Annotated in this window: 48 protein-coding genes and 8 pseudogenes (1 of these 56 running past the window's edge); 34 read left to right on the top strand and 22 right to left on the bottom strand. The window is 56.4% G+C overall.

The window, feature by feature from the left end; genetic code table 11:
* Positions 1-239, bottom strand: the 5' end (the start) of a protein-coding gene (locus JCM25354_RS17600) for a cell division ATP-binding protein FtsE (RefSeq protein ID WP_369345750.1). Its footprint begins 280 nt before the window's first position; only the first 239 of its 519 coding nucleotides appear in the window; its start codon is at positions 237-239; its stop codon lies beyond the left edge, outside the window.
* A gap of 19 nt (positions 240-258) precedes the next feature.
* Entirely contained in the window at positions 259-672 is a 414-nt protein-coding gene (locus JCM25354_RS08095) for a hypothetical protein (RefSeq protein ID WP_025885640.1), read from the bottom strand.
* Positions 673-876: 204 nt separating this feature from the next.
* On the opposite strand from JCM25354_RS08095, the gene JCM25354_RS08090 reads away from it, so the two are divergent.
* The 5 genes from JCM25354_RS08090 (at position 877) to JCM25354_RS08070 (ending at position 7116) form a co-directional block, all read left to right on the top strand.
* Complete coding sequence (locus JCM25354_RS08090) at positions 877-2748, top strand: response regulator (RefSeq protein WP_025885639.1); 1872 nt, start codon at positions 877-879, stop codon at positions 2746-2748.
* A complete protein-coding gene (locus JCM25354_RS08085) occupies positions 2745-4670 on the top strand; it encodes a response regulator (protein WP_025885638.1) in 1926 nt (641 codons plus the stop codon). Before JCM25354_RS08090 ends, JCM25354_RS08085 begins: the two co-directional genes overlap by 4 nt.
* A 105-nt stretch (positions 4671-4775) precedes the next feature.
* Positions 4776-5357, top strand: coding sequence for an ATP-dependent protease subunit HslV (hslV, locus tag JCM25354_RS08080; protein ID WP_025885637.1), 582 nt, complete (start codon positions 4776-4778; stop codon positions 5355-5357).
* On the top strand, positions 5357-6673 hold the full coding sequence (gene hslU / locus JCM25354_RS08075) for an ATP-dependent protease ATPase subunit HslU (protein WP_025885636.1): 1317 nt from the start codon (positions 5357-5359) through the stop codon (positions 6671-6673). The genes hslV and hslU overlap by 1 nt, the downstream gene beginning before the upstream one ends.
* An 8-nt stretch (positions 6674-6681) precedes the next feature.
* On the top strand, positions 6682-7116 hold the full coding sequence (locus JCM25354_RS08070) for a SufE family protein (protein ID WP_025885635.1): 435 nt from the start codon (positions 6682-6684) through the stop codon (positions 7114-7116).
* Between the two features lie 67 nt (positions 7117-7183).
* Here the strand turns inward: JCM25354_RS08070 and JCM25354_RS08065 are convergent, their stop codons facing one another.
* Entirely contained in the window at positions 7184-7426 is a 243-nt protein-coding gene (locus JCM25354_RS08065; protein WP_025885634.1) for a hypothetical protein, read from the bottom strand.
* A 155-nt stretch (positions 7427-7581) separates the two neighbouring features.
* Positions 7582-9518 (bottom strand): annotated as a pseudogene (locus JCM25354_RS17595) (membrane-bound PQQ-dependent dehydrogenase, glucose/quinate/shikimate family).
* 770 nt (positions 9519-10288) lie between these two features.
* On the opposite strand from JCM25354_RS17595, the gene rpmI reads away from it, so the two are divergent.
* The 5 genes and pseudogenes from rpmI to lpxB all read left to right on the top strand — a co-directional run bounded on the left by rpmI (position 10289) and on the right by lpxB (position 15765).
* On the top strand, positions 10289-10492 hold the full coding sequence (rpmI, locus tag JCM25354_RS08055) for a 50S ribosomal protein L35 (protein ID WP_023978115.1): 204 nt from the start codon (positions 10289-10291) through the stop codon (positions 10490-10492).
* A 12-nt stretch (positions 10493-10504) separates the two neighbouring features.
* Positions 10505-10891, top strand: a complete 387-nt coding sequence (gene rplT / locus JCM25354_RS08050) for a 50S ribosomal protein L20 (RefSeq protein ID WP_025885633.1) — start codon at positions 10505-10507, stop codon at positions 10889-10891.
* A gap of 110 nt (positions 10892-11001) precedes the next feature.
* Positions 11002-12072, top strand: coding sequence for a phenylalanine--tRNA ligase subunit alpha (gene pheS, locus JCM25354_RS08045; RefSeq protein WP_025885632.1), 1071 nt, complete (start codon positions 11002-11004; stop codon positions 12070-12072).
* 4 nt (positions 12073-12076) lie between these two features.
* Positions 12077-14538, top strand: a pseudogene (gene pheT / locus JCM25354_RS17590) (phenylalanine--tRNA ligase subunit beta).
* A gap of 6 nt (positions 14539-14544) precedes the next feature.
* A complete protein-coding gene (gene lpxB, locus JCM25354_RS08035) occupies positions 14545-15765 on the top strand; it encodes a lipid-A-disaccharide synthase (protein ID WP_025885631.1) in 1221 nt (406 codons plus the stop codon).
* 7 nt (positions 15766-15772) lie between these two features.
* Here the strand turns inward: lpxB and hisI are convergent, their stop codons facing one another.
* Both hisI and ygfZ read right to left on the bottom strand, forming a co-directional pair.
* Positions 15773-16195, bottom strand: coding sequence for a phosphoribosyl-AMP cyclohydrolase (gene hisI / locus JCM25354_RS08030; protein WP_025885630.1), 423 nt, complete (start codon positions 16193-16195; stop codon positions 15773-15775).
* The gene (gene ygfZ / locus JCM25354_RS08025; protein WP_025885629.1) at positions 16192-16989 is read right to left on the bottom strand and encodes a CAF17-like 4Fe-4S cluster assembly/insertion protein YgfZ; all 798 of its coding nucleotides are present in this window, start codon (positions 16987-16989) and stop codon (positions 16192-16194) included. The genes hisI and ygfZ overlap by 4 nt, the downstream gene beginning before the upstream one ends.
* A 157-nt stretch (positions 16990-17146) precedes the next feature.
* Between ygfZ and JCM25354_RS20120 the strand changes: the two genes are divergently transcribed.
* The 6 genes and pseudogenes from JCM25354_RS20120 to JCM25354_RS08000 all read left to right on the top strand — a co-directional run bounded on the left by JCM25354_RS20120 (position 17147) and on the right by JCM25354_RS08000 (position 22701).
* Positions 17147-18532, top strand: coding sequence for a cache domain-containing protein (locus JCM25354_RS20120; protein WP_051537298.1), 1386 nt, complete (start codon positions 17147-17149; stop codon positions 18530-18532).
* 157 nt (positions 18533-18689) lie between these two features.
* Positions 18690-19343 (top strand): annotated as a pseudogene (locus tag JCM25354_RS22435) (adenylate/guanylate cyclase domain-containing protein); the annotation flags it as partial.
* Positions 19264-20253 (top strand): MlaE family ABC transporter permease, encoded by a 990-nt coding sequence (locus JCM25354_RS08015; protein ID WP_408734982.1) that lies wholly within the window; start codon positions 19264-19266, stop codon positions 20251-20253. The pseudogene JCM25354_RS22435 and the gene JCM25354_RS08015, both read left to right, overlap by 80 nt.
* Positions 20250-20951 carry a P-loop NTPase family protein gene (locus JCM25354_RS08010; protein ID WP_025885627.1) on the top strand — a complete coding sequence of 234 codons (702 nt, stop codon included), beginning with the start codon at positions 20250-20252 and terminating at the stop codon, positions 20949-20951. Before JCM25354_RS08015 ends, JCM25354_RS08010 begins: the two co-directional genes overlap by 4 nt.
* A complete protein-coding gene (locus JCM25354_RS08005) occupies positions 20951-21916 on the top strand; it encodes an MlaD family protein (RefSeq protein WP_025885626.1) in 966 nt (321 codons plus the stop codon). The genes JCM25354_RS08010 and JCM25354_RS08005 overlap by 1 nt, the downstream gene beginning before the upstream one ends.
* Complete coding sequence (locus tag JCM25354_RS08000) at positions 21913-22701, top strand: hypothetical protein (protein WP_025885625.1); 789 nt, start codon at positions 21913-21915, stop codon at positions 22699-22701. The genes JCM25354_RS08005 and JCM25354_RS08000 overlap by 4 nt, the downstream gene beginning before the upstream one ends.
* 70 nt (positions 22702-22771) lie before the next feature.
* Here the strand turns inward: JCM25354_RS08000 and JCM25354_RS07995 are convergent, their stop codons facing one another.
* Together JCM25354_RS07995 and JCM25354_RS07990 are read right to left on the bottom strand one after the other, a co-directional pair.
* Positions 22772-23080 (bottom strand): hypothetical protein, encoded by a 309-nt coding sequence (locus JCM25354_RS07995; RefSeq protein ID WP_025885624.1) that lies wholly within the window; start codon positions 23078-23080, stop codon positions 22772-22774.
* Positions 23077-24564, bottom strand: coding sequence for a PepSY-associated TM helix domain-containing protein (locus JCM25354_RS07990; RefSeq protein ID WP_025885623.1), 1488 nt, complete (start codon positions 24562-24564; stop codon positions 23077-23079). Before JCM25354_RS07990 ends, JCM25354_RS07995 begins: the two co-directional genes overlap by 4 nt.
* 41 nt (positions 24565-24605) lie before the next feature.
* On the opposite strand from JCM25354_RS07990, the gene JCM25354_RS21810 reads away from it, so the two are divergent.
* Both JCM25354_RS21810 and JCM25354_RS07980 read left to right on the top strand, forming a co-directional pair.
* On the top strand, positions 24606-24899 hold the full coding sequence (locus tag JCM25354_RS21810) for a hypothetical protein (RefSeq protein ID WP_148301440.1): 294 nt from the start codon (positions 24606-24608) through the stop codon (positions 24897-24899).
* Positions 24900-25048: 149 nt separating this feature from the next.
* A complete protein-coding gene (locus JCM25354_RS07980; RefSeq protein ID WP_084294691.1) occupies positions 25049-27232 on the top strand; it encodes a TonB-dependent receptor in 2184 nt (727 codons plus the stop codon).
* Positions 27233-27362: 130 nt separating this feature from the next.
* Here JCM25354_RS07980 and bioB read toward each other — a convergent pair whose 3' ends face one another.
* Positions 27363-28385, bottom strand: coding sequence for a biotin synthase BioB (bioB, locus tag JCM25354_RS07975; protein WP_408734981.1), 1023 nt, complete (start codon positions 28383-28385; stop codon positions 27363-27365).
* A 127-nt stretch (positions 28386-28512) separates the two neighbouring features.
* Here bioB and JCM25354_RS07970 point away from each other — a divergent pair, with 127 nt between their 5' ends.
* The 13 genes and pseudogenes from JCM25354_RS07970 (at position 28513) to mltG (ending at position 41807) form a co-directional block, all read left to right on the top strand.
* Entirely contained in the window at positions 28513-29337 is an 825-nt protein-coding gene (locus JCM25354_RS07970) for an acyl-ACP desaturase (protein WP_025885619.1), read from the top strand.
* A gap of 60 nt (positions 29338-29397) precedes the next feature.
* Entirely contained in the window at positions 29398-30075 is a 678-nt protein-coding gene (locus JCM25354_RS07965; RefSeq protein WP_025885618.1) for a Dabb family protein, read from the top strand.
* Positions 30076-30127: 52 nt separating this feature from the next.
* Positions 30128-32253: pseudogene (locus tag JCM25354_RS23725) on the top strand (M13 family metallopeptidase).
* Between the two features lie 178 nt (positions 32254-32431).
* Complete coding sequence (locus JCM25354_RS07950; RefSeq protein WP_025885617.1) at positions 32432-33211, top strand: hypothetical protein; 780 nt, start codon at positions 32432-32434, stop codon at positions 33209-33211.
* Positions 33208-34332, top strand: a complete 1125-nt coding sequence (locus JCM25354_RS17575; RefSeq protein WP_159103467.1) for a sensor histidine kinase — start codon at positions 33208-33210, stop codon at positions 34330-34332. Before JCM25354_RS07950 ends, JCM25354_RS17575 begins: the two co-directional genes overlap by 4 nt.
* A gap of 201 nt (positions 34333-34533) precedes the next feature.
* Positions 34534-35193: a glycine betaine ABC transporter substrate-binding protein gene (locus JCM25354_RS17570; protein ID WP_051537296.1), complete on the top strand. Its 660-nt coding sequence runs from the start codon at positions 34534-34536 to the stop codon at positions 35191-35193.
* A gap of 327 nt (positions 35194-35520) precedes the next feature.
* Positions 35521-36282: a class I SAM-dependent methyltransferase gene (locus JCM25354_RS07935; protein WP_243443970.1), complete on the top strand. Its 762-nt coding sequence runs from the start codon at positions 35521-35523 to the stop codon at positions 36280-36282.
* Positions 36282-37043 carry a hypothetical protein gene (locus tag JCM25354_RS07930; RefSeq protein WP_025885614.1) on the top strand — a complete coding sequence of 254 codons (762 nt, stop codon included), beginning with the start codon at positions 36282-36284 and terminating at the stop codon, positions 37041-37043. Before JCM25354_RS07935 ends, JCM25354_RS07930 begins: the two co-directional genes overlap by 1 nt.
* A 75-nt stretch (positions 37044-37118) precedes the next feature.
* Positions 37119-38090, top strand: coding sequence for an ACP S-malonyltransferase (gene fabD / locus JCM25354_RS07925; RefSeq protein WP_025885613.1), 972 nt, complete (start codon positions 37119-37121; stop codon positions 38088-38090).
* Positions 38091-38109: 19 nt separating this feature from the next.
* A complete protein-coding gene (gene fabG / locus JCM25354_RS07920) occupies positions 38110-38850 on the top strand; it encodes a 3-oxoacyl-[acyl-carrier-protein] reductase (protein WP_025885612.1) in 741 nt (246 codons plus the stop codon).
* 239 nt (positions 38851-39089) lie between these two features.
* On the top strand, positions 39090-39329 hold the full coding sequence (locus JCM25354_RS07915; RefSeq protein WP_012227163.1) for an acyl carrier protein: 240 nt from the start codon (positions 39090-39092) through the stop codon (positions 39327-39329).
* A gap of 199 nt (positions 39330-39528) precedes the next feature.
* Positions 39529-40760, top strand: a pseudogene (gene fabF, locus JCM25354_RS17565) (beta-ketoacyl-ACP synthase II).
* A gap of 30 nt (positions 40761-40790) precedes the next feature.
* Entirely contained in the window at positions 40791-41807 is a 1017-nt protein-coding gene (gene mltG, locus JCM25354_RS07905) for an endolytic transglycosylase MltG (RefSeq protein ID WP_025885611.1), read from the top strand.
* Positions 41808-41847: 40 nt separating this feature from the next.
* On the opposite strand, the gene JCM25354_RS07900 is transcribed toward mltG, so the two are convergent.
* The 3 genes and pseudogenes from JCM25354_RS07900 to JCM25354_RS07890 form a co-directional block, all read right to left on the bottom strand.
* Positions 41848-42702: a lipid-binding SYLF domain-containing protein gene (locus JCM25354_RS07900; protein ID WP_025885610.1), complete on the bottom strand. Its 855-nt coding sequence runs from the start codon at positions 42700-42702 to the stop codon at positions 41848-41850.
* A 104-nt stretch (positions 42703-42806) separates the two neighbouring features.
* Positions 42807-43600: pseudogene (locus JCM25354_RS17560) on the bottom strand (inositol monophosphatase family protein).
* Between the two features lie 11 nt (positions 43601-43611).
* Positions 43612-44163, bottom strand: coding sequence for an MmcB family DNA repair protein (locus JCM25354_RS07890; RefSeq protein ID WP_243443969.1), 552 nt, complete (start codon positions 44161-44163; stop codon positions 43612-43614).
* 50 nt (positions 44164-44213) lie between these two features.
* Between JCM25354_RS07890 and JCM25354_RS07885 the strand changes: the two genes are divergently transcribed.
* Complete coding sequence (locus tag JCM25354_RS07885) at positions 44214-44540, top strand: hypothetical protein (protein ID WP_148301439.1); 327 nt, start codon at positions 44214-44216, stop codon at positions 44538-44540.
* Here JCM25354_RS07885 and JCM25354_RS07880 read toward each other — a convergent pair.
* The 6 genes and pseudogenes from JCM25354_RS07880 to JCM25354_RS07860 all read right to left on the bottom strand — a co-directional run bounded on the left by JCM25354_RS07880 (position 44514) and on the right by JCM25354_RS07860 (position 50347).
* Entirely contained in the window at positions 44514-45587 is a 1074-nt protein-coding gene (locus JCM25354_RS07880; protein WP_025885607.1) for a glycosyltransferase family 4 protein, read from the bottom strand. The genes JCM25354_RS07885 and JCM25354_RS07880 overlap by 27 nt on opposite strands.
* Complete coding sequence (locus JCM25354_RS07875; protein ID WP_025885606.1) at positions 45584-46342, bottom strand: nucleotidyltransferase family protein; 759 nt, start codon at positions 46340-46342, stop codon at positions 45584-45586. Before JCM25354_RS07875 ends, JCM25354_RS07880 begins: the two co-directional genes overlap by 4 nt.
* Entirely contained in the window at positions 46339-47061 is a 723-nt protein-coding gene (locus JCM25354_RS22420) for a sterol desaturase family protein (RefSeq protein ID WP_243443980.1), read from the bottom strand. Before JCM25354_RS22420 ends, JCM25354_RS07875 begins: the two co-directional genes overlap by 4 nt.
* A gap of 249 nt (positions 47062-47310) precedes the next feature.
* Positions 47311-48162: pseudogene (locus JCM25354_RS22415) on the bottom strand (LptF/LptG family permease); the annotation flags it as partial.
* Between the two features lie 92 nt (positions 48163-48254).
* Entirely contained in the window at positions 48255-49445 is a 1191-nt protein-coding gene (locus JCM25354_RS07865; protein WP_035447060.1) for an LptF/LptG family permease, read from the bottom strand.
* Positions 49445-50347 (bottom strand): metallophosphoesterase family protein, encoded by a 903-nt coding sequence (locus tag JCM25354_RS07860; protein ID WP_025885603.1) that lies wholly within the window; start codon positions 50345-50347, stop codon positions 49445-49447. Before JCM25354_RS07860 ends, JCM25354_RS07865 begins: the two co-directional genes overlap by 1 nt.
* Before the next feature lie 167 nt (positions 50348-50514).
* On the opposite strand from JCM25354_RS07860, the gene JCM25354_RS07855 reads away from it, so the two are divergent.
* Positions 50515-51474 (top strand): diacylglycerol/lipid kinase family protein, encoded by a 960-nt coding sequence (locus tag JCM25354_RS07855; protein WP_025885602.1) that lies wholly within the window; start codon positions 50515-50517, stop codon positions 51472-51474.
* Entirely contained in the window at positions 51467-52291 is an 825-nt protein-coding gene (locus JCM25354_RS17550; RefSeq protein WP_369345748.1) for a hypothetical protein, read from the top strand. Before JCM25354_RS07855 ends, JCM25354_RS17550 begins: the two co-directional genes overlap by 8 nt.
* A gap of 182 nt (positions 52292-52473) precedes the next feature.
* On the opposite strand, the pseudogene spt reads toward JCM25354_RS17550, so the two are convergent.
* The 4 genes and pseudogenes from spt to JCM25354_RS07830 all read right to left on the bottom strand — a co-directional run bounded on the left by spt (position 52474) and on the right by JCM25354_RS07830 (position 57032).
* Positions 52474-53666 (bottom strand): annotated as a pseudogene (gene spt, locus JCM25354_RS17545) (serine palmitoyltransferase).
* Positions 53663-53920: an acyl carrier protein gene (locus tag JCM25354_RS07840; RefSeq protein ID WP_025885601.1), complete on the bottom strand. Its 258-nt coding sequence runs from the start codon at positions 53918-53920 to the stop codon at positions 53663-53665. Before JCM25354_RS07840 ends, spt begins: the two are co-directional and overlap by 4 nt.
* A gap of 166 nt (positions 53921-54086) precedes the next feature.
* Complete coding sequence (locus JCM25354_RS07835; RefSeq protein ID WP_025885600.1) at positions 54087-55820, bottom strand: fatty acyl-AMP ligase; 1734 nt, start codon at positions 55818-55820, stop codon at positions 54087-54089.
* Between the two features lie 81 nt (positions 55821-55901).
* Positions 55902-57032, bottom strand: a complete 1131-nt coding sequence (locus JCM25354_RS07830; RefSeq protein WP_025885599.1) for a CDP-glycerol glycerophosphotransferase family protein — start codon at positions 57030-57032, stop codon at positions 55902-55904.
* Between the last annotated feature and the right edge of the window lie 381 nt (positions 57033-57413).

Here is a 57413-nt window from a genome sequence, read left to right as displayed (position 1 = left end):
GCGCGTTGTCGGCGCTTTGCCGTCGCGATATTGATGCCGAGAATATCGATCTGCCCTGTATCGGGTAGGGATTCCATATGCATCAGGCGCAGAAGACTCGATTTCCCTGCGCCGGAAGGGCCTGTCAGCCAGTAGAATCCGCCACGGGGTATATCGAGAGAGATCCCCTGCAGGACGAGGTGTCCTTCAGCCCTGCGGCCCCTGCCATGTCGATAGCTGACATTTCGAAACCGGATCATGGATGTCCTGGCCGAGGAGTTACATATTGCGGGCAGCAACGGCGGAAATTGTCGCGCCGAATGCTGCGATTGCCATGAGCAGGAAGCCGTCGAAAATCAATCCGCCAGCCGTCATGACGTGGCTGCCAATCGCAAGATGGGACGGAATACTACCCACAACATGATTCATCACGTCCTGCGCTTGGGGATCACTGGCCACACCGCCAGTGGTGATGGCTGAAAGTGCATGAGGCAGGGCCATCCAGCCAATGCCGATCACCAGACAAAGGGGAGCCAGGACTTCGGCGACTTGCTGCGCAAAATAGAAGGCGAAATAGCAAATGGCCCAGAACGTCGTCCGGATGACACCGAAGCCGGAACTGTGCTGCCGGGTTTCGCGGTCTTCGCTTGCCTGAGCCAGACGTGACAGGGAAGGGCGAGGCGGAACTTCCATGGGGCGCTTTCAGCTGGGCGTGATCATCAGTATCGAAAGAGCGTCCAGTCGAGGCTGGCCACAATGTCTGTCGTTGAGGTAGCTGCGGGCGCGACGAAATGCAATGATCGACAAGATCCGACCTCGATGATCACATATTCTCTTCCCTGAATTGATCCGGATTGTTTCCTGAGGCGCACACGATATGATGGACCATAATACCGTATGACCACCTCTGACACGCAGCTTCCCCTCATTCTGATCGTAGAGGAATCGGACAGCCAGGCTCAGGCTCTGATCTCTCTGCTTGATAATGCCGGTTTCGCGGTACGTCGTGTTGCCAGTGGTGAAGAGGCGCTTTCCTGCCTGGATGAGTGTCTGCCTGATCTGGTCGTATCTGATTATCATCTGCCGGGCATGAATGGCGGCCAGATGGCACGTCAGTTCCGCATGAATGCACAGACACGCTCCATCCCGATCCTGATGCTGACCGAAGATGTGGCTCCAGATCTGGAGCGTGAAGGACTGGAGAGCGGTGCAGATGCCTACATCTCCAAATCAGCTCACCCCGATCTGCTTGTGCTGCGTATCAGGGCCCTGCTTCGGGAAGGGTCGGATTTTCTGCAGGCTGAGGAAGCCGGAAGATTCAGACGCGCGCGTATCGTCATTGTTACAAGTCCGCGCGATGAGGATGGCGAGGATGAGACAGCCGATATTGCCAACTGGGCGCGTGATGCTGCCGGAGCTTCGCTTGGTGAACTGCTCTGGCGTGATGGGCATACGGTAACTACCGTCACGGCCTCCAGCGAGCTGATCAATGGTGCTTGGCTGGGAGGAGAGGAGGGGCCTGACTGTCTTGTGCTCGATCTCACCTCACGTCTGCTGGATGGAGTCAATTTCTGTCGTCGTCTCGATGCGAGAAGGCAGGATGTGCTTGAAGCAGGAGGGACGTCTTTCCGCATTCTGGGTATCGTCGATGCGGACCGGTTCAGGCGTCATTCGGCTGCCGATCTGTTCGATGCGGGGCTGGATGATCTTGTGCCGAGTGACATCGCGCCCGATGTGCTGGCTCTGCGTATCAGGGTGCTGGTGCGTCGCAAGCTGGCACAGGATGAAATCAGGCAGCAGGAAATCAAGCGTCAGGTGCGTGAGGTCGCGTTACAGACGGCCCAGAGTGAGGCACGCGCCATTGCGGCAAAAGCTGCCATGGCCGAGGCACTCGCTCACGCCAACGCCGAGCTTGCCGATGCGAATGCCCGCCTGATCGAAACACAGGCCAAGCTTGTTCAGACGGCCAAAATGGCATCGCTTGGCGAGCTGGTGGCGGGTATTGCTCATGAAATCAACAACCCTCTGGCTTTCACCCTGGCGCATGAAGAAACGATCGCCCGTGCCCTGCGTAAACTGATCGAGACACAGGGACCTCTTCAACCTGAACAACTTGGTTTGCTCGAGAAATGCTCAAGTCGCATAAGCGCGATGCGTCTGGGGTTACAGCGTATCCAGAATCTCGTTCTAAGTTTGCGCCGTTTCTCTCGTCTTGATGAAAGTGCGTTCCAGGACACCGATGTTGTCGAAGCGATCGATACGGCACTCGCGCTTCTCACTCATAAATTCGGTCGCGAAATCACAGTGGAACGGCATCTGGGTGCACCACGCATGCTGGTCTGCCAGCCAGCTCTTCTTCACCAGGTGGTCATGAACATTGTCAGTAATGCCGCTGATGCCATCCGGCTGCGCGCCGGAACAGAAGGGACAGGATCTGAAGCGCCAAGTGGGAAAATCGTGATCGAGACGTTTCTTCAGCAGAATGAGCATGCTGCAAATTACGTGATCCGCGTGGCAGATGATGGTCCTGGCGTGCCGCCTGATCTGCGTGCCAGGGTCTTTGAGCCTTTTTTCACCACTAAACCTGTAGGTATGGGAACAGGCCTCGGACTTGCAATTGCCTATGGCGTCATCGAGGCTCATGGAGGCTCGATTGATATCGAGGATGCAAATCTCAGCGGTGGCAAGGGAGTAGGCGCGTGTTTTACCCTGACCGTTCCGGTCCGACTGACCCCGACAGGCCCGGTTACAATAGGACGCAGCGCATGAAACGAACCGAGATGTCTGTTCCCCACGGGCGGAGCCGTATTCTGATTGTGGACGACGAGGCTGAAATCCTTGTGGCGCTGACCGATCTTCTTGAGGATGAATTCGATATCCTCTCGAGCACCGATCCTCTGGAAGCCTTAGGGTTCCTGAAGAAATCTTCCGATATTGCAGTGATCGTCTCGGATCAGCGTATGCCAAACATGACGGGAGATGTACTGCTCAGCAAGGCCCGCGAGTTTTCCGATGCGCGTGGCATCCTCCTGACCGGTTATGCAGATCTGGCAGCAGTGGTCGCTGCCCTCAATCAGGGACGCATCCAGTTCTACGCTCACAAGCCCTGGGAGTCGGACTCTCTGCGCGCCATGGTGCGTGAGGTGGCTGCCCATCACCGGCTTGAACGTGCGCTGATGACTGAGCGTGTACTCCTTCATGGCGCCCTTGAATCCGTGCCGATGAATGTCGTCTTTTCGGAGTCGGATGGCACAGTACTGCGTCATAATGTAGCGGTCGATGCCCCTATCAATTCCAGGGGAAATATTGCTGAAGACATGCTTTTCAGCGAAGCGCTCCGTCCTGAAATAGAGGCAATGCGTGTCGAGGCAAGGGAACGTGGCGAAGCCACGCGCCTCGTCGCGGAAATGACCCAGGGGGAAGTGCGCTGGCATGAAATCACCCGTCAGACCCTGCCATGGCCACGTAATGCGTCAGGTGTGCCTTTTCCCGTTGAACAGAGATGGCAGCTCAGTCTTGGTCGTGATGTGACAGAGCGTCTCGCAATGGAGGAACGCCTGCGTCAGGATGACAAGATGCATGCGCTCGGCACATTGGCGGGTGGTATTGCTCATGATTTCAATAATCTGCTGACAGCCATGCTCGGGTCGCTCGAATTGCTGCAGGACATGACGCCTGCCAGTGATCCCATGGTGACAAAGCTTTTTGACAATGCGCTCGACTCAGCGCGTCGTGGAACCGTACTGACGCGACGTCTGCTTGAATTCGGACGACCAAAGCCGATTGCGTTGCGGCCCGTCAATCTGGTCGAACTGATCTGGAACATGCACGATCTCATCGTGCAAAGTCTGAGTCGCGCGAGTGATCTTCGTGGTGAGACCGGTCGGTGCGCTCTCAATCTGGAGCACGTGCCACGTGATCTCAGGGTTGCTTCGGTATTGAGTGATCCGGGGCAGCTCGAAATGGCACTTCTCAACCTGTGTATCAATGCGCGTGATGCCATGCCCCAGGGGGGGATCATCACGATCTATCTTGCAGATGATACGAGCGGGGCTGGAGAACCCTGTGTGATATTGAAGGTCGAGGATCAGGGATGCGGGATGTCCCCTGATGTTGTACGCCGTATATTTGAGCCTTTCTTTACGACCAAGGGGCTTGGAAGTGGTACAGGTCTGGGTCTGTCGACCATCTATGGTTTTCTGCAGCGTAGCGGTGGCGATATCCGGGTTGAAAGCGTTCCCGATGAAGGCACCAGCATGATTGTGACGTTACCCGTCTGTACCCCCGCACCGGAAAACCAGTCCATAGAGGCAGGCGCATCGGACGTACCTCTGAACAAGCAGCGTATTCTGCTGGCTGATGATGAAGCCGGTGTGAGACTCGTTACCGAACAGTTTCTGGCCCAGGATGGGCACAAGGTCGTGAGTGTGCCAGATGGCGCGGATGTGATCGCTGTTCTGGACAAGGGGGAATGCTTCGATCTGGTCGTGCTTGATCTGCTTATGCCCGGGATGGGAGGGCGTGAATGTGGACAGATTCTGGAGCAGCGTTATCCCGGGCTGCCTGTACTCTATGTCAGTGGTTATGCCGATCCGCAAAATCTGCCCGCCCAGGCTTTCGTTCTGGGCAAGCCCTTTACACCCCAGGAACTGCGCGACGCGATCAGTGCCACGATGCGAAAGAGCTCCTGAAACGCTGCGGTTCGACATCTTTTTCGCAGGAGAGGCTGCATCATAAGGCTGCACGGAGATGGTTTCAGGCTTGTCTGATGACGCATACGGCCTATGTCTTGAGGCATGCAGAACTCTCCTTCTTCCCCCCATGATCCCGTGGGCTGGCATGGTACCACTATTCTCTGTGTTCGCCGAAATGGCCAGGTGGCCATGGCAGGCGACGGTCAGGTGACGCTGGGCCAGACGGTAATCAAGGGTAACGCGCGCAAGGTGCGGCGTATCGGACCCAAAGGTGCCATTCTGGCCGGATTTGCCGGAGCAACGGCTGACGCTTTCACCCTGCTGGAGCGGCTGGAAGCGAAGCTTGAACGTTATCCGGATCAGCTGGAGCGGGCCTGTGTCGATCTGGCAAAAGACTGGCGTACTGACCGCTATCTGCGCCGCCTTGAGGCCATGATGGCTGTGGCAGACGTCCATCGCTCATTCACACTCACGGGCAATGGCGATGTACTCGAACCTGAAGACGGCATCATAGCGATTGGTTCGGGCGGCAATTATGCGTTGTCGGCGGCGCGCGCGCTGATCGATGTGGACGGGCTGAGTGCTGAGGATGTGGCGCGCAAGGCCATGAAGATTGCTGGCGATATCTGCGTCTATACAAACCACTCCGTCAGGGTGGAACTTCTTGGCGGGGAGGCGCTGTGATGGATATTCCGAATTATTCACCTCGCGAGATCGTTTCCGAACTTGATCGCTTCATCATAGGTCAGAACGAGGCCAAGCGTGCCGTAGCCATCGCCATGCGCAATCGCTGGCGCCGGGCTCAGCTGCCTGAAGGATTGCGTGAAGAAGTCGTTCCCAAAAACATCCTGATGATCGGGCCGACCGGCTGCGGCAAGACCGAGATAGCCCGCCGTCTGGCGCGTCTGGCCCAGTCACCCTTTCTCAAGGTCGAAGCCACGAAATTCACCGAAGTCGGTTATGTCGGGCGCGATGTGGAATCAATCGTGCGAGATCTGGTCGAGGTTTCATTGACCATGCTGCGCGAGGCGCGTCGCAAGGACGTGAACGCAAAGGCTGAGCTTGCAGCTGAGGCACGTCTTGTCGATGCTCTGGTCGGCGAAACAGCGTCTGCCGACACGAAAACCAAGTTCCGTCAGATGCTGCGTAATGGCGAACTTGAAGAAAAGGAAATCGACATTCAGGTTGGCTGCGAAGGCGGTCCCGGAGAGATGCCGGAGATAGCTGGCGGTACGGTCATGAATGCCGCCGCCTTTGGCGATCTGATGAAGAACCTGATGAACCGTTCACCGCAGAAGCGCCGCATGACGATCGCTGCAGCCCGTCAGGTGCTGATTCGTGAGGAAGCGGATCGACTGGTCGATAATGACGCCCTGACCCAGAATGCCGTGCACCATGCGCAGGATCACGGCATTGTATTCCTCGACGAAATCGACAAGGTCTGTGCCCGGTCAGGTGAGGGAGGGGGACGTAGTAGTGATATCTCGCGTGAGGGTGTGCAGCGCGACCTGTTGCCCTTGATCGAAGGCACGACCGTCTCGACAAAATACGGTCCCGTGAAAACGGATCATATCCTGTTCATCGCCTCCGGGGCTTTCCATCTTGCGAAGCCCTCTGATCTGCTGCCTGAACTGCAGGGGCGCCTGCCGATCCGTGTTGAGTTGGCCGGTCTGACACGTGACGACCTCAAGCGTATCCTGCTTGAGCCGGAACATTCCTTGCTCAAGCAGTATGTTTCCCTGTTGGGTACAGAGAATCTGACGCTTGTTTTCGAGGATGGTGCCGTGGACGCACTGGCGGAGCTTGCGGCTGACATCAACGAGCGCGTCGAGAATATCGGTGCCCGACGTCTGGCGACCGTTATGGAGCGATTGCTGGAGGACATATCGTTCCGTGCATCCGATCGTGGCGGTGAAACCGTGACTGTCACGGCGAAGGATGTTCAGGAGCGTGTTGCACCTCTTGCCAGCAAGGGTGATCTCAGCAGGTTCATTCTGTGAGTGATGCGGTGTTGGCACCATGGGTGCAACCAGTCGATACCTCGGCAGAGGAAGCGATTGGTGCAATCAGCGATGAGCTGGCCATGTTTGATGACTGGATGGACCGTTACGAATATATCATCGAAATGGGGCGAGGTTTGCCGGCTTTTCCCCTGGAGTGGCAGAATGACGGGCATCGTGTGCCTGGCTGTCAGAGTCAGGTCTGGCTTGAGGCTCATGAGACTGAAGCCGGGCTTTTCTTTGCCGGGGCATCTGACGCCGCCATAGTAAGCGGACTGGTGGCTCTTCTGCTGCGCGTCTATTCCGGCCGTAGCAAAGAGGAAATCGAGGCGACAGATCCGAAATTCCTGCACGAACTCGGTCTGGTCCAGGCGCTCTCGACCAACCGGGGCAACGGGGTCGAGGCGATGGCGCAGGCCATACGTACCCGTGCCCGTGCCTGAACGAAAAAGACCTGGCTTTGCCGGGTCTTTGCGTTTCTGATTCGTCGATCAGATGTGGCGAGTTGTCTCAGTTCTTGCCGGGCGCGCCGTCGGCGGGCGTTGCCGCCGGAGCCGTCTTTGCGTCGTCTTTCGGTGCAGCATCGGCCTTGCACTTCATGAACTTGCCCTTTGCATCGCGACATTTCTCGGCTTTGGGTTTTTCGCATTTGGTGAATTTCCCGGTCGTGGCGTCACGGCAGGGCTTGGCATAGGCGGCTGGCGCAGCTGTTGCGCCGAGCAGGAGTGTCAGGGCAAGAAAACCACGGAGCATGGCTCATTTCCTTTGTTTGAGAGTATTGAAACACTCTGACATTATGTGGATCAGCGCAAGGGTCTTTGCCCTTTTGCCCCAAGTGTTAACCTCTCTTCCTGGGCCACAAAAAAACCCGCCGTGAGGCGGGTTTTTCTTTTGTCTGAGGATCAGGATCAATCCGGCAGAGCATAGGCGATGACGTAGTCACCCATCTTCGTGCCAAACGAGCCATGGCCGCCAGCATAGGTCACGATGTACTGCTTGCCGTTGGCAGAGTAGCTCATCGGGGTGGACTGGCCACCTGCAGGCAGACGGTCCTGCCAGAGCGTTTTGCCTGTCGTGACATCATAGGCGCGGATGTAGAAATCCATTGTGGATGTCAGGAAAGCGACGTTACCAGCGGTGGTAAGCGGACCACCAAGGCTCGGTACCCCGATCTTAAGAGGGGGCAGCTGAATGGGCACGGAACTGTTGTAAAGCGTGTCGCGCAGTGTTCCGTTACGATGCTGCCATACAACCTTGTTGGTGCGCAGATCGATGCCGGCCATATAACCCCACGGCGGACGTTTGCATGGAATGGGCAGGCCGATCTTGGTGGTGATCGGGTTCAGGAATGGGCTGAGCATGACGGCGTAAGGTGCGCCATAATTATGCTGCAGACCGGTTTCTCCGCCCGAGCCCTTCTTCTTGCCTTCTTCAGGCCAGAGCGGGTTACCCGGACCGCGTGGCACGAGCCTCGAGACGAAAGGCAGGCCGATCGGGTTGGAAATGGCGATCTGGCGCTGCGGATCGACGGCAAGGCCGCCCCATTCGAACACACCGAGATTACCAGGGAAAACCAGCGTTCCGCGTTCTGACGGCGCTGTAAACGTGCCCTTGTAGTCAAGCTGATGGAAGGCAACGCGGCAGATAAGCTGATCGAATACGGTGCCACCCCACATATCCTTGCCGGTGAGCAGGGCCTTCGGACGCAGTGTCAGATCAGAGAAAGGCTGCGTCGGGGCAACATGATCACCCTTGACCACTTCCTGCGGTACCGGAAGTTCCGGGGCGGGGACGATCAGCTTGCCGTCACGACGATCAAGAACGAACACGTTGCCCGTCTTGGCCGGCGCATAGATGGCCGGAACAACAGTGCCGTCCTTCTGCTTGATGTCCACAAGACTCATCTGGGCAGGAAGATCCATGTCCCACAGATCATGGTGAACCGTCTGATAGCTCCAGGCCAGTTTGCCGGTATCAGCATGCAGGGCAAGAACGGCCGAAGCGTAGCGCTCGGAATCTGCGTTACGATCACCGCCCCACTGGTCGGGGGTCTGCACGCCTGTCGGGATGTAGATCAGGCCGAGATTGGCGTCATAGGACGCGGTAATCCAGGAGTTGGGAGAGTTGGCGACATATTTGTGGTCGTCGCTCGGCATCTGGTTCGGATCAGCGTTGCCCGTGTCGAATACCCAGACAAGCTTGCCCGTGAACAAATCGAAAGCACGTGTGACACCTGACGGCTCCTTTGTGGAGTCGTTATCGGTAACGGCACCCGAGATGATGACGAGCTTGTCAGTCACCACCGGCGGCGATGTCGGTTCATATCCGCCCACATGATCATAGGGCATGAACGGCGTACGCAGGTCGATTTCGCCATCCTTGCCGAAGCTCGGGCAGGCCTTGCCGGTCTTGGCATCGACAGCGAAGAGACGACCGTCATTAACCGGCAGGAACAGGCGCTCATGGCACTCGTCGGGTGCCGGCGTGCCATCCGAGGTCACAGCACTGGCATCAGACTTGTGATAGGTCACGCCGCGGCAGGTCAGATGCTGGAAGCCGGGATTGACGTAGAGATGGGGGTCGAACACCCACTTTGTCTTGCCCGTTGCGCCGTCGACAGCCCAGAGTTTCTGATGAAGTGAACAGAAGTACAGCGTACCATCAATAGCGAGCGGCGTTGCTTCATTGGTGCTTCGCCGGGATCGTTTGGCCCCTTGAAATCACCGGTACGCATTGTCCAGGCGACCTTGAGCTTGCTGACATTGTCAGAAGTGATCTGGGTCAGTGGTGAGAACCGGTCGCCATACTGGGTGCGGCCATAAGCCTGCCAGTCGCCGTCAGGCATTTGCGGAGCGTCGCTACCAGCAGCGGCAATCTTGTCAGTAGGCAGATTGCCAGCCTTATCACCCGGATCCTGCACGAAGGCCGCAACCACCACGACAAGCGCGAGAAGTACACTGGCGCCAAGAGGAAAGGTGGCCAGACGGCTGGTCGTGATCTGGCGGCTCACGAAAGGAAGCAGCAGCCAGATGCCCAGAATGACGATGACGTCACCACGCGGCACGAGAGACCAGAAATCTAGTCCGATTTCGCCAATCGCCCAGACAAGCGAGCCGAGAATGATGAGGGTGTAGAGCCAGAAAGCCGCCGGGCGGCCGGTCCAGACAAGATAGGCGGTGGCCAGAAGGGCGATACCGCAGACTGCATAATAAGGGGTGTCGCCATAGCTCAGGAGCCAGACACCGCCAAGTGTCAGATATATGCCACAAAGGGCGAATATCACGGCGGTGAGGGCTGCCCAGAACCGCGGCCGGGAAACCGTGTTCATGCGTCGTCCTATAAGAGGTTTCGTGGTCGGAAACGTTGTGAAAAGAGACCGCGTGGAAAAAGGCGCAAATGTTGATCTACGTCAAGAACGTCCCACATTATGGTTAAGGTCCCGTCTAACCCAAAGTAAATGTTTATGCGCGTTAAAACGGGTTGTGTAGGGCAGAGATGTCCTATAAGTGCCCCCTTTCGAACGCGCGTCCAGGCGATGGTAGGGCATGCCTGGCCGCTTGGTGGTGGTTGCGAGTGATTGCGACAAGCCGCCTGATATGTCGAGAGGAGAACGAAATGCCCAAGATGAAGACCAAGTCGTCGGTCAAGAAGCGGTTCAAGATCACCGCGACCGGCAAGGTGATGTGCGGTCCAGGCAACAAGCGCCATGGCCTCATCAACCGTCCGCAGAAAATGAAGCGCACCAATCGCGGCCCGCAGACCATGACGGACATGGATGCGAAGACCGTGAAGCAGTGGGCCCCCTACGGACTGGCTTGAGGAGCAATATAAATGGCACGTGTTAAGCGCGGCGTAACGACGCACGCCCGTCACAAGAAGGTTCTGGATCTCGCCAAGGGTTACCGCGGCCGGTCTTCCACCAACTATCGTATCGCTCTTGAGCGCGTCGAGAAGGCTCTTCGTTATGCCTATCGCGACCGTCGCAACAAGAAGCGCGATTTCCGCGCTCTGTGGATCCAGCGTATCAACGCTGCCGTTCGCGAGCAGGGCCTGACCTACAGCAAGTTCATCAATGGTCTTGCAAAGGCTGGTATCGAAATCGACCGTAAGGTTCTGGCCGCCATCGCATTCGATGACGCAGCAACCTTTGCAGAGATCGTGAAGCTGGCCCGGATGGCCCTTGAGCAGCCTGCCCAGGAGCAGACGGCCCAGGCTTGATCTGCCGCTTTTCGGATTTGCCGATTTGATAGAAAACGGGTCGTCCTGTATCAGGACGGCCCGTTTTCTTTTTTGATGATACCACCAGACGCATGATGGGACAGGTAGTGATGAGCGATGATCTGGAAGCTCTGAGAAGCGAAACTCTCGAAGCGTTGGCGCAGGCCCAGGATCACGCTGCCTGGGATGCCATCCGTGTCGGGGTATTGGGTAAATCGGGACGGTTGACCCGTCTGCTCAAGGAACTGGGCAAGATGAGCCCCGAGGAGCGCAAGGAGCGTGGACAGGCGCTCAACCGTCTGCGTGACGCCCTGAATACTGCGGTCGAACAGCGTGGGCAGGAAATCGCCGAGGCTGCCCTCGAATCGCGTCTCAAGTCAGAGCAGGTCGATGTGACTCTGCCTGCCCCCGCGACTCCGACAGGTCTCATTCATCCGATCAGCCGCACTATCGAGGAGATGACGGCCATTTTCGGTGCGATGGGCTTCAATGTTGCCGAGGGGCCGGATATCGAGTCCCAGTGGCACAATTTCTCGGCCCTCAATACGCCGGACCATCATCCGGCGCGTACCGAGCATGATACATTCTATTTGCCCGCAGTGAATGAGGACGCGCCAGCGCGTGTGCTGCGTACCCAGACTTCGGGCGTACAGATCCGTACCATGCTGACTGAAGAGCCGCCGATCCGTATTATTGCGCCGGGTCGCACCTATCGTGCCGATCATGATGCCACACACTCACCAATGTTTCATCAATGTGAAGGACTTGTCATCGACAAGGGCATCACCCTTGGTCATCTCAAGGGGTGTCTGATCGAATTCCTGCGCGTGTTTTTTGACAAGCCCAATCTGCCGGTACGGTTCCGTGCCTCCTACTTCCCGTTTACCGAACCCTCGATGGAAGTTGATATCGGCTGGTCGCGCCAGACGGGCGAAATCGGTGGCGGTACTGACTGGCTGGAAGTGCTCGGCTCAGGAATGGTGCATCCGCGCGTTCTGGCCAATTGCGGGCTCGATCCATCTGTCTGGCAAGGCTTCGCCTTCGGCATGGGAATAGAACGTCTGACCATGCTCAAGAACGGTATCCCCGATCTGCGCTCCTTCTATGAGAGCGATCTGAGATGGTTGCGCCATTATGGCTTCTCTGCCCTGTCATCCGCCAGCCTCGCCGAAGGAGTCTGAAACAATGAAATTCACCCTCTCCTGGCTGCGTGAGCATCTCGATTTCACGGCATCGCTCGATGAGATTCTTGCGACACTCAATACCATCGGTCTTGAAGTCGAAAGCGTCGAGAACCCGGCAGACTCCCTGCGCGGTTTTCGCGTCGCAAAGATTCTGGAGGCACATCGTCATCCCGATGCTGACCGTCTCCAGGTTTGTGTCGTGGCTGCGGGCGGTGGTTACGAAAAGGTACAGGTCGTTTGCGGGGCGCCCAATGCGCGCGCCGGGTTGCATGTCATTTTCGCTCCGCCGGGCACCTACGTGCCGGGCAGCGATATTACCATCAAGGCAGGCAAAATCCGCGGACAGGAAAGCGGTGGCATGCTCTGCTCCCTGCGTGAGCTGGGTCTTGGTGCCGAATCAGACGGCATTGCCGAACTTCCCGAAACAGTCGTGCTCGGTCAGGCCTATGCGGACTACGCCAGGCTCGACGATCCGGTTATCGATATTTCCATTACGCCCAATCGTGGCGATGCCCTGAGTGTGCGCGGCATAGCGCGCGATCTTGCCGCTGCCGGCCTCGGTCATCTCAAACCCTGGCTGGTCGATACGGTCGAGGGACATTTTGATTCCCCGATTTCATGGGATATCCAGTATGAAACTGCTTGCCCGTTCGTAGTCGGGCGTCTGGTGCGCGGTGTCAAAAATGGCCCGAGCCCCGACTGGCTGCGCCAGAGGCTGGAATCGATCGGGTTGAAGTCGATCAGCACGCTGGTTGATATCACCAACTACCTGACATTCGATCTTGGTCGCCCGCTCCATGTGTTCGACGCGGCGAAGATCAGTGGCACAACTCTGTCTCTGACGCGCGCTGCACGCGAAACCTTCCGTGCGCTAGATGGGCGTGATCTGGTTCTGGGAACGGATGATCTGGTTATTGTCGACCAGTCGGGCGTGCAGTCTCTTGCCGGGCTGATAGGCGGTGAGGCAACCGGCGTTTCAGATGACACAAGCGATGTCTTCATAGAAGCGGCGCTTTTCGATCCTGTTCGTATCGCGCTTACGGGTCGTCGTCTGGCAGTCCATACAGATGCGCGCCAGCGCTTCGAGCGTGGTATTGACGTGGCGCTGATCCTGCCCGGGCTCGAGGCTGCAACACGTCTGATTCTGGACCTTTGCGGGGGAGAAGCCAGTGAGGTCACGAGTGCTGGTAGTCTTCCCGACTGGCATCGCCAAGCCTGGCTGCGCTTCGAACGTCTGGAGAGTCTGGGTGGGGCAAGTATCGCTCCTGATGAGGCCGTAGGTATTCTCGAACATCTTGGCTTCACGGTGAAAGAGCGTGACGCAGGGCGCGCCTGTTTTGCAGTCCCGTCCTGGCGTAATGACATCGCCATGGGCGTGATGCTGGATCAGGCTCCTCATCTTGATCCGGATCAGGCCAGGACGGCTGCGGCTGCGGTTCACGCGATCGAGGCAGAAAATGATCTGATCGAGGAAGTCCTGCGTATCCACGGACTGGACTCGATTCCGCCGCAGGCGCTACCGCAGAAAACGGCTATTGCAGCGCCGGCTCTGACGCCCGCGCAGAAGCGTCTGGGGGATTTGCGCCGTCTCTGCGCCATGCGCGGCATGATGGAAACGGTCGGCTTCTCTTTCGTCTCCCATGAAGATGCTCTTTTGTTCGGTGGCGCACCCGAGGGGCTGCGGCTGCTCAATCCCATCGCCTCCGATCTCAACCAGATGCGTCCGACTCCGCTTGTCAATCTGGTGCGTGGCTGGCAGCGCAATGCGGCGCGCGGTTTTTCGGATGCGGCTCTTTTCGAGATTGGCCCGTCATTCCACGTTGATGGTCAGAAGCTCGTTCTGGCGGGTTTGCGTGGTGGTGAAACGCCGCGCAGCCCGGGTGTAAAGCTCACGCCAGAACGCTCTGGGATGCCAAGGCTGATCTTGTGGCGGCGCTCGATACGCTGAAACTGCCTGCCGAGGCGCTGAGCATCACGGCAGATGCGCCCGGTCATTATCATCCGGGCCGTTCAGGTGTTGTTCGCCAGGGGCCAAAAACGGTTCTTGGCTGCTTCGGTGAGCTGCATCCCCGTGTGACCCGGGCCATGGGCATTGATGGTGCGCTCGTTGCGTTCGAACTCTGGCTCGATGTGGTGCCGCTACCCAAGGTGAAACGTCGCCAGACGCCTGTACTTTCGGCATTTCAGCCAGTCGGGCGCGATTTTGCGTTTATTGTGGCGCCGGGGGTTGAAGCTCAGGCCGTTATCCGGGCCGCGCGCGGTGCAGACCGTACTCTCGTTACCGATGTCAGTCTGTTCGATGTCTATGAGGGTACGCCCCTTGAGGCAGGATATCGTTCGCTTGGAATTGAGGTCACGCTTCAGCCGGTTAAATCCAGCCTGACGGATGAGGAGATTGAAGCCGTTTCCGAAAAGATCATTGCCGCTGTTGCCAAGGCAACCGGTGCGACCCTGCGACGCTGAACCCTTATGACCCAATCAGCAATCGTCCCTCGTGTCATCTGGCTTCTGGCAGGTGAGGCCAGTGGCGATGTGTTGGGGGCGCATCTCATGCAGGCCTTGCATGCGCGTGACCCTCATCTGATTTTCGTTGGTATTGGCGGACCGCGCATGGAGGCCCTCGGGCTTAACAGCCTGTTTCCCATGCGTGATCTGGCGGTCATGGGCCTAGTCGAAGTGCTGCCGCGCGTCCGGCAGCTTTCACAACGTCTCAACGAGGCGGTTAATGATGTGGTGCTGCGTCAGCCGAACATGATCGTTACCATCGACTCACCCGGCTTTGCCTTGCGTTTTCTCAAACGCCTGCGCGACCAGAAAATTCCGAAAATCCACTATGTTGGTCCGCAGGTCTGGGCATGGCATGAAAAACGCGTACACAGCTTTCCAGAGCTCTGGGACCGTTTGCTCTGTCTCCTGCCTTTTGAAGTGGAATGGTTTGCCGAGCGCGGTGTGGCTGTTGATTTCGTTGGTCACCCGGTCCTGCAATCAGGTGCTGATCAGGGTGATGCAAGACGTTTTAGGCTGCGTCATGGCCTGACTGAGGACGCACCCGTACTCATTCTTATGCCGGGTAGCCGTCGTTCGGAGGTGCCACGCCTTCTGCCCGTCTACGGCAGGATGCTATCCTTGCTGAAGAAGCGTCTGCCGGATATTTGTCCGGTTCTCCCTCTTTCTCCGCTGGTGGCTCAGACGGTAAGGACTGCAGTCGCAAAATGGCCGGTCAAGCCGATTATCGTGACCGAGCTGCATGATAAGCACGATGCGTTTGCTGCAGCGGGGGCAGCTCTGACCAAATCTGGCACCTCGACACTCGAGCTGGCTCTGGCTCATGTACCCATGGCTGTTGCCTACCGCGTCAATCCGGTGACTGCGTTTATGGCGCGCCGAATGATCAAGGTGAAATATGTTGCCATGGTCAATCTTCTTGCTGGGCGCGAGGTCGTGCCGGAGTTGCTTCAGGAACGTTGTACCCCCGAGCAGCTGGCTGAAGCCGCTTATGCCCTCCTGACCGATCAGGAACTGGGCCAGGAACAGCGGATGGCCTTCGACGAGATTATGGCTCAGCTCAGACCAACGCCCTCGTCCGGGCATAACGGCACGCCGTCTGATGCTGCGGCAGAGGCGGTATTGCGTATTCTTGATGAAAAATCACCTCGCGCCCGTCAGGGAACAGAGGCTGGGCGCGACTGAGATTTTCTCAGTCTGTGCTGTTGTAAAGCTGTTCCGGTAAAATTTCAGGAGCCATGATGCTGCGCAGGCCCTGCGACGTGACCTCCTGATAGAAACAGCTTCGACGACCTGTGTGGCATGCCACACCTTTTTGCTCCACCAGAAGAAGAACCGCATCCTGGTCGCAATCAAGGCGGGCCGAGACGAGATTCTGGGTCTGGCCGGAACTCTCTCCCTTGCGCCAGAGCTTGCCGCGACTGCGGGAATAATAGCAGACACGTCCTGTCCGAAGTGTTTCTCCAAGGGCTTCGCGATTCATCCAGGCCAGCATCAGGATATCATGCGGAGCCTCGGCATTCTGGGCCATGGCGGTAATCAGCCCGTCCTTGTTGAAATTGACGGTATCGAGAATGGCATCAAGGGTCTGACGGTCGGGCGGAATATAGCTCATGATAACTCTTCTCTGAACCAGGCGGGCAGGCAGGGGGTGAGGGTCAGGCCCTCGTGGTGAATATCTTTCATCCAGACCTCGCGACGCAGAAAAGCAAGGCCATTCATGCCGATACTGCTGCGCATCTGGCCAATCTCACGCTCGCCCTCGAACAGGATCGTTCCAGACGGCGGGAGACCATGATCACTGCGAACGGGGACAAGACGTTTTTTCACCAGGCCTCTGTAATGGGTACGGGCCGTAAGTTCCTGCCCCATATAACATCCTTTCTGGAAAGAAATGCCATTCAGCCAGTCAAAATTGGCTTCAATCAGCAGGGTCTTCTCGTACTCGCAATCCCTCGCATCCGGCAGGCCGAGAAGCAGCCTGTGCTGATGGTAGTGCTCGAGCGAGGTGCTGTCATCTTTCTGGGGGGCTTGGATGATGCGGCGTGAACCGGCACCCTCAAGCCTTGGATCGGGGCGGGAATCATGAGCGGTATCCTCTGCCCACAAGGCTTCGACAGCGAGAGATGTTTCTTCAATCTGGACATCGGCACGCAGACGGAAACGCGACAGCCGGGTGCACAGAAACGACGCCTGATCGGCCGGTACGTCGAGCAGCAGCGCCTGCGGCGTATGCCAGATGAAAAAATCCGCAAGATAGCGTCCTTGCGGGGTCAGAAAACCGGACCAGACCAGAGTTTGCGCATTGGCAGCTGTCACATCATTCGACACCAGCCCTTGCAGGAAGCCGACCCGGTCCTGTCCGGTCACAGAGAGGACCGAACGGTCCGTGAGCCATGCTCTTGCCATTATCATTCTCCAGTTCGGACAGTATGAAAAGGAGATGCGGGTTGCAGCTCCCGGAAACAAGAGAGAAGATGTGAACGCGACGTGAGAGTTTTCTGCACGTTGTCGTGTCAAATCAAGTTATTCCCCGCAGGAGGGGAGGTCCTGGGAGACGTGATTTTTGCCTGTTTCCGAGATTATTGATCCGGCTGATCCTGAGGCCGAGACAAGAAGGCGCCGGTTGCTCGAGCTTGTCGGCCCCATTCTTGGGGTTGTGCTCGTTATTATCGCGATTGTTGCGCTGACATTGCATTCCTACCACAAGACACGTGGTGGTGTGATTGCCCTCTCTCAGGATCTGTTGCGTGAGGAACAGAAAAACATCACGCGGGAAGTGTCGGATTACCTCGCTCCGGCATCGGCGACGGCGATCGTTGCCCGTGATCTTCTGACCGATCCTGTAACTGACGAACCCCCCAGGGTTTTCCTCGCCTATGGCGCCTCCATGCTGCGCAATGTTTCTCAGGTAGAGAGCTTCTATCTGGCCGATGATCGTGGATCATTCTGGTTTATTGATCGAGCGCCCAAGGACATCTCCGACGGGATGGAATGGGTTCATCTCCTCCGTGACCAGAGAATTTTCCGTCACTGGTACTATGACAAACAGGGCAAACTCGTACGCACTTCGGACACGCATGGTATAGATTACGATCCGCGCCAGCGTGCCTGGTACAAGGGGGCTTTCGAGCGTCCTGATCTGAACTGGTCCGATCCTTATCCCACTGCTGCCACGAAGCAGTTGATCGTCACGGCTGCGAGTGTCCTGCACACGTCTGACGGGCATCAGGCAGTATTTGCCATCAACATCTCTCTCAATCGCCTCACCGACTTCCTTGAAGAGATAAAGATAGGCAAGAGCGGACAAGCGGTTGTTGTTGACAAGGAAGGGCGTATTATTGCCGGAAACCGGCTGCTCGATGTTGCCCGCAAGGCAAACTGGCAATTCGACAAGATGCTACTTGATCCGAATACACAGCCGGTATTTTCGAGAGCGCTCTCCCTGTTTCGTATTTACGGTGCCGGTGTGCATCTCATCAAGGCGCATGATACGCAGTACGTCACTATCATGGCGTCGCTTCATAAGATCCGGCCGGGTTGGGTGTTGATTCTCAACGCGCCGGAAGATGATTTTGCCGCGTTTGCCGCCGCCGCAGGACGGCAGGGTCTGATTTTCTCTATGGTTATTGTTGTTCTGGCAGCGCTTCTGGCCGGGTTTCTGGTAAGGCAGAACCGCAGGACAGAACGGTTGCGTCGGCAGATCGGTCTGGAGCGTGTTCAGGTCAGGGCCGAAAGCCAGGCACTCAATGCCATGGCAGGAACGCCCAATCTGCTTGACCCGGCACAGGATGCGCCATTGCTCAGCCAGCGTCTTGCCGAGCTTGCCAAGCACGACGTGTTGGATTCTGGCGTTCGGTCGGTGATGATGAGCGTCTGCTCTGTGAGGATTCCTACGACCGTACGACTGATGCGCACAGTGCGGGTATGGAGCTGTCACATAGCGATTTGAAGAACTTTTTTGCCCTTCTGATGGCGGGAGAGGTGATCGAGAGTGACCATGCCGCGACGCAGGAGGGGTTACGTACCTTCCAGCGTATCGTGATGACGCAGATAGCTCCAGATCTGTCTATATCCAGCCTGTTCTTGCCCGGGGTATCGTGATTGGCATGGTGGTGCTCGAGGATGCGGTACGTCCCCGAGCCGTGTCGCATATCATCGCCATCGTTGCGGAAATTGCTGCCATACGTTTTGCGACCCTGCGCGAAAACGAGGCGCATGCAGCAAAGCCCGAGCGCAAGTCGCATGACGAGATCGATGCCGTACCCACGCAGCTGAGCGAGGGATTTATTGCTGCTCCTGGTGAACAGGGGGAAACGCATTTTGCGGCTGGTCAATACGCTATGGTGCCGGTTGCCACGATCCTTTTTCAGGACTCCAAGTCCGAAGCCAGTGTCGATCTGATTCCGATCGTACAGGAACTGGTCAGAAAATTTCAGGAAGTGGTTCAGAGCGAGCGTCTTTTCTCCGCCCAGATTCTCGGTGGACGCATCGTACTAATCGGGGGATGTTCGCAGGATCCTGATCCCGATGCGGCACGTCGCGTTGCCGATGCCCTTCTTGCATTGCGCGAGCTGGCACTGGTTACCCTGGCCGATGCCGATCTTACACCGAGCTTTCGTATAGGTCTCGATGTGGGGCAGGCTTTCGGCGCCATTCTCGGTGGAGATCCGGGGGTCTTCAATGTCTGGGGGGAGGCTGCCCAGACATCAGAGCTCCTGGCCATCAGTGCACCCGATTCGGGGACCATTCAGGTTTCCGAATCCGCTCATGCGCTTTTGCGTGACTATTATCTCTTCAGGCCGAGGGGCATGTTCTATCTGCCGCCCTTGGTATCACCAACACCTATGTTCTGGCAGCACGGCGGTGAAGGACGAACTTCCCTTCTATCGGCGCTTTCTGCTTCGCCTTGGTGCGCTGACCCGACGCCAGTTGCGCTTCACACTCATGCTCGTCGGTGCCAGCTGGGGCGTGTTGCGCGAGGCCTGTCGTCCGACATCCTGGCGGCGCACCGTGATATTCGAATTCAAGAGTACTTTGCGCCAGGCCGCAGGGGGCGGGTTGTTCAGTACGCTGTTTACAGCTGCACTTACCGGCTTCGGTATCGTGGCACAGGCCATCTACTGGCTCGGCATTGCCGGTATGGCAGACACTACGGATTCTCTTCTCGCAACCGTTCTGGTGCGCGAAATTGCCCCGGTTCTTGTCGGTATTATCCTTTTGGGCAGGAGCGCCATGCTGAGCCTGACACAGCTTGGCCAGCTGACAATCGGTGGCGAATTGCGGGCACTTCAGGCCCAGGGCGTTGATCCGTTCCTGGTTCTTGTCATGCCACGTGCCCTGGCGATGATGCTGAGTTCTTTTACCCTGGGGGTCGTATTCAGCGCGATTTCGCTTTCAGTCGGGTACGGTGTCTGCCGTTTCAGTTCGGTCATCACCATGCCGCTCTGGACGTTCCTGTATGACATTGTTGGCGCAATGAAACCGATCGATTATCTGGGTATCCCGCTCAAACTCATCATCAGTGGGTTTCTGCTCAGTCTGGCAACACAGCTGACCGGGCTCGATGCTACACGTTCGGACTCACTTGCCACCTTGCTGCCACGCGGCTTTGCGCGCGGCATCATGGTGATCATGGTGGTTAATGTCGTGCTTGGGGTAACAGTGGCATGACCGACGATCTTTCTGCTGTTCTGGAATTGCGTGAGGCACAGCCTGTTTTCGAAGAGAGCGGTCTTACCTCCATTCCCTATTCACTACGTCTCATGCCGGGGGACTGTCTGCTCATAGCCTGTCGCGACTCCCTTCGCGCCTCGCGCTTTGCCGATCTGTGCAGCGGACTTGTGCCGCTTATTTCCGGTCAGGTTCTGTGTCAGGGACTCGATTGGCACGGCCTTGCCGAGACGCGTGCCTGGGCTCTCAGGGGCAGGATCGGGCGTGTCATGCAGCAGGGGGCGTGGATTGACCTGTTTGGAACAGACCAGAATATTCTTATCCAGCAATTGCATCATACGCGTACCAAAACCGAGGCTATTGTCGCTGAGGCGATTGCCTTGTCCCGCCGCTTCGGTTTGCCCGGACTGCCGACACTGAATCCCGCCAGACTGACCGCAGCCGATCGTGCAAAGGCGGCTTGTGTCAGAGCCTTCATGGGAGAGCCTCGTCTGCTCCTTCTGGAAGATCCTGTGGATCTGGAGACAGCAGATATGATGACCGCCTTTCTGGCCGAGCTTACAGCGGCGCGGGAGCGCGGCTGCGGTGTCATCTGGTTCTCACGCGAGCCGGATCTCTGGCGGGGTTACAATGCAGCAGGAACCCAGCGGTTAAGGCTGCTGGATGAAGGTCTGATGCCAATGAAGCAGGTGATGTGATGTTTCGAGTTCGTACCAATTCCGAAACTGACGGGCGCACACGCCCGTTGATGCGCATACGCTACGCTGATGAGTGGGTCGGTATCCTTGTTGTCGCGACTTTCGGACTGTTCATTTTCGCTATTATCGAAGCCGGTGTGCTTCGTGACTGGCTGACCCCGTCAGGCAAGCTGCATTTCAACCTGCCCGAAAGTGGCATTGCCGGGCTCGCCGTTGGTAATGATATCGAGCTTATGGGTATCCGTATCGGGTCGATCAGAGCTGTGAAGATCAATCCCCATGGCAATATGTATGCCATTGCAGAGATTGATCCCCAGTTCGAGCCGTATATCCGTCGGGATAGTCACGCTATCATCCGACATCGTTTTGTGGTGGCTGGCGCCAGCTATATCGAGCTAGAGCGTAGCAAGGGACCGCCCATGGACTGGGAATTTGCCGAGCTTGAGGCGACGGTCGAGCCCAATCCTGCTGATATGATCACCAAGACGATCGCCGATATTCGTGCGGGGATGATGCCAAGTCTCCATAATGCAGATCGTATCATGGCAGATCTGGCAACGGTGACGAATGCCATAAGGGCAGGGAAGGGATCTGTCGGCGGGATCATCATGGATGACAAGCTTCTCAATCATGCCGACGATGTATTGAAAACGCTTCAGGAATCGATCGAACGCCTCAAGCCGATCGAGGCACAGGTCTCCGGTGTACTGAAGCAGACCGAGGGAACCATGAATAATCTGCGGTCAAGCTCCAGCGACGTGAAGAAGGCGACACCACAGCTCAAGGAGACAATGCAGCATCTTGATGAGGCAAGTGCCCAGCTTCCTGCTCTTCTGACCCAGGCACAGGCTACAGCAAACAGTCTCAAGAAGCTGACCGATCAGATACGAGGCCTCTGGATACTTGGAGGAAGCGGTAGCAAGGTGCAGCCACACAGACTTCATGCAGGAGACATCAAGCCATGAGTCTCAGGCACGTTGTTCTGGGCTTGGCCTTGACTGGCCTGGCCGCCTGCGGAGCCCATGAGGACTCAGCTGGAATTCGTACGGATCAGGATTATGCGAATGCCATGGATGTCGGGCGTGAATCCTTTGACATGACGCGTGCCAAACAGGCCGAGTCACAGTTCCGGACAGCTTATGATCGGGCGCTTCTGCGTGACGATTCCGAAGCCATTCGTGATTCCGGATATAATATGGGCATAGCGCAGCTTGATGCCGATGAGGCTCAGGCGGCATTGAAGACGACTGCCCGGACAAGACAGGATCTTGTACTGCGAGGTGCCACGCCCGGTCCCGGACTGGCACTGATTGATATGGCGGCTTATTGCCGTCTGGGTCAATTTCAGCAGGCGCTTGCCATCGGCAGGCAGGTCCAGACCGATGATCCCGCACTTGCCGAGAGACGCGCCTTTCTGACAGGACTTGCTGCCGACGGAGTGGGCGACACGGGAGCTCTTGTTTCGGCACGCAATGCCTTGCCTCATTCCTCAAAGCCCCCAGCACTTGAGCAGGCCGATCTGGCAGAGCTCGATTCACGTCTGGCTTTGCGTCAGAATGCTTTTTCCCAGGCGGAGAAAGCTGCACTGGAGGCAGTGACGCTTCGTCGGAATATGCTTGATTACCGCGGTATGGCCCGTGGGCTTGATTGCGCGGCCAACGCAGCACGGGCGTCCGGGCAAACTGAACGAGCCGCAGCCTATGCACAGCGTGCTGCTGAAAGCCGGGCGCAGGTCACGGAGAAATCCTGATCTGCGGCACCCAGGAGGCTGAGTTATAGTTCCGGACAGAGCGTCTCAATGTTGCACCCGTACAGAGCCTTCAGGAGGAGCGGGGCACTTTGTCCGGATGTCCCAGCCGTTTCATGTTCCTGACAGACAGAACGGTAAGCAGGGCAGTGGCAAGAAGACCTGCGATCGAGGCCGAGCCGAACCAGACCAGCACACCTTCGGGAAAATCGAGCTGGCAGCACAGGAAAGCGGCAAGCACTGGCAGAACGAGGCGAAAGAGATGCAGGGGTAGACGGTGAGGTGCTTCAAAACCCTGCAAACGCAGAAATTTTGGCTGAAGCAATGCATGTGAGAAAAGAGCAATGCCCCAGAATGCCATGGTGATGAGAGTAATAATCATGGGGCGACCAGTCTGCGATGAATGAAGAGGGCAATGAGACCAAAGCCCACAGCCGTCAGATCGACCGCCTTGTAGACATCGAAACTGGTCAGAAAGCCATTCACACTGCGGGTCATGAGGTCGAGCGGGAGCAAGGCCAGAGCGTAGGCCGCAAAGACCGAGCATTGCTCGTTCCAGCCCCGTCTTGGTTTCGGACCAAAGCTGCGTAATGCCGCGTGAAGCAGCGAGAGAGCCCAGACAATGAAAAAGGCTCTGATCTCAAGATCAGCACGATTCGGAAGATCCGACCAGAACAGGCGATTGGCCCAGAGATAGGCGAGGCATGCCAGAGGCAGCCCTGTCGTTACGGCAATGGTGAGTGTTTCTGCCAGGCGGAACAGGAAGGTTCTTGCTTTTCTGGGACGATGTTTCATGAGGAAGAGGATCAGTCCGCCTGACATCATGATGCTGCCGACGATGCCGGAAATAAAATAAAGCCAGCGCATGGGAAGGCCAGCCCAGCGCACAAAATGCAATCCACGCAAGACGCCGCCGATACGATGCAGGTTATCGGGTATCTGCACTACGGCGATTTGCGCACCGTCTTTTTCCGAAAAACTGACATGATCACGACTCAGTGTGAAGGAGGCTGAATCAGCCTTCGTCATCGACACGCTACCCCGGTCGAAGAGAATGAGTCCGATCGTATCGGGACCGAGCACGGTTTCTGCTTTGTGAAGCATCGGGGCGAGGGCCGCCAGGCCGGCAGATTTATGCGCGCCAGGAACGTTGTTCTGTGTCTTCCTTTCTTTCGGACCATGGGATTGTGGATGAGCCGGACGCCCGTGATGTCCTGTACTGAACATGGGAAAGAGGCGCGGTGCGTGAATAACGGCGCCTGTATAGGCCATCATGACCATGAAAGGGAGGAACAACAGTCCCATCAGGATATGGGCATCCATCCAGGCGCGCGCTCTGGATGAAAAGGGGCGGAAAAGAAGAAGATCGCTCAGAATGCTTCTGAAATGGATAATGACGCCTGAAGCAACTGCAATCAGGAGTCCGATTGCAGCGATCTCGGTCAGCATGTTTCCCCAGAAGGGGCCGTAATACAGCGAGTGATGAAGGTCAAAAAACAGCTGGCCACCACCCGTTTCCCGCGCGAGGATCGGAAAACCGTCCTCCGGGTTATAGACCGAGCCGATGAAGGCATGGCCGTCATAATGCAGGATACGGAGCATCGGATCGCGGGAAGTCGGCAATGTGATGAACGGGTTCTCACCCTCCTTGCGCATTTCCTGGGCAATGCTTCCTATCTTGTTGAGCGCCTCATCACTCAGTGGCGTTGCTGGATAACGGGAGAGTTCCGGCTGCATCCAATGCGTCAGTTCAGTGTCGAACATGGCAAGCGAGCCTCCGGTGAACACGATCACCAGTATGAGGCCTCCGATAAACCCTACCCATTCATGCAGCCATCCCATGCGAAGACGTAATGTGTCGCGCATCAGCAGGTCCATCCGAGAAGGACACCAAGCAGAACCAGGCAGTGCATGGTGTCAGGACGTCGACGGGGTGGAAGAGAGAAAAGAAGAAGAAGCAGAACTGGCATCAGGGAGAATACACACAAAAATCCGACATTCATCAGATCTTCTCCCCACCTGGAGTGAAACAGGCAAAGCACTCCATAGGCGGCAAGATAGGACAAGATAAGGCCAAGTATGAGCCGAAGCATCCAGGCGCGTCGCAGCGTTCTGGCCTGTTTCTTTTTGAGACTCTTTCGCATGTGGTTCCTGTGCAACAGGGCGCGTATTTCCTGCCCGGCATAGCGGAAGACGGCTAAAGTTTAGTTGCGATCGTTTCTTAATCGCGTCTATTTGATCCCGTCATTTACCCTTTGTCAATGAGACTGCCCTTTTGTACAAAACAACTTTACCCATACTGAACCCGCTTGGTCGGCGCTCACACCGCGTCGCATTTTCTGCTCTTCTCATGATCTCTGCGGCTTTTTCCTGTACGGGACATGCGCAAGACCAGAAGGCAACTCAAGCACAGGCTCAATCGAAACAAGGTAAAGATGCACAAAAACACACGGCAGGTTCGGCCAAAACGGCTGCATTGACCGGTGATGAACAGATTGAAGTGCGGGCTCAGCGCCAGAACCGCATGGAAGTCAAATCAGGCGGTAATCTTGGTGCGCTGGGGAACAAGAAAGGGATTGATGTCCCGTTCAATGTGCGCAGCTATACTTCAGCTCTTATCCTCAATCAGCAATCTCAGACTCTTGGTGAGGTGCTGATGAACGATCCAACTGTACGCACCACCTACGGTTATGGTAATTTCTCCGAACAGTTCATCATTCGCGGCTTTCCGGTCTATGGTGATGACGTATCGATTGACGGGCTTTACGGCATTACGCCTCGCCAGCTTGTCTCTCCCCAGCTTTATGATTCGGTTCAGGTTCTGAACGGCGCAAGCGCATTCCTGAATGGCGCGGCTCCGGGTGGATCGGCGCAGGGCGGTAATATCAATCTCGAATTCAAGCATGCGGGTGATACGCCCCTGACACGCGTCACGGGTGACTATACCAGCTCCTCCATGGGGGGAGGTGCGATCGATGTGGGGCGTCGTTTTGGTCAGGACAAGCAGTTCGGCGTCCGTATCAACGTTGCAGGTCGCAGCGGTGTCTCGGCGATCGATCGGGCGAAACGTCATCAGGTTGCGGTTGGCGGCGGCTTTGACTGGCATGACCGCGCCGATCACACGCGAGTAACGATTGATATGGCCTATGAAAACCAGGGTGTGAATGGCGGTCGGGGTGGCGTGTTCCTGAGCAGTGTCACAACTGTGCCGAAAGTGCCGGGTGCCGGGGCCAATTATGGCCAGCCCTGGACCTACACCGAGCTGAATTACATCTATGGGAAGCTGAAGGTGGAGCATGACTTCAGCAAGTATCTGACTGCCTATGCGCAGTTCGGTGGCCTTGGTGGCAACGAGAAAGGCAATTATGGCAGCACCTATGTGACGAACAGTCAGACAGGTGCTGCATATAATGGTGCGATGTATGTGCCTTATATGCAGACCAACGAAAGCACGCAGGCTGGTTTGCGCTCCCATTTCCGCACAGGTGGCATCAAACACGAGATCAATGCCGGCGGTTCAGGCCTGTGGGAAGAAAATGCGTCAGCCTATGCCCTGGCGCTGACGAGACAGCAGACGAATCTCTATCGTCCGACGTTCTATAGTGCGTCGCAGCCGGAAACCTATATCGGCGGAAACCTCGATAACCCGCGAAAGAACAATACAACACGTCTGTGGAGCCTGTTTTTCTCCGATACGGTCTCGGCCTTTCATGATCGTGTAGCGTTGACGGCAGGTTTCCGTTACCAGTCTATCAAAGCGGTTTCCTATAATTACGGGAACAGTACGACGTCTTATGACAAGGGAGCCTTTACCCCTGTCGTGGGCCTTGTTGTGCATCCCACGCATGAGACTTCGATCTATTTCAACCGCATCGAAGGATTGTCGCAGGTTCCGCCGGCAACGGGCAACGTCGTCAATCTCGGTCAGATCTTTGCGCCTTATCAGGCGGTTCAATATGAGATCGGTGCGAAATACGATATTGGCCGTTTCTCGGCAGCGGTATCGGTATTCCAGATCGACAAGCCCAATGCCTATACGGTTCCTGTCGCCGGTACGAGCTACAATATCTATGCAGTGAATGGTCTCCAGCGCAATCGTGGTATCGAGTTCACCGTCAATGGCGAGATTATCAAGGGACTGCGTTTCAACGGTGGGACGTCCATTATCGACGCTGACCAGCGCCGTACGAGCGGTGGGCTCTATGATGGTAATCGTGCCATTGGTGTGCCGGGATATACCATTAACGGTAACCTCGAATATGATCTTCCTTTCATCAAGGGGGCGACCGTTACGGGGCGTGTGATCCAGACCGGTCATCAATATGCCGACAATCTCAACAAGCTGCGTGTGCCGAACTGGACGCGTTTTGATGTTGGCGCACGTTACAGCTTTGTTGTTGAGCACAGGGCCGTCACGACCCGTCTTGGTGTCGATAACCTTGCCAATACCCGGTATTGGGAAAGTGCATTCGGTGGCTATCTGCTTCAGGGCCTGCCGCGTACGTTCAAGTTCTCGGTTACAGCAGACTTCTGATCTGCGGGTTGAAAGGGGCCTTGGCCCCTTTCCTGATGCGGAGTGGGGCCTCAACAGGCTAGTTCAGAAAAAAGGCCAGCTCCGTTCAGGGGCTGGCCTTTTTCGTGTTGGTAGGCAGGAAAAGGAGAGACTAGTGCCCCTCGGTCATGGGCTTCATGCCCAGATTGGCCAGTAGCTTGCGGTCACGATGTTCCGCAGGATTGGGTGTGGTCAGAAGCTTGTCACCGCAGAAAATGGAATTGGCGCCTGCCAGAAACACCAGAGCATGGGCCTCGTCGCTCATGAGTTCGCGTCCTGCGGCCAGACGAACATGGCTGGCAGGCATGGTAATGCGTGCCGCGGCTACGATGCGGGCAAAGGTGATGGGGTCCACAGCTTCTGCTTCGGCAAGGGGTGTGCCCTCGACGCGAACAAGAAGATTGATGGGCACGCTTTCGGGGTGCTGGGGCAGAGATGCCAGGGTCGCGATCAGTCCAGCGCGATCACTTTCGTCTTCACCCATGCCCACAATGCCACCGCAGCAGACATTGATGCCAGCATCGCGCACATTGGACAGCGTATCAAGGCGGTCCTGATAGGTGCGTGTCGTGATGATCTTGTCGTAATATTCCGGCGAGGTGTCGAGGTTATGGTTGTAATAATCAAGCCCGGCCTCCTTGAGGCGGCGCGACTGGTCGCCATCGAGCATGCCAAGCGTGACGCAGGTTTCAAGACCAAGGGACTTCACTCCCTCGATCATGGCGCAGACCGTATCAAGATCGCGATCCTTGGGCGAACGCCAGGCCGCCCCCATGCAGAACCGCCCGGCTCCGGCAGCTTTGGCGGCGCGGGCTTCGGTCAGGACTTTTTCGACTGCCATCAGGCGCTCGGCCTTGACGCTTTTTTCGTGCAGCGCGCTTTGCGGGCAATAGGCGCAGTCTTCAGGGCACCCGCCGGTCTTGATCGAGAGCAGGGTGGAGATCTGTACCCGCGTCGGGTCGAAATAGGCCCGATGCGCGAGTTGCGCGCGAAAGATCAGCTCAGGGAAGGGAAGGTCGATGAGGGCGGCCACTTCGTCGCGCGTCCAGTCATGCCTGATCTCTGGTTTCCAGCTTGCCTGGTTGCGGATTTCGCGGGGAAGGACCGGATCACGGGTCAGGGTATCGAGGGACATGCGGGGCATGGCTCCAAAACATTTGAGAACGAAAATCTCAGGCAGCGATGCCACAGCATGGGGGCGCTTGTCACGCGCCTGCGCGAGATACCTACCCAAAATGTCCCAGACATGTCATCACTGCGTCATGAAACATTGGCGCATCGATCAGATGGATTGGGATGCTTTCGACGCATCCCGTGTGGATCCGGACATCATTCCGGTGATCAAGGCCGCGGCCGTCGTTGAGCGGAACGGACTGGATTATGCTGTTTATCTCGGCAACGTCTTTGTCGGCGACCCCGATTTCCGCCAGGCCGCAGATAACTGGGCAATTGAGGAAGTGCAGCACGGCGATGCGCTTGGCAAATGGGCGATGCTCGCTGATCCGGGCTGGGACTATATGCAGGCTTTCGACCGCTATCGTTCAACCTATCATATCGAGCAGGATGTTGATGCGTCTATCCGTGGATCACGTACGGGCGAACTGATCGCACGTTGCATGGTCGAGACGGGGACTTCATCATTCTATACCGCCATGGCGGATGCGACGGACGAGCCGGTTCTCAAGGCGATCTGCAAACAGATTGCGGCTGATGAGTACCGGCATTTCAAGCTTTTCTATGATCATATGCATCGCTATCTGAAGCGTGAGAAACTGAGTGTCTGGCAGCGAACGAAAATTGCCCTTGGACGCGTGACCGAGAGTGAGGATGACGAGCTGGCAACAGCTTATTATACCACCAATATGCCGGCCAGTACGCCATACGATCACAAAGAATGTATTGCCGCCTATATGGCACGGGCAATGGGCTGTTATCAGCTCAAACACATCAATCGCGTGACCAGTATGATTTTCAAGACGATCGGTTTTACCCCGCATTCGAAGGTGCAGGTATTTGTCGCCAAAGCCATGTATCAGCTGATCCAGTTCAAAGCGAAGCGCTTCAGACGGTCTCTGGCTGCTTCATAACGAAAGCGTTTTTTCTTTTACGACAAATTAAGCCCTCTCATGATGCGATCCTGATCTAGTATGGGTCAGGATTTTTTCTCGTGGAGTGGTATTGCTGTGTTGTCTCATTTCACACGTTTGACCCTTGTGGGGACGATCGTCGCAGGTGGCGTGGTAACGCTTGCAGCGACATCGGCAAAAGCTGATCCCTATTCACTGCCGATTGCGTCATCCGGGCCTGTTGTCCTGCCTCCCGTCGCTGACGATGGTACGATCGCCGCACGCCAGCTTGCAGCCCAGGTCGGGTTGCCGCAGTTTACCTCTTCAAGCTGGAAGCCTGGTCTGCTGCGTCATGTCGTGATGTTTCGCTACAAATCCAGTGCAACACCAGCGATGAGAGCTGAAGTAACCGCGCGTTTCCTGAGGCTGGTTCAGGACTCGCGCCGTCCCGATGGCACACATCCGGTAAAATCGATCGAGATGGGGATGCAGAATAGCGGTGAAGGTGTGGATGCCGGATTGCAGCAGGCTTTCATAGTAACCTTTGCTTCCGAAGGTGATCGGAATTTCTATGTTGGCAAACCGGTGATTATGGATCCGGCCTGGTTCGATCCGGCGCATGAAGCGTTCAAGGAGTTTGCGGCTCCGGCGATTGAGAAGGTTGTTGTGTTCGATTTTGATGTTCTCGCTTCTGCCAGCCTCGAACCATCACGGCACAAAATGTCATCCCATAGAGGGAATACACAGACTCGCCGCTAAACAGAAACTGTCGTAACGTTGCGTAATATGTCCTTCTTCCTGAAAGAAAGACATGAAGATTATTTGTGGAAAAGGCTGCTTCGTGACCGGAAAATTGAAACGTGCTTCCTCGCTCTGGCTCGGCGCTGCAAGCGTTCTTGCACTCACCGCCCAGTCGGCTTCGGCCCAGCCCCCCGTATCGAAGGCGAAGGCAGCTGATACCAGCGTAAAACCTTATGATCCCAGCTGGGGGTTCAACATGTCCGGGATGGACAAGACCGTAAAGCCCGGCGACAATTTCTTTGAATATGCCAACGGCACCTACCTGAAGAATATTGTGATCCCGTCTGATCGCGCGTCTTTCGGGCCGTTCGTTATCCTTGCCGAAACGGCGCGTGAACGTGTGCAGTCAATTCTGAACGATGCAGGCAAGCATCCTTCGACAGATCCCAAAACGACCGAAGAGAAACTGGGTGCGTTCTATGCAACCCTTCTTGATACGGCAAAGGCTGACAAGCTGGGGGCAACCCCGCTCAGAGACGACCTTGAAGCCGTGCGTGCTGTGAAGGATCCTGCGTCGCTGGCGCATCTTTTCGGTCAGGCGGCTTTCGGTTTCCAGTACACACCGTTTGGCCTGATGATCAACGCCGACGACAAGGATCCTGGCCAGTACGCATTACAGCTCCACCAGGGAAAACTTGGCCTGCCAGATCGTGACTATTATCTCAAGTCCGATTTTGCCGCGAAGAAGAAGGCCTATCAGGCCTATATTGCCAAAACCCTGGCAATGATCGGCTGGCCGGAAGCGGATCAGGAAGCGGCAAAGATTGTGGCGCTCGAAACGGATCTGGCCAAGGCCCAGTGGTCACGTACCGAGATGCGTGATCCGGTGAAAGCCTATAATCCGATGACCGTGGCTGAGCTGGCCAGGAAAACGCCTGGTATCGATTGGGCAGAGTTTCTGGTTTCGGCTGGTATTCCGCGTGAGGGCCTCGAAAACCGTCGTATCATGTGGGTGAACCCACGGCGCTTGCCGGTATGGCCAAAATCCTTTCGACGGCTGATTATGGTACGATACGTTCCTGGCTTGCATTCCATCTGGCAAGCAATGCAGCGCCCTATCTGAGCCAGGCTTTTGTCCAGAGCTCATTCGACTTCTATGATCATGAACTCGAAGGATCGCCTCAGCTCCCGGTGCGCTGGAAGCAGGCTGTCAGCCATACGGAAGATGCCATGGGCTGGGCGATCGGCAAGATCTATGTCGAGCGGTACTTCCCGCCTGCGGCCAAGGCGCGCATTACCGAGCTGACGCAGGATGTGAAGGCTGCTTTTGCCAACCGTCTGGCTCATAATGCTTGGATGGCCCCTGCAACCCGTGATGCTGCGGGGCGCAAATTGCAGAATTTTGAAATTCAGGTGGGTTATCCGAACAAATGGCGCGACTATGCGGGGCTTACCATCAAACCGGGCGACCTGTATGGCAATGCGGCACGCGCGATCGCTTTCGACTGGCAGTACAATCTTGGCCATCTCGACAAGAAGGTTGATCGTAACGAGTGGTTCATGACGCCTCAGACGGTCAATGCCTATAACGATCCCAATCAGGTGGAGATTGTTTTCCCGGCGGCCATTCTGCAGCCGCCCTTCTTCGATCCGAAGGGAGATGCTGCGGTCAATTACGGGGCAATAGGTGGGGTGATTGGTCATGAAATGACCCATTCCTTTGACGATCAGGGGCGTCAATATGATGAACATGGTCGTTTGCATCAGTGGTGGACAGCTGATGACGTCAAGCGTTTTCAGGCACTGGCAGATCGTTACGGCAAACAGTACGACGCTTTCGAGGTCCTGCCTGGCGTGCATCTCAATGGCAAACTGACCATGGGTGAAAATATCGCCGATCTCGGTGGTCTGACGCTGGCACTGGATGCCTATCATGCCTCGCTGCATGGCAAGCCTGCTCCTGTTGTGCATGGCCTGACCGGTGATCAGCGCGTGTTCCTGGGGTGGGCACAGGTCTGGCGTCAAAAACTGAGAGAGGATTCAATCCGTAATCGTGCAGTAACCGACCCGCATTCTGCTCCGGAAGCGCGCGTAAACATGCCGATGCATAATATCGATGCCTGGTACGAAGCATTCGGTGTGAAAGCAGGAGACAAGCTCTATCTCTCGCCGCAGGATCGCGTTAAAATATGGTGATTACTCTCTAATCATCAGCGAACCAAAGTAAGCGTGGCCTTTCTTCTTTCTTTTTCCAGGAAGGAGAGGTCATGGCGGGAAGGCAGTAGGGCATTATGTATGTCTTTGGAACGGTAAGGGAACAGTCTCCGGAAGAAGAGATGACCTATCCGTTCATAATCCATGTCTTTGGCCTCGCATGAGACGCCAGCATGATCTTCACGACCTGCTCACGGTCGCTGCAGCCATAGTGCGTGCTCCTGCTGCCTATATCGCACTGCCCGATGCGGCTCGGCAAAGTGTGGCGGCAAGTTATGGCCCGCTTCCAGAGCGTCTTGCAGTTACGGCCCCGGCCCCTGTGCGGCCTCTGGTGCAGGAGGTTCTGTCTCCGCTCAATGAGCTTGCTCAGGCACCATGGCGCTATGCTCTGCAGATTCGTCTGCCCGTGCCGTTTTCGGGTACAGACGGAAATGGCACTTTATGCTTTCTGACCCATGGGCTTCTCGACCCGCAAGCCGTATCGGTGCGAGACGGGCTTGAGGCCGTTGTCCGGCAGATAGCGCTGGTTCTGACGCGATCTGAAACCTGCAGCATCGAGGAAACTGATGCGCTCCTTTTGCCGGGAGCGTTGCCTTCCCGCCGACGCAGCAAAAAAGTGTCGCCTGAATTGCCATCCATAGATGCTTTGCCGGGCATAGGGACTTTCGAGATCCGTTTCGCAAGCAGATGCATCTCACTGTCTGCTGAAGTGATGCGTCTGACAGGCGTTTCTACGGCTGTTCAGTGTCCAATGGATGTCTTTCTGCGCTGTATGCCAGTGCCTGATGCCGATCTGATGCTTTTTGCCGACGGCTCCCATGACACTATCCGCTTTACGGAAACGGATTTTGTCATTGAAAATCTGTCGGACCAGACACGAAGCTGGGTACGAGTCGAGCCGAAATCGAAACTGATGATCGAGGGATGCCCTGGCGCATGATTGGTACCCTTGAGGATATTACTCGGGACAGGGTGGCGACCAATCGTCTCTCGGCCATGGTGGTGCTTGGGGATGCGCTGCGCAGGGTGACAACTTCTGCTGAGGCCTATCAGGCCGCAGCAGCGGCATTGGCTGATGCTCTGGGTGTCGATCGGGCAGGTTGGGCGCTTTTCGAGCTTGGTGACGAGAAAACTTTCAGAATTGAGCAGGACTGGCACGGTGCTGATCTGCCGGATGCGGCGGGTATCTACCAGCGTGCCGATTATCGAGATGCTCTTCACGTACTTGAGCAGGGGCTGCTTCTGTCAATTCGCGATGCACGCGAAAATATCTGGCTGCCATGCCGCAAGATCGATGGTGACGATCTGATCAGATCGCAGCTCCTGATGCCGGTTCTGAATCAGGGGCGATTAACGCATTGTCTTTATGTGCAGTGCTGTACCCCGCGTGACTGGACCGATCAGGAGCTGGCCTTCATGCGGGCTATTTCTGATCGTGCCCAGGCAGCGGCAGCATCGCTGGAGGCGCGGGCACATCAGCAGACAATGCATCAGGAACTGGCGCACAGGTTGAAGAACACTCTGGCGCTGGTTCAGGCTCTGGCCAATCAGAGTCTGCGAGGCGTGGAAAATCGCGAGGCCGTCAAGGCGTTCGAGAAACGTCTGGTGGCTCTGGGTTCGGCGCATGATCTGCTCATGCGTCAGGCCTGGCAACGTGGTGACCTTGAAACACTCGCGCGTGATGTGCTGGGACGTATTGCACCTCTTGAACGGTTCAGGCTGGAAGGGGCTGCTGTGTCTCTTGGACCCAACACGGCAACCACACTCGGTCTCATGCTGCATGAGCTTGGAACCAATGCAGCCAAATATGGCGCGCTCAGTGTTGAAAAGGGCGAAGTCAGTCTCTTCTGGACCATTGTTACCGAGGATACTCGTGAAAACCTGAAGCTGCACTGGCGTGAGACCGGCGGGCCTGCAGTCATACCACCACAATCGACAGGTTTTGGTTCACGTCTGCTCAGGGCCGGATTTGGACATCAGGGTGCCACGGAAATGCATTATCTGGAAACCGGTTGTGAAGCCCTCTTTACCATCCCTCTGCGACAGGCGCAGGAAAACTGAGAGCACTGTTTGAAACAAAACGGCGGAGCCAGGCAGGAAAGGGCGTAAAAGCGGTAAAGCCGGACTAGCCTCTTGCCATTCCCGCCCTGAAGTGATCGAACACAGGCAAATCGTTTGATTGTAGTCTGCTGAAGGATGCACCATGACCACGATATCTCTGGGCTATTTACGTAATGCCCTGCATGCAGCTGCGCCAGTGCGGTGGCCCGCGTGCTCGATGCCCATGAGGTCGAGGTGGAGTTTGTCGATGCAGAGCGGGACGAATTGCCCGGCCTGCTGGATGAAGGCGCTGTCGATCTGCTGGTTTCCGCCTGGCTGCCACGCGATGCTGATCTGGTGCAGCATGGTATGCGTGTTCTCGGGACGCTCTATCGTCCCTATTACTGTTGGGGCAGCTACGAAACGATCTCGTCGGTAACAGAGTTTTCCGATGACCGGTTTAAAACGGTATTTGTCGCGCAGTCCGATGCGACGATGATGCAGGATGTGCTTTCGCAAACTCCGGTCCTGTCAGGTCTTACTGTATCTGTATGCAATGATGATGCGCTTTATGACACCGTACAAAAATCACGGCTTGATGGCAGAAAGTTTCTTGTTTTTCTTGCCCAGCCGCATGCGCTTTTTCATGATGAAGCCTTCCAGCCGATCAACGATCCCCGTTTTTCGCAGGAGATGGAAGCAGCTCTTCTGGTTCGCGAAGCTGTCGCAGCTTGCGCCGATCAGGATATGCTGGACGAATTGTCCGAGATGACTCTTGGAAACAAGGTCATGAGTGCACTCGAATATGCAATTCAGATAGACGAAATGGATCCGGAAGAAGCTGCGGAAGCCTGGCAGCGCGGTCGTCTTGTCGCAAGGTAACGATCTGTCGGTTTATCTGTCGATGCGGTAATGTGATATCGCGAAAACAGTTTTCCCGCCTCCAAACAAGGGGGCGTTTTGTTCTGAATGACGTGCACTTGGTCAGGTTTCTAACTGATAAAGTATTGATTTGTTTCCTTTGGAGAAATTTTTACAACACGTCATTCTATACTATAGGATATGCTTCCTGAGATTTTCGACAGGCCGCGCATGTCTTCTTATCCAGACGCATCTGATCTATATGAGAGATTCAGGCAATGCAGTGACGAAACGTGGCTACAGATTCTGGTCGCCTCTCTTCAGCTTCCGGAAATCGAAGGCGTCCGGATGCCGCTCTTCCCGGATCCAGTTGTTCAGAGTGAAATTCATGGCCATTCTGGAGAGGTCTCGCTTCATGAGGCCTTCACGTTCTATCGTGAGATAAAATCCTATTGCTGCTATGCAGGCAGACCGCTCAATTCTGAAATGAAGCTTCTCGATTTCGGATGCGGGTGGGGGCGTATTCTGCGTTTTTTCATGAAGGACATACGCCCGGAAAATCTTTTTGGCTTCGATTCGACCTCACGGTTTCTGATGGAGGCCCGGCGCTGCAATCCGGCTCTGGGGTTTATGCAGACCGGGGTGGCACCGCCTTCGATGGTCAGCGCAGGATTTTTTGATCTGATCGTCTCGTTTTCAGTTTTCTCTCATCTGGACGAGTTTATTGCAGGGCTATGGATTGCGGAATTTCATCGTCTCCTTCGGCCGGGCGGCCTTGTGATCATTACGACCCAAAGTCGGCGTTTTATCGATTTCTGTGCCGAGCAGCGTCTCCGCCGGGCATCAGGTATTCGTCTCGATCATGCATGGCACGAGGTCTGCGCTGACAGTTTTACCGATGAGGCAAGGGCGCATGCGCGTTATGATGCAGGACGGTTTCTTCATGCCACGCCGGTCAGACGCCCTCATCCCGGCGCGCATTATGGTGAGGCGATCATCCCCCGAGCGTATATCGTTCAGAAATGGGGACATCTGTTCAGGATTATCGAGTTTCTGGATGACCCTACCCGGGTGCCTCAGGTCCTTGTCGTCTTGCAGAAGGTTGCGTGATGGTCCGTGTCATCTCTCTTGCTGTTTTTCTACTCCTGGTTTTTTGCGTCATTCCGGGTGACAGTCTGGCGCAGGAACGGCCCGGACCAGTTCCGGAGACGATCAACGTCACGAGCACATCTTTTGTGCCGCTGTCGAAAAGCTATCGCCGGCTGGAACGCATCTACAGACGTTTTGAGTCTTTTCCCGGGGCTGATCGCGCTGGATTGACGCTTCATCTTCAGGCGACTCTCCAGCCGGGTGATCGTCCTGGCTATGCTTCAGGTCTGATGTTGCGCAACGGAGAGGAAATCATCCATCTTATCCCCAACCCTGGAAGCGAGATCATCTTTCCTCGCCAGGCCAGCTTATGGGCGGCTGATCCAATGCTCTATGCGCGTCTGCGCAAGGGAGAGACGCTCAGTGTCAGCTTTTTCTTTACCGTAATGTCTTCGGATCCAATGCGCTTTACAGGGAGCGAGGCGCGTCATTGGCTGACGCTGCTCGATCGCTGTGTGAGGGATGAAGGTGGATTTCTGATTGCCCTGCTTTTACCGGATACGCACAGGCTGACCGTTGAGATTGCACCAGGGAGCCGCTTCGACGTGATCGAGGCGGGGGTAACCCATCTTCTGGTCGATAACAGGGGGGAAGTACCCTACCGCTTTGTTTTCAGGCCTCAGGACTATCCGCGTGATGCTGTTTTCCGGGCTGGCAAACCATTTGCACGTCTTATCATGTACCTGCCTTTTCCTCTTCATGGCGCTCTTGAGCGCAAGTAACGATTTGACAGGGCGGCCCTGCCTCCGCCATCACCCCAGCCGGAATTGCTCAAAGCTTAGGGTGAGAAAGAGCTGATGTCAGTGCATGCATTCGTGTTTCCGGGCCAGGGCAGCCAGTCTGTCGGAATGGGGCAGGGGCTCCATGAGGCGTTTCCGGCTGCCAGGGAGGTTTTTCAGGAAGTCGATGATGCGCTTGGTGAGCATCTGTCAAAGCTGATTTTTTCGGGTGATGCGACTGAGCTGACGCGTACCGAGAATGCACAGCCTGCCCTCATGGCGACTTCTCTTGCCACAGTGCGTGTGATTGAGTCCGAGGGCGGTTTCAGCCTTGTCGAGAAGGCAACTGTGGTGGCAGGGCATTCTCTTGGAGAATATTCGGCCCTTGCTGCTTCCGGCGCGCTCGGGATTGCGCAAACGGCGCGTCTTCTGCGCCTGCGCGGTCTGGCCATGCAGGAGGCCGTTCCTGCAGGAGAGGGTGGCATGGCGGCCCTGCTCGGTGTCGAAGTCGAACTGGCGCAGGAAATCTGCAATGAGGCCTCCCGAGCCGAAAACGAGGCAGGACAGATCACTCAGGAGGTGATCGAACTTGCCAATGACAATGGCGGAGGCCAGATCGTCATCTCCGGCCGTCTGACAGCCATCGAGCGCGCGCTCACGATCGCCAAGGGTAAAGGGGTGAAGCGTGCGGTGCTGCTACCGGTCTCGGCACCTTTCCACTCCTCCCTGATGGGACCTGCTGCAGAAAGGATGGCTGAGGCACTGGAACGTACTGAGATCAGGACGCCTGCCATTCCGGTTATCACGAATGTTACAGCAGCAAAAAATACCGATGCGAGCCGCATTGCCGGTTTGCTGGTGCAGCAGGTTACCGGATCGGTGCGCTGGCGTGAGAGTGTTCTGGCGATGGCCGCCATGGGCGTGACCTCACAGATCGAACTTGGTGCAGGCAAGGTTCTGACCGGGCTGGTGCGTCGTATCGTGCCGGACATGACGGCGCGTCATGCAGGTACTCCGGAAGAAATCGAGGCGCTGCTGCGCGACCTCTGAAAAAGTGGAGAAAACAACAATGTTCAGTCTGCAAGGCAAGACGGCGCTGGTTACAGGCGCTTCCGGAGGCCTGGGGGCAGCCATTGCGCGCGCCCTTCATGATCGCGGTGCAGAGCTGGTGCTTTCGGGTACGCGTGAAGCGGCTCTGGCTGAACTGGCGGCCAGTCTTGGCGAGCGTGTGCATGTCTGCGCCGCCAATCTTTCCAGCGGCGAGGAAGCCGATGCTCTGGTGGGCAAGGCCGAGGCATTGCTGGGCAAGCCGCTCGATATTCTCGTCAACAATGCCGGCCTGACCCGGGATGGCCTGATTATCCGTATGAAGGATGAAGACTGGTCCCAGGTCATGACTGTCGATCTGGAATCCCCCTTCCGCCTGTGTCGTGCTGCCCTCAAGGGGATGCTGCGTCGTCGCGGAGGACGTATCATCAACATCGCCTCAATCGTCGGAGTGACGGGTAATGGCGGTCAGTCCAATTATTCTGCTGCGAAAGCCGGGATGATCGGCATGACCAAATCCCTGGCACAGGAAGTTGGTTCCCGTGGCGTAACGGTGAACGTGATTGCACCCGGTTTCATCGAGACAGCCATGACTGCTGTTCTCCCTGATGTTCAGCGTGAGAAGCTGCTGGGCTCTATCCCCCTCGGTCGTATGGGCAAACCCGAGGATATCGCCGCAGCCGTGGTCTATCTCGCGTCGGAAGAGGCTGGCTGGGTCACCGGAATGACCATGAATGTGAATGGTGGCATGGCGATGCCCTGAGGGCTGAACGCTTGCCTGCAAGCAAAGCTTGGCGTGGAAGGTAAAACCATGCTAAGCGCCCGCTGCTTCGTCCGAAGTGTGGGCATCCAGGCCCGCCGGGGCCCGAACTTCGGTTCGCGATTCAGAGAACTGGCAGTTCCTGCCTGCTCTGGAGTAAAGACGGGGACCGACTGGGCGACCAGACGGATGGTAAACAGATTCGAACCGCCCGAGAATGGGCACACGGAAAGCCAGAACAGATGAGCGAAATCGCCGATAAGGTTAAGAAAATCGTTGTTGAGCATCTCGGCGTCGAAGAGAGCAAGGTAACTCCTGAAGCTTCCTTCATCGACGATCTGGGCGCTGACAGCCTCGACACGGTTGAGCTGGTCATGGCGTTCGAAGAAGCCTTCAGCGTTGAGATCCCTGAAGATGCAGCCGAGAAGATTGCGACCGTCAAGGACGCCATCGACTACATCGAAAAGCAGAAGGCCGCCTGATCCGGCTGTACCGGATTGTTCGATCCGGTGCATTGATCTTTTCCGGCTCCCCAGCGAGTGGAGCCGGGACATACGACGAGATTTACAGCCCGCTTCCTTATGGCAGCCCGCCGGGAGCTGGCCTTTATGACTGGAGCTTCGTCCGCCCATGATGGCAAACCTATCGGCAATGAAAGAAAGACGCGTTGTCGTCACCGGTATGGGGCTTGTCACGCCACTGGCGGTGGGCGTGGAACAGACCTGGCAGCGTCTGATTGCCGGAAAAACCGGTATTGGTCGTATCTCCTGCTTCGATCCGAGCGATCTTCCGGCCCATGTGGCGGGAGAGGTGCCTGAAGGACCGACGGCAGAAGGTGGTCTGACGCTTTCCGACTGGGTTCCGACGAAGGACCAGAAGAAGATGGATCGCTTTATCCATCTTGGCATGGCGGCTGCCATACAGGCTGTCGAGGACTCGGGCTGGAAGCCCGAGACTGAAGAAGACCGTTGCGCTACCGGCGTGATGATCGGCTCGGGCATTGGTGGTCTTCAGACCATATATGATGCGTCCCTGACGGTGGCGAGCGGCAAGGCCCGCCGTCTGTCGCCATTTTTCATACCCTCGGCGCTGATCAATCTCATCTCTGGTCACGTTTCGATTCGGTACGGGTTCAAGGGCCCGAACCATTCTGCCGTGACAGCCTGTGCCACTGGTGTACATGCCATCGGTGATGCGACGCGCCTCATTATGCTCGGTGATGCTGATGTGATGATTGCAGGCGGGGCCGAAGCAGCTGTCTGCCCGCTTGGTATCGCCGGGTTCTCTTCGGCACGCGCACTTTCAACCGGATTTAACGATACGCCGGAGAAGGCCTCGCGTCCCTGGGACCGGGATCGTGACGGTTTCGTCATGGGGGAAGGTTCCGGCATCGTCGTGCTCGAGGAATATGAGCACGCCAAGCTCGTGGTGCAAAAATCTACGGTGAGATCATCGGCTATGGCCTGTCAGGGGATGCTCATCATATCACGGCACCAGCAGAGGGTCATGAAGGTGCGTTCCGTGCCATGAAGGCGGCGCTGCGTTCCGCCGGTATCACTCCGGCTGATATCGATTACGTTAACGCACATGGAACCTCGACCATGGCTGACGATCTGGAGCTCGATGCCGTTGAACGTCTGTTCGGCGATGATGCGAAGCAGGTTGCGATGTCTTCAACCAAATCCGCTACAGGTCACCTCCTTGGGGCTGCCGGATCGGTTGAAGCAATGTTCTCTATGCTGGCTATTCGCGATAATGTTGCCCCTCCTACACTGAACCTTGACAACCCGGCCCGGGAGAGCGTGATCGACCGCGTGGCGCATGAAGCGCAGCAACGGAAAATCAATATCGCGCTTTCAAACAGTTTCGGATTTGGTGGCACCAATGCCAGCCTGATCGTCAAGGGTATCTGATTCGCGCTTTTGAGGTATGAAGGGACGGGCATGAAACGCGTCTTTCTTGCCCTCGCCCTGATCCTTGCTTTTTTGGCAGCAGGGAGCGTGGCGACACTGTGGAATTTTTCCCATCGACCTGGTCCACTTGACAGTGCTGTCGATCATGTTGTGCCGCGTGGCAGTACTGTCAGGATTGCGAGGGATCTGGCCAGTGCCGGAATTATTCCTGCAGGGAAAATGGCGGAAACCCAGTTCCGGCTTGTGGCAAGACTGACGAAATCCGATGGTGCACTCCATGCCGCCGAGCTGCATTTCCCTCATGGTGCCTCAGTAATGGACGTACTCAGGATACTGCGCCATGGCTCGCCTGTGCGCCATTATCTGACGATTCCTGAAGGTCGCACGGCCCGCCAGATCGCGACAATAATTGAACAGGACCAGCTGCTTTCCGGTCCTATGCCCATGATTGCAGAAGGCGCTCTTCTTCCGCAGACCATCGCGTATGAGCGTGGTGCATTGCGCACTCAGATTGTGCATCGTCTTGAAGTTCTCATGACGCAGACTCTCGATCGGGTGTGGCAAGGGCGCGATCCAGATCTCACGCTGAAATCGTCACAGGATCTGCTGATTCTGGCTTCTGTTGTAGAGCGAGAGACTGGTGATGACTCCGAGCGTCCCGAAGTGGCGCGGGTCTTTCTCAACCGGCTTGCCAAGGGCATGAAGCTGCAATCGGATCCGACGGCTATCTACGATCTGAGTAACGGTCTGGGTGTTCTCGATCATCCAGTGACCCATGAGGAATTACACAGGGCAGGGTCACACAACACCTATGATATCATGGGGCTCCCACCGGGGCCGATTTGCTCGCCAGGTCTTGCGGCTCTTCAGGCCGTCGCTCATCCTGCAGCCGGTGATATGCTCTATTTTGTAGCGGACGGTACCGGGAAACATGGTTTTTCCCGTGATCTGCACGAGCACAACCGGCGCATTGATGCTCTTAAAACTGTCAGGGCCAGCCAGTCCAGGGCGGATGGAGAGGGCTCTGTTGTGGATCACCACAGATAGCGATCAGAAGGGGTGATTCGCCCCCTCTGATCGTACAGTTTTATTTCGGTGCTGCGAGAGATTCACTTTTTACCGCGCCATGAGACTGGCTGGTAAATGATTTGCTGCTGTCGTAGTTGGCCGGATAGGGATTGTTGCCAGTCGTCGCGCTTGTTGGTGTGGTTGTTTTTCCACCGGTCAGTGGAGCCGGCGTTGCGGCTCCCTGCTGTTGCACAACCTGCATCAGAACCCGGCGTAGCGGATCGGCTCCTGTGTTGTTCACACGCATGGAAATGACAATGTCTTCAGGCCCTACCTGCTGGTTGTAGAAGGCGCGATTGGAACCGCTGTCGATAGTCAGCTTGGCGCCGCCAAGCGAGGCTCCTGCAAAAAGCCCTGAGGATTTCTGAAGGGCAAGAATATCGGTATTCGAGGCTCCAGCAGAGCCGCTTTCGATTCCGCTTCCCATATTTGCAAAAGAAGCCGAGGCCCCGGCACTGAATTTGAACTGACTGTCCAGCAAAGCCTGAAGCCCGCGATCGGACATAACGAAGAACATCAGCTCAGAGCTTTCTACACCCAGCTGTATGCCCATTGAAGCAGAGCTGAGTGTGTAGAAAGCGGGATCGGACCAGGACCCACGGGCATCTCGGGAGAGCAGAAGGCATCCGCCACCGGAACCTCCGAAGACGATCGACATGCGGAATACGGAAGGGCAGACCATGACAGCCCGCGCCCGGGCCAGATAGCGCTGGGCACGTGAGCTGGGCGTTGTACCCTGGAAGATATCCTGCACGGCAAGTGTGGCACGATCGACCAGCGCCTGCTGTTTTGATGTGGCCATGGCCGGTACAGCCGTCAGACCTGTAGCCAGAAGCACCGTGGAGGCGACGAGTCGGAGGGGGAAAGAAACCATGGATGAAGGGCCTCGTATCGTGAAACGGTCAGGAATCCGGGGTTGTCAGCCTGACCGGGAATTATGGCGTGAACATGGTGACAATGGGTGCGCAGGATCAGCCTTCAGAGAAGGTCCATTCCTGCCGCTCTGGCGACCAGTTCGGCTACCCCCGGTGCGGTTGCCAGAATGGGAATCGCACCGGTCAGACCGCCGTTGACAAGAAAGGGGGAGACGCGTGCGCCGCTTTCCTCGATCAGAACCAGCGCAGCGGCGACATCCCAGAGATTGATTGCAATTTCAAGATAGCCGTCAGAGCGTCCTGAAGCGACATCAGCAAGTGCGAGAGCGCCGCAGGCGCCTGTCCGTGGTGCCATGCCAAGCTCAAGAAAGGCTTTGGCGCGGCTGGCATAGGTCTCGGGGGAGACTTTGGCACTCCAGCCGATTTCGATCATGGCGCTTTTTGCATCCGTTACGGGAGAGGCAATCAGTTTCTGGCCATTCAACCAGGCACCGACGCCACGCTGTGCTGTATAGACTTCACCTAGGGCAGGAGCATTGATCACTCCGGCAACGGGTACGGCACCCTCCATGAGACCCAGCGAGACGCACCAGCGCTCCCTTCCGCGCGCGTAGTTGGACGTTCCGTCAATAGGTCGATGACCCATGTCAGTCCCCCCTCGCGCTGACGACCGCCTTCCTCACCCATGAAACCATCTTCAGGGAACAGAGCCTCAATACGTTTCGAGACAAGGGCTTCAACGGCCATATCGGCTTCGGTTACGTAATCCTGCACACCCTTCATGCTGCCAACCGGACCGCCCGGCGGGGGGCGCATTGCCATAGCCAGGGCAGCGGCATCGGCAACCACGGCGCGTGCGACCTCCAGACGTTGCGCAATGAGACGGTGATCGGTCATGCAGGCACTCCTTATTCGACACGTCGGGCTGCGCGGAGAGATGCTGTCATGGCAGGATCTTCCAGAGCCATGAGACGCAGCGCGGCATTATGGCCAAAAAGCTGCATCAGGGTCTTTCTGCGCGCCGCTGCCAGTTTGGCAAGCGGACTTTCGCGGATCATGGCACATTCCGGCAGGATGGTTGAGGGACTTTCCATGACATGTGCCACGAAGAGGCCAACATCATCAGGAATCAGATTCCTTGGGAAGTGCTGATCGACCGCAAAATAAAGCCTGTCGCACCAGGCCCGGTATTCGGGCCATTTGCGATCAGTTAGGAAGTCACGTGATCCTGATTTGATCTCGATGCAATGCAGCATGCCATCGGGGGTCAGTGCCATGATGTCAGCACGCCGACCGGCTGCAGGCAGCGAGAATTCGTTAATGCATCCCCAGTTCAGATTGCGTGCCAGGCCCAGCATTGCCCTTCTTATGGCGAACTGGTTTTCCGGCAGGCTCAGTGCATTTTTCCCGGCGTCCAGAGAGGGTCGATTGTCTTCTTCGTAACTTTGCCTGACGCTCACTTGTGGTTACTCATTGCTCGCATTCCGTTTTCACCTGACTGGAGAAATTCTTGCCTGATAAACGTGACACAACTGACCGGGTTATGCTGGTTTTTGACTGGATGCGCCGGGAAAGAGCACTGAGCTGCGCTCTTTTTGGTATGGCATTGTTTCTGTTGGGTTTTTTATGTGGTCATCTTGATGAGCGCCTGCATTTCGTCCTTGATATGCTTGCGGTTGTAGCTTTCGGTGCCGCGATCTTTCTCGAGCATCAGGCGGCCCCACGCATGGTATGGATTCTGTTACTGGTTGCCTCGGTCGTCTTTGCCCAGATGGATTTCCGGCTGTCCAGTCATCTTACCCAGACGCGCTCACAGAGTTCTTTCGAGGCGCGTTAGGATTTCCTGACCGCGCCTGTCGAATGATTCGGCATCAAAACGCGCGAGAACCCGATCACGTCCGGCCCGTCCCATCCGGGCAAGGTGCTGAGGCTGGCGAAGAAGATTGACGAGGGCCAGGGCGAGGGCTTCCGGATTATCTGGGGGTACGATACGGCCACAGCTGTGGTCGATCGTATGCGGCAATTCACCGGCTTCGGAAGCGATCACGGGTACACCGCAGAGCAGAGCTTCATGAGCGGCCAGACAGAGCCCTTCCCAATGCGACGGCTGAACATAGACGTGCAGGGTAGAGAGAAACTGCTTCGGTTCAGCGTTATAGCCATCAAGGACGATTGGCAGAGCGTCATGTGCAATAAGTGCGGCCAGACGGTCTCGCTCTTCTCCTTCGCCGGCAATATGGACCTCATACGCCGGGAGATTATCTATCTTCTGAAGCAGACGTACTGCTTCGCACAATACGTCGTAACCCTTTACCGGATGCAGACGACCGAGGCTTCCAATACGGATCGGGCTACCTTGGGACCATGGTGGTGCGATCGGGAAGCTGTCGCTCGCGCGAAAGATCGGCCAGCAGGTAAGTTTGTTCGCGCCCAGACCAAGCTTGCGTTCTGTTTCCTGCTGAACACACAGGGAGTCAGCGATCCACAGGCGAGAGAGCCTGCGCATCAGGCGAAGTAGCCTCGCATTGGCTGGTTTGAGACGTGCAGAATGTTGCCAGCTCACAACCGGAAGACGCTGACGCAATCCTGTCAGTTGGCCCAGCAATGTGGCTCGTGTGAGCGATGTCCAGATCAGGTCGGGTTTTTGCTCGGCTATCTCGCGATTGAGCCATAGCAAAGCAGCAAGATGATCTTTTTTGCCCCCTTCGCGCACATGCACGGTCAGCCCGGCCTGGATCATGGGTTTTATTGCTCGCCCATCACGTCGGGTAAGGGCAAGGACAATCACCTCGTGTCCGTTCTGGCGCATAACCTGAGTAATCGCAGGTACGGGAAGCGCCGCACCGCCGCCCTCGACCGAATTGATGACATAGGCAATTTTCATGGGGCTTCAGCCAGAAGCGATTCAACCAGGGCAAGATCCTGGGGTTTGTCGACATCTACGGCAGCGCGACCGTGATCAATGGGTACGAGTGTGACGGTTGCACCGGTCAGGGCATGAATACGCGCTGTCAGTGTCTGGCTGTCCAGACGTCCGAGCAGAGCGCGGAGTAAAATGGTCGGGCCCAGTGTGCGCGCCATTTTCAGAGGGTGTTTGCGATCGCGTTCGAGTTTCTGCCAGAGGGTAATGATTGCCCGGGCTTCTGGCGTGCGCAGCAGGAACAGGTTGCAACCTGAAAACCGCATGTCACGCAGGGAGATATAGGTGCGTCTGGTCCCTGGTACATCGCGTTCTATCACGTGACGCAGGGCAATACCGACAGCAAGGTCACAAGGCGTGGACTGGGCTGCCCTGAGAAACTCGGTAATCCAGAGAGATTGCAGAAGGGGGTGATCGGCTGTGGTGATCAGCAATGGCGTGCCAAGATGGTCGAGCGCCAGAGCGACGCTCCCGCTGGGGCCTTTGGCCGTCGGCAGGCAGGTGAATATTCTGTCGAGAGTTTCAAGCGCTTCGGGTGCTTCTGTGCTGACATGAACCGGCCCTATATCCGGTGTCCTCGAGAGTGTTTCGAGAACACGGTCGATCATGGGGCGGCCAGCAACCGGAAGAAGAGCCTTGTGAGCCACTTTGCCCAGCCGGGCAAGCGGATCCTGCGCCCCGTCGCGTGAACCTGCGAGAACCAGAACCGGAAATGTCACCGTGCAGAGCTACCGCTGCTGCGCGCACCATCGGGACGTTGTTTGGGTGGAGCACCAGTGAGCTTCATGACCCAGGGATAGCGTTTGGCTTCATCAATATCGTAGCCGAGATCAAACACATGAGCGCTGCGCGGCCGCGCACGCGCATCCTTGTAGAAACTGCGGAAGAGGCGATCGGCAGCATAGTTGGTGATACCGTAATTGCCGTCTTCATCATGAAAATGGTGCAGCACGTGCAACTGCTTGATCTTGGCCACCCAGGCCCAGCGGGGCTTGTAGGCCAGATGCTGGATGCAGTGAAAAAACTCGTAGATGCAGGTCATGATCAGACCGGTTGCCAGCGCTGTAAAGGCGGCGCTTGGTCCGTCAAGTGCCCAGCCGATAGGCATGACGATGATGGCAATGGTCGGGATGGTGTTCAGCGGTGAGCCGAAAAGAACATCTAGAAGATGGGGATCCTGATGATGGTCGAAATGCACACGTTTCCACAAAGAGGCGGTCAACGGGTTACGATAGAGCCAGCGGCCATGGAGGATGAAACGATGAATGGCGTACCAGGCAAAAGGATAGATGGCGACGACCAGTACGGCAACGATCAGTGTCGGCACGAGTCGTGGTGTCAAGGCAATGGCAATACCGGCTGAGACAAGGATCAGGGCAAAATAAAGCAGGATAGTGGGATAGGTCAGATAGGCCATCCAGAGCTGGGGAAGACTCATCTTGCCAAGATCGAAGCTTCGGCCAGTGCGGAGGGAACCCTGGTTTTTCCGGGCTTTCCAGAAGGCTCTCCAGAAGCCTTCAGAAGGTTCAGGATCGAACGTGCTCATTTTTCTTCCATCTTCACAATCCAGGCCCCTCCAAGGAGAAATGCCAGGACGGGAGGTGCCATGACGGCAATCGAGGCAGGCAGTCCCCGCGTTACCCAGTGCCTGTATCAGTCCTTGCAGGACGATGAAACCAAAACCGGCGGCAAGTGCCGCAATCGGCAGCAGACTGCGTGTACCCGTACGGGGGGGAATATAGATCACGGGCAGGGCGAGGAACAGCATGGCACAGAGTGATATGGGTAGCGTAAACGGTGCGTAAAGGGCCATGCGGTAGGTTGCTTTGGGCAGGCTCGACGGGGCGTGTCCATGCAGAATGGCCCAGAGGCTCCAGAAAGAAAGAACAGGATAATTCTGCGAAAGCTGGATCAGTGTTTCAGGAGTGACGCTGGCAGGCAGCAGCACGATATCTGTGCGATGCTCGATGTCGACCCGATTGCTCCTGAGCAGAAGGCTTCGTACCGATGCAGCGTGCCATCCGGTTGTGGGATCATAGGTCATTTCCGGCGCGGTATCCGATGCGACAAGATCGCCGCCCGGAATACGGTGATACAGGGTGATGTTCGAGATACGACGTCCCCCGTCGCTGAAACCGTCAATATGCACCACATTGCCCCGGGCATGAAACCAGAAGCCATGGCTGTCCGATCGTGCTTCCGGATCTGTCTTGTTCCACCACTTGGCAAGAGCAATCTCGGTATGGGGCGCAATGAATTCCTGTGTGATGATTCCCGCCAGGCTGATTATGGCTATTGAGGGCAGCAGCAGGATCAGCAGGCGTCTTGTTGACAGGCCAGCAGCCCGCAAACTGGCTGTTTCGCTGTTCAGAGTCATCTGCATCAGAAGAAACAGGGCGCCGATCAGCGTGCTGAGTGGCAGAGTCTGCACAGCCAGTACAGGCAGCCTCAGTAGGGCATAATGAATCAGGCCCATGCCTCCCAGATGGCGTTCGAGGATGGGCGTCGTCATTTCGAGCAGACCCAGTATTTCCAGCATGGAAATCAGGATTGCTGCACAGAGCAGGGTCCGGCTTAGAAAGGAGCGTGTCAGATAGGCGCGCAGCACAGCGCCTGATGGGGGAAGGCCGGTCATGCCATGCGCCCCGACCCGGAAAGCGGAATGGCCTTGCGACGACGCCATGAACCCCGTGATCGCCTGAAAATAGATGCCATGCAGAGGGTGCAGAATAGGATTTCAGGCAGCCATATGGCGTAAAGTCCCCTCATGCGGCCTGTTGCGACAAGTCCGTGCCCGAATTGCAGCATATGATCGAAGCCGACCAGCACAAGAGCAAGGGCAATAAGTCCCATGATCGGGCGACGCCGTTTGGCGCCGATGGCGAGAGCCACGGCCAGGGATGGAATGAAGGGAATGGCGATCGCGCGGGCGAGGCGGAAATCGAGTTCAGCGCGCAGGCTGGAGCGGGTGATGACATTATCGCCGACAGGCGTGTCTGGCTGATGGGAAGCTTCCAGCCGGGTAGCCAGTTCCACAAGGGTCAGTTCACGTTCATCAATGCCACGAGACCGGAAGGCTGCGGTATCATGGTTCTGGTCGAAGGTCCGCATACTGTGCTCGAAGCGGGTCTGGCTTGGCTTGTTGCTGCTATTTCGTGGGTCATAGACAATCAGACCATCCCACAGATCGAGACGCGTCTGTCTCAGTGAAGGAACCGCTGTAACCAGCCCGCGACGGGCTGTGATAATCCTGACGCTGCCATCGGGTTCGCGCTGACGGATGAAGACTTCATACAGCACGGTGCCGTTATGCGTGACGCGATTGGCAGTGAGCATTGAATCTCCGGAGGTCGTGGCAAACATACCCCCCTGCAGATGAGGAGCCCAGCCGGAATGGGCAGCATAGTAGAAACCCGAACGGAAATCATAGCGTGCCACGGGCTGGATATACCCATAGAGCAGAACGCTGCCGAGCCCCACCAGGACACCTGTCCACTTATAGGGGCGCGCAATCCTAAGCAGGGATACGCCACTCGCCATGAGAGCATCAATCTCGTTGTTGTCACTCATGCGTCTGATGATGAGGAATACACTGACGCAAAGTGCGGCGGGGAGAGCCAGTCCGAGATAATGAGGCAGAAGGTCGGTCAGCAGAGAGACGAACGTGGCAAGAGAACTGCCTTCAGCCGCCAGATCGTCAAAAAGGACAAGCAGGCGTTCGAGCAGCAGGGCGGCAAGAACAGCAGCAAGAGAGACGACGAATGGCGGTACGAGCTGGACAAGCAGATAACGATCCAGAGTCGGAAAATGGGGAAGGCGCATCAGCCCTGTCCGTCGCGGATAAGCCAGGTGCGGTGACGACTATATCGCCATCCCAGCGCCTGCGTGAATTGGCGTGTCGTCAGATCGACCTCCCAACCTGAATCCCTGCGCTCTATCGCAATCCTGTTCCAGCCACTATGGCGCCATGGCTTTGTGGAGTGCAAAGACGCCGAAGCCACACCGATGAGAGGAATGGATGTTCCCGGTACCGTCGAGAGTGTGGCATCATGCGAATGACCATGAAGAACCATGGCTGCACCGTGGCGGGCAATGACGGCAGCGACCGCCTTGAGGTCAAGCAGGGATTTGCGCCACGGCACGAGCCTGCCTCTGGGAGGGTGGTGAATCATAACGACGCGGCAGCGGTCACGGGTCGCGGCAAGAAGATCGGCAAGACGCGCGCGCTGGGCCTTACCAATACGGCCACATGCCATGAAAGGCAGGCTTGGTATGGCACTGTTCAAGCCGATGATCGCAAGATCGCCCTGCTCATGCAGGTAAGGAAAGGCGTTTTCTTCGCATGCCTGCATCCAGGGAGACCAGCAGGCTCCTGTTTGCTGCCAGGACTCTCTGATCATAGCGTCATGATTGCCAGGCACGACGAGGCATGGTGCTTCCATCGTGCGGAGCCAGGCAGCAGCATTGCTGAATTCCTCGCTCAGACCGAAATTGGTCAGATCTCCGGTATTCAGGATCAGACCGGGCCGGGCCTTGTTGATGTCCTCGCGAATGGCATCGGAGAGGGCAGGCAGGTGGTGATGAACGCGATGACGCTTCCATGAGGCCACGCTGAGGGCGCGTTTGTTGGTAAAATGTCGCCAGGATGGCAGAGGTGAGGGAGGGGGGAGATGCACGTCGGACAGATGCGCCAGAACCACCGGTGAGTCTTTGTTCAGGGTCATCAGCCTTTCTCATCCTTGCCACATGTCAGAGGCTGATAGCGGCAAAAGTTAAAAATGACCAATCGGTTTCTGGTCGTTCTGCCTTAGTCATGCTATGGCGCCGCCCATGACGGATCCCAGATGTTCCGTCGGGCTGAAGGGATGACCATAACATAAATGATACTGCCGTGCGTCTAGCCCTGATCCATAATCCGCGCAGTCGCAAAAACCGGCGGGATGGCAGAAAATTCGCGCTCCATGCGAGTGCTCTTCTCGGTGACGGCTTTCTGGTACCGTCCTCGCATGACGAGATGCAGGAAATGGTTGCCGCACTTGCCCGTTCTGCAGTGCCACTCATTGCAATCAATGGCGGCGATGGCACTGTCAGTGATGTAATGACCGCCATAGCGCGTAGCTATCCTTCCGGCTCCCTGCCCGACATTGCCATCTTTCCCTCCGGCAATACGAATCTGATTGCTCAGGATATAGGTTTCTCACGTCGGGGTATTCAGGCCCTGCGGCAGCTGTATGAGAGAAGCGGAATTTTTCAGCGTACCATGCGCCGCCCGCTCAAGATATCATGGCCAAAAGATGAACATGAATTCCGTCTGGGCATGTTTCAGGGCAGTTCCGGCTATGCACGGGCAATTGCCATAGCCCATTCTCCCCATGTCCTGCGCTATGCGCCGCATAATCTTGCTGTAGCGGTAACATTGATTGAGGCTTTTGGTGGTCTGCTACGGCGTCGCCAGCGGGAAACCTGGCTGGCGGGAGATCGCTTTGTTCTTGAAAGCGAAGGCAGGACAGTGGCTGAGGGCCGGAGTTTCATGTTCCTATCGACGGCCCTGCAAAAGCTTAATCTTGGTATCTGGCCGTTCTGGAATGCGGACAAGACGAAAACAGATGGACTGCATTATCTCCATGTTGCCGATCACCCGAAACGGCTGATGCAGGCAACATGGGCTCTGTTACGTGGTCGTGCACCAGACTGGCTGCGTGAGAGTCCTGATTATACGAGCGGGCGGGCGGAAAGTCTGACCCTGACCTGCAAGGGCGATTTCGTCTTGGATGGCGAGTGTTTCTCACCTGGAGCGAATAATCAGATCATTCTGTCCCAGGGACCGGAATTCGGGTTTGTGCATGACTGAAGCCCGTGTCGCTCTTGATCATTTCCTTATTGGCGAACTGACAACCCCGGTCGATTCACGACTTTCTGCCCTGGTGACACACATACTTGGTCCGGCCCGCCCCCTTGGTGTGCTTTTCTATGGTTCTGGCCTGAGAAAATTCGATCCTGATGGCCTGTTCGATTTCTATGTCGTGCTTGAAAATTTGTCCGACTGGCCGGGGTCGCCTCTGGCAAAGCTGGGTAATCGCGTCCTGCCTCCCAATGTCTTTTATGCCGAACATGAAAATGACGGTCAGGTATTGAGGGCAAAGGTTGCTGTGCTGACACTGTCGCAGTTTCGAGCAGGTGTCACGCCCCGTTCGGATGATACAACTCTCTGGGCACGCTTCTGTCAGCCTGTACGCCTCGTTTGGGTAAGAGATCCTCAGGCAGCGGACGCGATCCTTTCGGTGATCCGCACATGTGTTACGACGGCAGCAGGCTGGGCTGCACGTTTGGAGAAGGGGGCACATCTTCCTGAGCAATGGTGGGAGGCGCTTTTCAGGCAGACTTACCGTGCTGAATTGCGGGTTGAGCGGTCAGGGCGCGGTTCGGTGATCATGCATGGTCAGGAGGCGCGATATGCTGCTCTGACCCGTCTTGCCTGGCAGAATGCCCATCTTGATTTCGACGAAATGGGTGAAAGCCTGGCACCAAGACTGACCAATGCTCAGCGTCTGCGGGCAGCACGCCGATGGAAGCATATGGCAAGCCGTGGCCGCTGGAAGAATATTGCCCGTCTGGTCAAGGCGGCATTTACTTTTCGCAATGGTGCCGCTATCTGGCATGGAAAATAGAGCGTCATAGCGGGTTTGTCCTGGCGCTCTCACCGTTCGAGGCGCGCCATCCGCTGATCTGTCTGCCTGTTTTGCTCTGGCGCGCACGATCGGTTTTTATCCGCGGTATGCGAGGCTGAGATATGAAGAAGGCGAAAGGTCATGTGACCTTTCGCTTTTTTTTATAACGTCAGGTCTTTGCTTCAGCCCAGGACATCCTGTTTGGCCTGTGCGAAAATAGCCAGAGTACGATCTATTTCCTCGGCAGTATGAACCGCCATGACCGAACAGCGCAGAAGCGGGTGTTCGTCAGGAGTTGCGGGAGGCAGGGATAGATTGACATAAACGCCCAGTTCAAGAAGGCGATTCCAGAAAGCCAGAGCCTGTTCGACATTGTCGAGTGTAACGGCCACAACAGGACTTACATGTGGGCTGGTTTTGAGACCCAGAGCATGTAGGCCATGGTTGAGCTGCCTGGCATTGGCATGAAGCTGGGTGCGCAATTCGGGATGGGCTAACATGTCATCAAGGGCAGCAAGCGTTGCCGCAATGATTTCAGGCGGCAGCGAAGCTGTGAACATGTAAGGACGCGAGCAGAGACGGATCAGCTCCAGACCGTCGAGATTGGACACGCAATAACCGCCAACCGTGCCAAGCTTTTGGAAAAAGTGCCGACAACGAAATCGACATCATCTTCACAGCCATCACGTTCGGCTACACCACGACCGTTTTCGCCAAGAACACCAAACGAATGCGCTTCATCGGCAAGCAGATAGGCGCCGTGCTTCTTTTTTACCTCGGCAAATTCGCGCATGGGTGCGACATTGCCCGTCATCGAATAGATGCCCTCGACGACGACGAGCTTTGCTCCCTGATGATCTTTCAGGCGGGCAAGACGGCGGTCCAGATCTGTCGGGTCATTGTGGCGAAAGCGTATGACCTGTGCGTAGCCAAGGCGGCTTGCATCATAGATGCTGGCGTGGCTGTCTGCATCGAGAAGCAGCACGTCGTCCTTGCCTGCCAGCGCTGATATGGCCCCGAGATTGGCCTGGTATCCCGTCGAGAAAATCATGCAGTGGCGACGACGGAATACTTCAGCCAGGCGCATTTCGAGCTTGCGATGCAGGGCGAATGTACCGTTGGCGATGCGGGAACCCGTAGTCCCTACACCTTCACGACGCACCGTCTCGATCGCGGCATCGGCAGCGGCCTTGGACTGACTGAGGCCGAGATAATTATTCGTACCGAAAAGCAGTGTTTCACGGCCCTCAATCAGGCCAACAGTGGCTGACACGGGGTGATCGATAACGACACCAAAAGGGTTGCGCGGCGAATGGGCCGTCAGCCCGGCTGCAGCGGCCTTGAGCCCTGCATATTTGGCAAAGATATCGGTCACGAGGAGGTGCCTGTCTTCAAGGTAGCGAGACAGGATGCAAGATCGTTGATCGTGCGGATATCAGCGAGTTTGTCCAGCGGTACGGACACATCGAGTTCGTCTTCGATTTCCATCACGAAGTTCATGACGGCAAGAGAATCGAAGGCAAGATCTTCCACAATTTTGCTTTCACCTGTGATGTCCCGGGGGACTTTCGGGTTGGCAAGCAGTTTGTCGATGATCAACGAGGCAATGGAGGCGACCGTATCGGCCATTTCAAAGTCTCCGAGTAGAGGCATTCGGGCGGCTTACGCCCTGTGGTGATGGGTCTTATGCGACACTGTATGTCTTAACGCCAGAGCACGACCTGTTTTCACACGTCGCGCACGTCTTGCCATGACATGAAGGGGAAGATTCATAATCCTGTCTCCCCCTGCCGGTTCAGGCTGCGGTGCAGCTGGTTTCGAACTGCCCTGAAAGAAGCATTGCCTTGGCGCGGGCTCGTGTCAGCTTGCCGGAAGATGTCTGGGGGAGTGTGTGCGGAGGGACGAGAATAACATCGACCTCAATGCCATGCTGACGACGGAACAGGCCCATTGTCTCCTCGCGGAGCTTGGCCCGGTCTTCCTCATTTGTGGCACGGCACTGGACCAGCGCGACGACACGTTCACCTGTCTCTTCCTCAACAGCAAAAACAGCGACGTCACGTGAACGCAGGGAAGGAATTTCATGTTCCGCCGACCATTCAAGATCCTGCGGCCAGATATTGCGTCCATTGATGATGATCAGATCTTTTGCCCGGCCTGTGATCACCACCTGACCATTCAGCATGTAGCCAAGATCGCCCGTGTTCAGCCAGCCCTTGTCGTCCAGTACTTCGGCTGTTTCTTCATCTCGACCGAAATATCCACGCATCAGGCTTGGCCCGCGAACATAGACCATTCCCACGTGACGTTCGGTGAGGAGATCACCTTTCGCACCACGTACCTGAATATCGTGTTCCGGCAGGGCGACGCCGCAAAGAACGAAGGTACGAAGCGCCTGTGATGGATCGTCAGAGGCAACCGCCACACCATCAGTCTCCAGCGTACGCAGATTGATCGTGTCGGTAACGATGCCGGTATTGAGTGGGGCAAAGCTGATAGCGAGTGTTGCTTCTGCCATGCCATAGCTGGCGACGAAAGCGCGGCCATCGAAACCGGAATCTGCAAAACGCTGGGCAAAATTTTCAAGAATATGATGGCGGATCATGTCACCGCCAATGCCGGCGATACGCCAGCAGGACAAATCGAGATCGCCTGATACCGGGCGACGCGCACAGAGCTCGTAGCCAAATGATGGGCTATAGGCAATCGTACCACGATTCCGACTGATCAGATCGAGCCAGACATGCGGCCGACGAGCGAACTCCCGGGTCGGCAGGAGATCGATTGTCAGCTGGCAGGTCATCGGAGTCAGGAAAAAACCGACCAAGCCCATATCATGATAAAGCGGGAGCCATGACACGCAGCGATCGCCGGTCTCGGTTACCTTGAGCCCGTCGCGGGCAATGGCACGCGCGTTGGCCATACCAGCTGACTGAGTAACAGCCACTCCCATAGGGAAGCGTGTACTGCCCGATGAGAATTGCAGATAAGAGAGATCTTCTTCCCTAATTGCAGGAAGATCCTGATCGGAAGGGGGTAGGGAGAGAAGTTCGGCCGGTGAGCCGCCAAAAGCCAGATCGAGGCCTTCGGTGATATCCTGCTTCCAGGAGCCGATCAGGTCGGGAACGACAACGGCGCGGGCACCCGAGGCGGCTACCATGCCTCTTAATGTGGAGATATAGGCGTCGCGACCGCCGAACGCGATGGGCAATGGCAATGGGGCGGGTACAAGCCCCGCATACTGGCAGCCAAAGAAAATGCGGGCGAAATCACCATCGCTTTCCGCAATAATGGCGACACGATCCCCGACGGAAAGTCCTGCGGCCAACAAGCGGCGTGCCGTTTCAATCGCCTGGGTACGGAGCAGGCTGTAAGGCAGGGCTTCGAGAAGCTGTCCGCGACCATTATAGATATTGAACCCTGCCGTGCCCTGTGCCGCGTAATCCAGGGCAGCGCTGAACGTCGGAAAATCGCCGTAGCGGCGCTTCTGGTTCGATGCAGTAGGAACGGGCGTTTGGTTCGACGTCATAGTGATGGATCTGCTCTGCTTTTCGCTCTGTCATGGATGTGCAGGGTCAAGGGAACCCCGGCCAGATCCATGCGTAATGGGTTAGGCTGCGTTGCGAAGATAATCGACAATGGCATCCGCAGCCCCGGGGGCGGTGGGTCCGTCGTCGTTGAATTCGAAAGTCTCTAATATATATTGCCGCTGCGCCTCAAGGAAATCGTCATGTTTTGTTACGGCAGCTGCGAGCGCACCTGGAAGCTCTTCGAGATTGTCGAGAACCTCGCCAAGATTCCAGAAATGGTAATTCCTGTCCGATTGCCAAGAGACCTGATGCGCATTGAGAAAGATGCAGGGTCTGGGGCGAACAAGAAACTCGGCGACCTGAGAGCTTACATCTCCAAGATATAAGTCGGCGGCCATGGTATAGGTCATGTCAATGCTGCGCGGACTGCCAGGATCGATCAGAAGATGATCATGATTGGCAAAGCGTGCAACAAGCTGCTCTCCTTCCTGTCGGTATTTGTCAAACAGGCGATAATGCGGTGCAAATATGAGATTGTACCGGTCCTGATTGGCAAAATACTGCAGAACTTTTTCGCCCATAAGTGGCCAGGACGACAGGCGTGACGAGAAGTGCGGATTGTATAATACGATCGGCTTGTCATTATCGAACAGGGCCGGACGCGAACGTGCCATTTTCCGGACGATATCGAATTTGGCGTAGGATCCTCGATAGTAACGACCTGGGCTTATGGCGCCTTGTGATAACAGGCGTTCTTCAATTTTTTTGCCTGAGAGCAGGACGAAGTCGAATTCCTTCACGTCGCGGGCAAAGCCAATGGCTCGATCTCCCGCGCCATGGCGCGTCCAGATAAGGCGTGGTTTGTGAATACCCATGCGGCGTAGATAAAGAGACGTGCGTTCAGGGACGACAATAGCCTCGAAACGCGAAAAATAGTCGCGATTGAAAAACAGGCTAGCCATTTTGCCCAAAACGCCGGGTCCGGAAATCTCAATGCGTCGGCGAAGAATCTGAGGCATCTTGAGCAGATCGAAACGGGCTCGTGCCTGAGGATAGAGAGCGCTCAGCGTCTTGGCATAATCGAGATGGGCTTCTGTCGTGCACGCAACATGCACTTCGGTATCTGCGTGCCTTGAGGCGATCTCCATGGCGATGGGCAGAGAGTGCAGGGTCTGATGGGGTTGGGCGATATAGGGAAACGCGATTTTCATCATGATCGGGGATCAGTTACCAATGTGCTGCGTGGACGCAGGATATGTCATCGACATGAGTATCACGTCCTTCACCTTGTGCCTTAATGTGGCGGCATAACCCTGTAGACCCGATATTGAGCGGGACCATGGCCGTACTGCGGCTGTTTTTTGTGTCTCACCAGCCAGGTTGCAAGGGAGAGTGCGATAAACGTGAAGAAACGAAGGCTTAAATTTTTGCAATCGGAGGAGCGTCCGTGCCGATGCGTCTGACCCGGATTCCTGACATTCAAGGATGCCAGGGTGGGAAAACTCACTTCGTATTGGCATGTCATTAACTACGCCGGGTGAGGGGGAGGGAAACAACACACATTTTATGACGCAACGTTGCAGATCGCAGAG

Source organism: Asaia prunellae JCM 25354, assembly GCF_000613885.1.
In the GTDB taxonomy this organism is placed as follows: Bacteria; Pseudomonadota; Alphaproteobacteria; order Acetobacterales; family Acetobacteraceae; genus Asaia; species Asaia prunellae.
Note: the sequence above shows the minus strand (reverse complement) of the source record. Positions and strands in the feature narration are given on the sequence as shown.

Coding starts and splice junctions, on each gene's coding strand:
- JCM25354_RS08065 (WP_025885634.1), bottom strand. CDS start 7,426: ATGCTCCGTGGTTTTCTTGCCCTGACACTCCTGCTCGGCGCAACAGCT.
- JCM25354_RS08010 (WP_025885627.1), top strand. CDS start 20,250: ATGACCGACGATCTTTCTGCTGTTCTGGAATTGCGTGAGGCACAGCCT.
- JCM25354_RS07840 (WP_025885601.1), bottom strand. CDS start 53,920: ATGGCCGATACGGTCGCCTCCATTGCCTCGTTGATCATCGACAAACTG.
- JCM25354_RS07830 (WP_025885599.1), bottom strand. CDS start 57,032: ATGAAAATCGCGTTTCCCTATATCGCCCAACCCCATCAGACCCTGCAC.
- rplT (WP_025885633.1), top strand. CDS start 10,505: ATGGCACGTGTTAAGCGCGGCGTAACGACGCACGCCCGTCACAAGAAG.
- JCM25354_RS07980 (WP_084294691.1), top strand. CDS start 25,049: ATGATCTCTGCGGCTTTTTCCTGTACGGGACATGCGCAAGACCAGAAG.
- JCM25354_RS22420 (WP_243443980.1), bottom strand. CDS start 47,061: ATGAGTCTTCCCCAGCTCTGGATGGCCTATCTGACCTATCCCACTATC.
- JCM25354_RS07835 (WP_025885600.1), bottom strand. CDS start 55,820: ATGACGTCGAACCAAACGCCCGTTCCTACTGCATCGAACCAGAAGCGC.
- fabG (WP_025885612.1), top strand. CDS start 38,110: ATGTTCAGTCTGCAAGGCAAGACGGCGCTGGTTACAGGCGCTTCCGGA.
- JCM25354_RS08005 (WP_025885626.1), top strand. CDS start 20,951: ATGTTTCGAGTTCGTACCAATTCCGAAACTGACGGGCGCACACGCCCG.
- fabD (WP_025885613.1), top strand. CDS start 37,119: ATGTCAGTGCATGCATTCGTGTTTCCGGGCCAGGGCAGCCAGTCTGTC.
- pheS (WP_025885632.1), top strand. CDS start 11,002: ATGAGCGATGATCTGGAAGCTCTGAGAAGCGAAACTCTCGAAGCGTTG.
- ygfZ (WP_025885629.1), bottom strand. CDS start 16,989: ATGGCAAGAGCATGGCTCACGGACCGTTCGGTCCTCTCTGTGACCGGA.
- JCM25354_RS07915 (WP_012227163.1), top strand. CDS start 39,090: ATGAGCGAAATCGCCGATAAGGTTAAGAAAATCGTTGTTGAGCATCTC.
- mltG (WP_025885611.1), top strand. CDS start 40,791: ATGAAACGCGTCTTTCTTGCCCTCGCCCTGATCCTTGCTTTTTTGGCA.
- hisI (WP_025885630.1), bottom strand. CDS start 16,195: ATGAGCTATATTCCGCCCGACCGTCAGACCCTTGATGCCATTCTCGAT.
- JCM25354_RS07865 (WP_035447060.1), bottom strand. CDS start 49,445: ATGCGCCTTCCCCATTTTCCGACTCTGGATCGTTATCTGCTTGTCCAG.
- rpmI (WP_023978115.1), top strand. CDS start 10,289: ATGCCCAAGATGAAGACCAAGTCGTCGGTCAAGAAGCGGTTCAAGATC.
- hslV (WP_025885637.1), top strand. CDS start 4,776: ATGCAGAACTCTCCTTCTTCCCCCCATGATCCCGTGGGCTGGCATGGT.
- JCM25354_RS08015 (WP_408734982.1), top strand. CDS start 19,264: ATGTCTGGGGGGAGGCTGCCCAGACATCAGAGCTCCTGGCCATCAGTG.
- bioB (WP_408734981.1), bottom strand. CDS start 28,385: ATGTCCCTCGATACCCTGACCCGTGATCCGGTCCTTCCCCGCGAAATC.
- JCM25354_RS07950 (WP_025885617.1), top strand. CDS start 32,432: ATGAGACGCCAGCATGATCTTCACGACCTGCTCACGGTCGCTGCAGCC.
- JCM25354_RS07965 (WP_025885618.1), top strand. CDS start 29,398: ATGGGTCAGGATTTTTTCTCGTGGAGTGGTATTGCTGTGTTGTCTCAT.
- JCM25354_RS17550 (WP_369345748.1), top strand. CDS start 51,467: ATGACTGAAGCCCGTGTCGCTCTTGATCATTTCCTTATTGGCGAACTG.
- JCM25354_RS07930 (WP_025885614.1), top strand. CDS start 36,282: ATGGTCCGTGTCATCTCTCTTGCTGTTTTTCTACTCCTGGTTTTTTGC.
- hslU (WP_025885636.1), top strand. CDS start 5,357: ATGGATATTCCGAATTATTCACCTCGCGAGATCGTTTCCGAACTTGAT.
- JCM25354_RS07970 (WP_025885619.1), top strand. CDS start 28,513: ATGAAACATTGGCGCATCGATCAGATGGATTGGGATGCTTTCGACGCA.
- JCM25354_RS08085 (WP_025885638.1), top strand. CDS start 2,745: ATGAAACGAACCGAGATGTCTGTTCCCCACGGGCGGAGCCGTATTCTG.
- JCM25354_RS07860 (WP_025885603.1), bottom strand. CDS start 50,347: ATGACCCTGAACAAAGACTCACCGGTGGTTCTGGCGCATCTGTCCGAC.
- lpxB (WP_025885631.1), top strand. CDS start 14,545: ATGACCCAATCAGCAATCGTCCCTCGTGTCATCTGGCTTCTGGCAGGT.
- JCM25354_RS07880 (WP_025885607.1), bottom strand. CDS start 45,587: ATGAAAATTGCCTATGTCATCAATTCGGTCGAGGGCGGCGGTGCGGCG.
- JCM25354_RS07900 (WP_025885610.1), bottom strand. CDS start 42,702: ATGGTTTCTTTCCCCCTCCGACTCGTCGCCTCCACGGTGCTTCTGGCT.
- JCM25354_RS07935 (WP_243443970.1), top strand. CDS start 35,521: ATGCCGCTCTTCCCGGATCCAGTTGTTCAGAGTGAAATTCATGGCCAT.
- JCM25354_RS08000 (WP_025885625.1), top strand. CDS start 21,913: ATGAGTCTCAGGCACGTTGTTCTGGGCTTGGCCTTGACTGGCCTGGCC.
- JCM25354_RS07995 (WP_025885624.1), bottom strand. CDS start 23,080: ATGATTATTACTCTCATCACCATGGCATTCTGGGGCATTGCTCTTTTC.
- JCM25354_RS08095 (WP_025885640.1), bottom strand. CDS start 672: ATGGAAGTTCCGCCTCGCCCTTCCCTGTCACGTCTGGCTCAGGCAAGC.
- JCM25354_RS08090 (WP_025885639.1), top strand. CDS start 877: ATGACCACCTCTGACACGCAGCTTCCCCTCATTCTGATCGTAGAGGAA.
- JCM25354_RS07990 (WP_025885623.1), bottom strand. CDS start 24,564: ATGCGCGACACATTACGTCTTCGCATGGGATGGCTGCATGAATGGGTA.
- JCM25354_RS17575 (WP_159103467.1), top strand. CDS start 33,208: ATGATTGGTACCCTTGAGGATATTACTCGGGACAGGGTGGCGACCAAT.